The sequence below is a fragment of the Planococcus donghaensis MPA1U2 genome, assembly GCF_000189395.1.
In the GTDB taxonomy this organism is placed as follows: Bacteria; Bacillota; Bacilli; order Bacillales_A; family Planococcaceae; genus Planococcus; species Planococcus donghaensis_B.
This window is the reverse complement of record NZ_AEPB01000018.1, coordinates 1-57,671: the sequence shown is the minus strand read 5'-3', so window position 1 is coordinate 57,671 and position 57,671 is coordinate 1. Positions and strand designations below refer to the sequence as shown.

Here is a 57,671-nt window from a genome sequence, read left to right as displayed (position 1 = left end):
ACTGTGAATATCTGCAGCGTATAACGGATGAAGTGTTAAGAATGGATATTTTCTTGGAATGATGAGCTTATCGTTGTTACCTGTACTATTTTGAACATAGCCAAAATTAGATCGCAAATTATGTAAAAGACGTTGCTTAACTTCTGGCGACCAATCATATAATAAATACTTACTTGCAGTTTCAATAGACTTTTCTTCTATTAGTTTAAGCATTTGTTTTTCGTAGTGTTCTTCTACATTCTTCTGCCATTGTATAAAGGAAGAGTTGCCTCTCCCACGACCAGAAGTAAACGTAAACCATCCTTCATCTGACCATTTACGAAGAAGACGTGCAGTTTGTTTACTGCTCAACCCAAGCTGATCTGCTAGCTGGACTTGTTTTACATTGCCTGTAGGCACAGCTTGCCATAAAGTTAAAAGACTCTGTTCCATAAAGCCTCCTTTTAAAAGTGGACATAATTATAAAAATTGTCTATTTTTAGTGTTTTCCGTCTAGTTTAATATACATAAGACAAAGGGGGCTGACAAGATGAAATGGAAAGACTATCCACAAAATATTAAAGTACGTTTAATCACATCTTTTTTTAACCGAGCTGTAGCGTCAGCGGTCATGCCATTTATGGCTTTGTTTTTCGCACAAGAGATGAGCAAAGTATGGGCAGGCTCCTTTTTAATCATTACCGTGTTTATTGGATTTTTTGTAAATATGATTGGTGGCTATATATCCGATCGCTTTCCTCGAAAAAAAGTATTGGTAACGACGTCTTCACTAAGTGCGCTTATGTTTTTACTTATGTCGATTAGCTTAATCCCCACAGATAGATGGATTGGTCTTTTTGCATTCGCTTATGTATTGTTTATTGTCACAAGCAGTCTTGGGCGTCCTGCCATGCATGCCATCATTATCGATTCGACCACGCCGGAAAACCGCAAAGCAATTTATGCTATCGATTATTGGATGGTTAATTTATCAATGGCGATTGGTGCAGCACTCGGAGGACTGTTATATCTGAATCACCAAATTGAGTTATTTGCAGTATTAACCTTTACAGCAGGGTGTTTGCCTATCGCTTATCACATTTGGTTAAATGACGAACGAGTTCAAAGCTTAAAACAACAACACCGCAACGTTGTAATCGATTTACTGCAAAACTACAAAGTTGCATTCCAAGATCGCCCTTTTGTTAAAGTAGTGATTGGTTCTATGTTTATTTTTTCAGCAGAATTTTCATTAAACAGCTATATTGGTGTCCGATTAGCAGAAAGCTTTGAAACATTTAACATTGGAGATTTTGAAGTTGCAGGTGTGCGCATGTTAAGTTTGATGAATATTCAAAACATGTTACTTGTTGTGTGTCTAACATTTATGGTCAATAAATTTACAGACCGTTTTGCGAAACAACATGTCTTGTTAACAGGTCTTCTTCTTTACAGCATAGGCTATATTACCATCACTTCCGCAAATAGTTGGTATTTATTACTATTGTTTAATTTTATCGGAACAATCGGTGAACTGGTTTACTCTCCTGTTCGCAATGCAGAAATGGCGAACATGATTCCAGAAGACAAGAGAGGATCGTATTCCGCTTTTTCCAATGTTTCTTTTAGCGGGGCAGATCTATTGGCGCGGTCAACTATAATCATTGGTGCATTTCTTATTCCGACAATGATGTCCGTGTACATCGGTGTTTTGTTGATGATCGGGACAGTACTTGTTTATACAGGGGTGTTTGTGAGAGGATCTAAAAAAGAGCAAGTAGTGGAACCAGAAGTTATTTGAAAAACGTGAGGAGCGTGAACATGACGATAAGAAAAGCAGTACAAGCTGATGCAGAGCAATTGGCAGCACTCATGCAACATGTAGAAGAATCTAATCTTATGCTGTTTGAACCAGGTGAACGAAAAATTACAAGTGGACAACTTCAGAAAGGTCTTTTGTCGATGGACGAAAAATCGACGGTGTTCGTAGCGGAAAACCAAAATGAGTTAATCGGTTATTTAGTTGTAATTAGAGAAAACATAAAACGAAAACAACATTCTGCTTATCTTGTAATTGGGGTGCATCAAGATGTTCGTGGCAGTGGAATAGGTACGAAACTATTATTCGCGATGGAAAAGTGGGCAACCGCAAATGCACTTCGTCGAATTGAATTGACGGTGATTGCACAAAATAAAAAAGCTATTGCCTTGTATGAGAAAATGGGGTTTAAAATCGAAGGGGTAAAACGAGATTCACTCCATATAAACAGCGAATTTGTAAACGAATATTATATGTCGAAATTAATCTAAACTCTTTAGCGAACCATATGAAATGGTTGCTAAAGAGTTTTTTATAATAAAATACTCCTATAATAATGTATTTTATCTGTATTTTTTGACATATAAATTGTAAACTAATACTATTAGAGGTTTTTAGGAGTTGTTTTATGGCTACATTGCTTTTTTTCTTTCTCGAAAACATGGCATTAATCATTGCGTTATTGTATATCGCATTAAAAGTAAAAGAATTTTGGTTCCCGGACCTAACAGAATCTAAACGACTTGTGTTTTTGAGTATCATATTTATTAGTTTTTTGACTTTCTCTGTGATGCATAAACCTTATTTGTATATGGGTATGAGACTAGATTTACGTGAAGTGGCACTTTACTTCATCTCGTATATTGGTGGCTGGAAGGTTGGGTTGTTATCTTCTATCTTCCCATCTGTATTTCGCTATTATTTAGGCGGACCAACGGCTATTATGGGAATTTTACAAGCGATACTTTTACCGGTAATCATCGGCAGCCTGTTTCGCAATAAGCAAAAAACGAATAAGTTTTTTTCATTGATCGACCTTAAAAGAATGATGATCGGCTTGCTAGTTTTTGAAGTAATCAAATCCGCTTTAATGCTCGTTACGACTCCGGCAACTTTATCGATTATTGTCCCAATGGCGATTTTTGCAGGAATTGCGGTACTTGTGATGGGCTTAATGACAAATGGCGAAAACTATCATGTCTTGTTGAGAAAAGAACTCGAAGTGCATTCAAATCAGGACCCCCTGACCCAGCTTGCCAATATGCGATTTTTTAGAAAGGAAATTCAAACCTTCGTTTCTAACGATGTGCCTATCGCGATTATTATGCTGGATGTCGATTATTTTAAATCTTATAATGATGCACATGGTCACCAAAAAGGTGACGCAGTGCTTCGCTCTATTGGGCAATTGATGAAAGACAATACGAGACCAAACGATTTTGTCGCACGCTACGGTGGAGAAGAGTTTATCATTTGTATCGCTCAACCGTTTGATGAACGTAAAGCTTTAGAGATTGCTGAAAAAGTTCGGACAGAAATTGAGAGATATCCGTTTGACGGACAAGAATTGCAACCAAAAGGCAATTTAACGGTTTCGTTGGGAATTAGTTTATACTCAGCTAACAAAACCTTGGATCAACTGATCGGCGAAGCAGACCAAGCACTTTTTCAGTCTAAGCGGAGCGGAAGAAATCAAGTTACGGTTTATATTGAAGTTACTCAAGCAGAAGCAATTAGCGCTTTATAGTTGTGCAAAACAGCCACTTACTTTTAGTGGTTGTTTTTTTTGATAAAGGAATCTTGAAAGCATAAGTTGTGGATTTAGGTTAAAATAGAAGAAGTAAATATAGTTAAAATAAGTGGCTTCACTACATAAAAGCTTGATAGAGTATGACCATTAATAGGAGGCAGTTATGAATAGTTTTATCGTTATGCAAGGAGAGACTTATCACGCTGAACAGAATGCAGGGGTACTTTGGACTCCGCAAATAGATAAGTCGGGAATGGTGCCACATTCATGGAATCGGATGAAAGAAGTGAAAAAAGGCGATATTGTTTTTCATTATGTAAAAGGGTTTGTCGTGGCTATCAGTCGCGTACGTGAGGATTGTGTAAAAGGTACAAAGCCAAAAAACCTTGAAGATCAAACGAGAGGTGATGAAGAGGCGTTAGTGGCATACACTGTTTACCGAGAATTAGAAAATCCTTTACCAATCAAAGAGTTTTTTAAAGAAATCGAACCGTTATTACCGGTGAAATATTCAGCGTTCCAAGAAGATGCCGGCGGGAATTCGGGTTATTTATATCCATGTAACGAAGAATTGGCGATAAAATTTTTGGAATTGATTAGTTCGTTAAATATTTTCACTATAGAAGTAGAACAACTCGAATTATCGATGGAAGTGATTAAAAAAACCGAGCACAACCCGTTACTCAGCTTGATCGCAGAAGCTGAACTTGAAATTAAAACGAAAATGCGCAGAGGCAAAGAGCAATTCAGAGAAAGCTTATTGCCACTTTGGAACGGAGAATGCCCACTTTGTGGGATAGCTATTAGCGACGTATTAAGAGCAACACATGCTAAACCATGGAAAGATAGCTCAGATGCGGAACGATTAGATCCATTTAATGGTGTATTACTTTGTGCCAATCATAGCGCATTGTATTCAGCCGGACATATTGCTTTTACCGGTGGGGGGCGTCTTCATATCTCAAGTGGAATCCCAGAAGATCAGTATCCAATTTATCGCCTTAAAAAAGGCATGAAAATACCGGTGTCACCTGAACATGCTACCTATTTAAGATGGCATAAACGAATTGTTTTCGCAGAACCGAGAAAAGTAAAGCTGTTGATGGATCAGGAATAAACGATTTTTAGTATGTCTTTTGTCTTATAAACTATGATACACTGAAAATAAGTGAATAATCATGCAGAAAAAAGGTGCTGATTCGTCAGCGTAACAGGGAACTCGGTTAAATTCCGAGGCTGTTTCCGCAACTGTAAGTGCGTATGAAATAAGAAAATACCACTGTTTAGTGCAAGCAACTAAACGGGAAGGTTCTTAAAGTAAATCGATGCACAAGCCAGGAGACCTACCTTTTTTTGAACGTATTTTTACTCTTCGGAAGATAAGGGAATCATACGGCAACGTTTCTATTTTTGACTGCTGGAGTATGTCTCTAAATAGCTATGCCGCCGCCCTTTTTAAGGGCGGCTTTTTGTTGTTTTCGAGAGCGTTCAATGCAGTGATTTTCACCAAATAAAAGTGAGGTGAAAAGATGAAAAAAGACATGAGGTATCTTTGTTATCCATTTATGCGTGAAGCAGTGTCTACAGTAGATTTTGAGATACGGACCGATTCATTGACTACGCGTATTGGCGAAGCATTGTCTTTAACAAAAGAAGTAGAGGTGGTACAACGAGATTTACAAATTCTTCAGCCGAAAGTTTATCATTTAAATGGCTCAGTACGAGGAAAGCTAGCCATTCAAGAAGAAGATTTAATCGAACTAAGTGACATGTATGATTATTATGTAAACTTCACAAAAGACAAAATCGACAATTTTGTCTTGCCGCAAGGTACACATGCCGCGACTGTATTGCATATTTGTCGAAGTGAAGCGAAAAAGTCCGTTCGCGCATTGCATAAAGTAAGCCTAGAGCGAGATGTGCCGGAAATTTTGTTCAACTACACTCACCTTTTAGCCAATGTTCTTTTTACAATGACCGTGTATGTCAATCAACATTGTGGCGTTGAAGAAGTTCCATTCGTTAGCAAATCTTATCCAACAAAACCCAAAAAGAAAGAAGTGGCCAATAAATGATGAAAATATCGTTAATCAAGTACTTAACAATCGGAACAGTAGCATTAACTTTAGGGGCATGTCAGTCTGACGTGGCAGAAGAAGTTGAAACAGATTCGGGAACGGAAGCAGAAAAACAAACAAGTTATACTGTTACCGATGATTTGGACAACGAATTAACTTTTGAGACAGTACCAGAAACGGTGGTCTCGCTAATTCCAAGTAATACAGAAATTTTATATGAGATTGGTGCAGGCGAAAAAGTGATTGGTGCGACCGATTACGATAATTATCCGGCTGAAGCAGCTGAAGTGGAACGCGTTTCTGATTCCATTTCTTTTAATGCTGAACGTATTATTGAATTAGATCCAGATGTCGTCATCGGTTATTCAACAGGTGCACCTACTGGATATGAAGAATTAGAAGCAGCAGGAATACCTGTATTTGTTATCGAATCTGCACAATCTTTTGAAGATGTCTATGGTGATATTGAGCAAATCTCAACAGTTATGGGTCTTGAAGATAAAGGAGAAGAGATTAATCGCACGATTCAACAGCAAATCGAAGAAGTGCAAAAAAAAGTAGCCGCTGTTGAAGAAAACAAACAATTGTATTTTGAAATTAGTCCGTCTCCTGAACTTTACACAACGGGTCAGAAAACATTCCAACAAGAAATTTTAAATCACGCTAAAGTAGAAAATCTATTTGGTGACCTTGAAGGATGGCCAAAAATTTCAGAAGAAGAAGTTATCCAGCGCAATCCAGAAATCATTACAACAACTGTGTCCTATACAGAAGATCCAATAACAGAAATAAAAGCGCGTGAAGGGTGGAGTGATATCGAAGCGGTTAAAAATGATCAAGTCTTTTTCTTAGATTCAGATATCACATCTCGTCCTGGACCGAGAATTGGCGAAGCAGTTCAACTTGTCGCTAAAACTGTTTATCCTAAAGCATTTGAATAAAATAAAAAAACCCTCGCTTATTTAGCGAGGATTTTTTGTTTGCAAATAAACTAGCTTTATACAAGTTGTCCAAGTTTCTTTTGCTGGAAACGAATCATTCAGCCTGCTTCAGAAAACCCTGTTCAATTATTCATTGTATTTCAGTAAGTGAATTACAATGAATAATCCATTAGTTGAGCGCTTGGAAAGCATTCAACCGACTATTCTGCATTAATGAATAAACACTTTAACACTTTGAGGAATACAATCGATATGAATAAATTAGTCGAATGAACAGGTCTGATGATGTGTCTTTTAGCAACTCGTGCTATAATGAATGGGTGAATATAAAATGAATATTTTTATAAAAAATAGAAGGCAGGGTGATGGACATGGTATCTACTACTGATGTAGCAAAATATGCAGGTGTTTCACAAACAACAGTTTCACGAGTTTTGAATAAACCGGACCAAGTAAAAAAAGAAACATATGACAAAGTTATGAATGCCGTGAATGAATTGAATTATTCATCTGCTGAATCAGAAAAGCCAATTTCGCCAATTGTTAAAATAAAAACGATTAGCTTAATTGTAGGTGCTGTAGATGATCCGATTTATATGAACGCGGTTCCTGCAATTATTAGCACAGCACAAGAACAAGGCTATCAAGTGAATATTCATTTCATTGCTGAATCATGTGAACTTGAAACATATGAAACTGTGCTTTCAAGCAATCCGAATGGTATCATTATAATTCCTTCTTTACTCGATAAAGTAGTTTATGAGAAATTAATTGATTCAACCATTCCTTTTGTTGCATTAAACTCAAGTGGTGTAGCGAGCCAACATTCTATTGGCTTGAACGATATCGAAGCAGGCTATTTGGCTACTAAACACTTAATTGATGTCAGTCACTTAGAAATCGCTTGGGTAGGAGGGACGCTAAGCAGTCCATCTACGAAAGATCGCTTGCTTGGGTTTGTCCAAGCCTTACAAGAAGCTAATTTTAAAATCCGCAAAAAACGATTAGTGGTGACAGATGTAGACAAGTTCTCTTTATTTGAAGCATTTGAAAACTTGCAAGCCTTAAAGAAAAAGCCAACTGCCATAGTGGCGGCTACAGACGAAATCGCAATACAATTTATGGATTTTTACAAAAAAGCAGGTTATCATATTCCAGAAGATATTAGCATCGTTGGAATTGGGAATACAGAAATGGCACAACATTCAGCGCTTGCTTTAACGTCAGTTGGAACATCAGATAGTTTGGAAAACTTAGGCCAAGAAGCTGTAAAGCGACTATTTGATCTAGTTATCTACAATCAAGAAGAAGCATTTCATGTAACTAGAGATGTAGAACTATATGAGAGAGCTACAACAGCCTCATTGCAAGGATGAGCATGTTTGTTAATAGTCGTATGAAAAGAGCCTTACCGTTAAAAACGGTAAGGCTCTTTTTTATTTGATGTAAAATATTATTTCATTTCTTTATGTGTAAAAGGGCATTTTCCTTTTATAGGTTCGCTATCGTCTCCGATGAAAAACTGTTTCCATTCATTATGGTCGGGATCTCCAAAATGGCTAATGTCAGGATGTGTCGGTAAATGATCCCATGCTTCCACACGTTGACGGACTTTTTCGCGGGACATCACTCCGCCTTTTTCTGTACCTTTTAATCCTTCAAAAATACGACGAGGTTGAAATCCGAGAACCATGGCATTGCCAAGATCTCGCGTTTTACGTTGCTTGTAAGCCGGGGTGTTTCCAAAGATAAAAATGGGTTCTCCTTTAAATGTAAAATCCCATAAGTAATGATCTGGGTCGCGAGGCGCGTCTTTCGGCCATTCCATATCATCTTCGTCATGTAAGTATTGAAGGATGTCCCAAAACTGTTTACGGTAAGCTTCGAGCGTGCCTTCTTCTTCAAACGGTTCAACAAAGACAAACAAGCCGTGACGCTTATGTTTCGGATCGTTAAATAATGTTAAGAACGATTCGACAGCAGCAGGTAAATTGCTCCAATCTTTTTGAGTTATATAAGCATATCGTAATTCTCCTTTTAATTCGCCGCTCATCCCGAAATAACAAGGAAAGGTTTTATCGGTTACAGTTTCGTGAAAAGTTTTGTATTCAGCTACAAGCCAATCAGGCAAATCTGTCCGTAATGAAAAATCGTCTTTTGTGAGTAAAGCTGAGTTTTTTGTCAACATCGGAAAATTCCTCCATTTGTGAAAAGTTCTTTTAAATTCTAGTTCCCTAAGATCACTTAAGCAAAACAAAAACGGCTAAGAAAAATCTTAGCCGTTCTAGTATACGTATTAAAATGCACCAGATCCACCGCCGCCAGATCCAATACCACCGCCTCCAGTAATAGAGTCTACGGCACTAGCAGAGACTGTCGTGTTGGCATTAGCGGCAATGAATAGCCCAGTCAGTAGAACAGGGTTATAAAACAAGCCAAAGTTTGCAAAAGCTGCATCGCTATAGGCATTTGTAAAACTTTGCGTTTTTTGGTTTATGGATTTTTCTTCTGTTCCTAACAGGTAGCTATAGGCACGCATTTTTTCATCTTGCGTTAATAGGTTCCACTCGGATTGATTCATGTTTTCCATGGCTCTTTGCATTTGTTTCCATTCTTCTCGAATAACATGTCCCTCGTAAGTAATTGGAGAATAGAAACAAAAAGCAAGAAAGAAAATGCCGGTGACAATAGAGAATATCATCAACGGAATAAGGTCTAGTAACCCGAAATAAATTGAAGCTGCAAATAACGCTGTTCCAATAAATCCAGCAATTCCTCGAAGGAAAAGCTGTTTGTCATGTAAGTTGTTTTCATAAACTTCTTCAACGACGCCATTTCGCCAAGCGGCAATTGAATCGTTATAAGAAGAGTGATTCAACTCATTTTTGGTGTAATTTTCAAGATCTGTTGTCTCGAAGTATTCGCCGTCTCCTGTTTTATCAAACAACAATTCCAATAATTTCTCTTCATGTACAAATTCCGTGTGACGATTTAGTAGTTTGAATTTTTCTTCCGACAGTTGTTCGATGTTCTTTTTGCGTACCAACTCCATTAAAGCCGCTGCTGTTACAGCAGGCGTTAATATGGAGGACTTGGTAAAATACAATGTTGCTGGAATGCTCATTTTTTGTTTAGGTACATAAAACTTTGTAGCATCAGGCTTTGCTTGGAGTTTGGTTTGGCGAGCTTGGTTCCATGCCCAAGCGACAAGTGCTACTAAAAATGCGCCAGCAGCTGCTACAAGTCCATTTCCAAAAAAGCGAATGGTCTTTTGTTTTGCTGAAAAAGCAAGTGCATCCGTTTCTAAACGCTCTTTGTCATCCGTTATTTCCGAGCGAATAGTTCCGTCTTGTTGAGCTATACTTGGAAACAATTTTTCATCAAAAATGATGCGAACATCTCCATTAGATCCGGCAGGAACTGTACCCATATTAAAACGAACTGCGCCACCGTCTTGCAATTCACCTGTCTGGTAGGCTTGGTCATAGCCGACAAAGTCTACATTTGTTGCAAAAGCGGGTGGCAGGACGGTAATAGCTAGTTGTTCGTATTCACTGTCGTTGCGGTCATCAAAAAATGGCCAGTAAAATTGTGCGCCATCTTCAAATTTTTCAACAGCATTATGAATCTCATAGCGCAATTCGATTGTTATGGTTTGGTCTTCACCTGAACGAAAGATTTTGTATAAATTCTCTTGCCGTTCGACGTTTAATTTTCGGTTGTTTTCTGTTGCACTAAATTGTTGAATTGACGTTCCTTCTTTTGGAATAATTTCGCGTATGATGCCGTTAAATTGACCTTCTAACCTATAGGTATGATTTTCGGTTACATTTACAGTTCCATCGGCGTTTACTTGCGCTTGAATCGTGACGTTAGAGATCGAATACTCGACAGCCAAAGCCTGTAAAGGAAACAATGAAAACATCAGCAGTACCCATAAAGCGATGGTAGAAATTTTCTTGGGCATTGTCATCACCTCTTTCTCTATTTACGAGAGGCCCCACAAAAAGTTCCAGAAAGACTTTTAACGCAACACGCCATGAGGCAAGATGGCATGTATGCCTTTAACATCATTCACGACTTGCGTAACGCGAAGATCAACCGCCACACTTGATAAGACAGTCGCTTCTGTGCGTGTGATTCCATATAGCTGCTCCATAAACGACACCATTTCAGCCAAAGCGACAGCAGCTGCTTCATTGAGGTCTTTATCGAATCCAAAAGTGATCCATCCGGCTGGCGTATTTGCTCGTGGCATGGATAATTTCATATCTTTGTGCAAAATCAACGTAATATCAACTAAATCCATCGGGCACTCAATTGCGGTTCCAGAAATTTCACCGTCTCCTTGAAGTGCATGACCGTCACCTAATGAAAATAAAGCGCCTTCTACAGAAATCGGTAAAAACAAACTGCTGCCAGGTACTAGCTCTTTGCAGTCGATATTTCCACCAAAGTAACTAGGTGGCTTTGTCGAAAAAGTTCCAGGTTCGCCAGGTGCAACTGCCATGAGCCCGAGAAAAGGAGATAAACCAACCTTGAATTCTTGTCGGCCGATTTTACAACTACCGGTCATTCGAGCAGCATCTAATATCCAATCAAGCTGGATGCGCGCGCTTTTTGTAATATCGAGCTTGTCATTTTGCCAAGCGGGTATTCCACCTGCCCAATTGCGACCATACCAACCAGGAACCAATTTATTTATCCGAACTTCTAAAACCATACCAGGTTTCGCCCCGTCTATGGCGATGGGTCCAATAATTGGATGAATAAGCTTTTCTTCATTTTCTCTCGATGTGAAAACTGTTCGTTTTTCGTGTGGAGCTGCTGAATATCCCCATTCAATATCGATAGTTTTGAGTTGAATCGAATCTCCTGAGTTGACGGTTAAAATCGGTTGATAGTGCCGATTAAATGATGAATGTAAATGGTTTGAGTTGAGTGGAATTGAATGGATCAAAAGAGTACCCCTTCCAAGTGAAAGAATTTTCTGTTTTTTGTTCTAATTATACCAAGGAATTCAACCATATAACAAAATATATGCCGAAAATCGAAAGCGGCCGCAGATATAGGCTGCGACCGCTTTGCTTATTTTATATCCGTTGGCCATGGACGACCATCTGCTTCGAGACCTCCGAGTAATTTGCGTCGGCGATTTTCTAGCTGTTCAAAAGCTAAAGTGTATTCTTTGTCTGTTCTTAAAGGAACGCCTTCTTCCTGAAGTGAATTAAAATCTGGAAGAGGTGGAATTTGATCAGATGGTTTGAAAAACGATTGGTTAAGTGTTTCTAAATATTGATCTATACTAGAGCGCATTTCTTTTAAAAGTAATTGGTTTGGGTGATGTTTTTCTAAAACCGCAAACTTGATAATACTTAAGCTTTCATCTAATACCGTAATGGCTGTTGGCATAGCGGTTGTATTGCTTATCGCATGATAATAATGCAAGACAGGATAGGCAGCATGTTGAGCGGCAAGAGAACCTAAATTTTCTGAAAAACTAGCTAATAAAAGATTGAGGTCATGAAAATCTTCCCCATTCCACGCACTTCTTGCAATTTCTTCAGCAGACTCACCAAGACCGTGAACACTGACCGCAAACGAACGCTTCATTGTAACTGCGCTTAAAATTGAGATCAAATACGTTACACCAAATGTGATAAATAGCATTCCAGTAGCTGTTGCGATAATAGAGATGATTTGTGCAGGTCCTTCCATCGGGCTAAAATCACCATTTCCTAATGTGAAGATTAAATACCCAGCAAAGTAAAAGCGGTCAAACCACGAAATTGGGTCTGTTCCGTGAGAAGGGGATATGGATTGTTCTAAGCCAGCAAATGTTAACGTCCAACCAATCCACAATAAGACAATCCACATAAGTAGTGTGGCACTTAATACGAGTGGTCCTGCTAAGCTTAATAATTTGGAATGATTGTCTGCGATTTTTCTCATCAACCTCCAGATAGAAGAAGAAAGACGATTAGTAGCGGGTCCGGCTCCGCCATCAATCCATAAAGTGGTCCAAGTAAAATCGATAATGCATAAAATAAGTACTAATATTCCGGCTATCAAGTAAAGAGTCTCCATAAAAATCAGTCCTTTCATTTAATGGTCAGTTGAATAGTAAGCACGTGTAATAACTCTATACCCGTACAAGGCATTACAAATCATCCACTTACTTGCGATCTATCACTGTCTTTTGAAATGAATAAAGACTTTAAACAGTGAACAAGAAAGCAGAATTGCTCATTCTTAAAACATGAATCATGTGTAAAAAAATTCACCTGCCGATCCCGAAAAAATAAGGCAACTTAAAGCAAGTCCGATTTGTCATAAGCGGTTTATTTTTTTCTGTGATAATGTGCACGAAAATTTCAATTTGAAAATAAAAATAAAATAAAAAACTCTTTATTTATCCTATTTTTTTGCTAAAATAAAGAGTCGAGTTGATTAGAAGCTTTCAAAGATAAAGCCGGTCACTCTTGAAAAGGGAGGAAGCGTCAATTTCTAATAATTGGTTATGGTTGCCGGTTTTGATCCTTACGTTAAACTGTGTCCGCTATACAGAAACAATGATGCAGCAAAGTTTGACTTTGTACCAAGTCATCTTATTTTCGTTAAGTATCGTCGGCATTCTATATGTGCTGTGGGTCATTTACAAAGGAAAACTAGTACGCAATAAGCCTACCGGCAAAAGACATTTTAAAATCTAACTGCCGGTATTAAACAGCTTGTCTCATTTTTATGGGGCAAGCTGTTTTATCTTTGTTGAGAAATTTGTGCCAGATAGAAGAGCATTTTCTTCGTGTTCACTGCATTTGATTCGGGTGTTATAATACGAAAAAAGGGGGCATTTTCATGATTCGTGTCTTATTTGTTTGTTTGGGGAATATTTGCCGATCACCAATGGCAGAAGCTGTTTTTAAAGAGCTAGTAAACAAGGACCATTTATCTGAAAAAATAGCAGTAGAATCTGCTGGTACTGGAGACTGGCATATCGGACATGACCCGCATCCGGGAACATTGAAAATTTTAAAAAAGCATGATATTTCTGCGGAAGGCTTAAAAGGGCGGCAGATCCGGCCAGAGGATTTTGAACGATTTGACTATATTATTGGCATGGACAAAAACAATATAGCGGATATTCGCTCGATGTTAGGTCAGCCGGCTCATCCAAAAATCTTCCGCTTTTTAGATTTAACTCATCATGCCAAGGACGTTCCTGACCCCTATTTCACAGGTGATTTTTTAGAAACATATGAATTGGTCACAGAAGGTTGTGCCGCTTTACTTCAGAAAGTTAAAGAAGAGCAATTTATTTAATCTACTGAATAAATACGGATTTTCAAACTGCCGCTCGGTTAACCGAGCGGCAGTTTGTTTTATTGCGATTCAAATCTAGCCCAGACAACTGGCAACAAACCGCTCAATTCATGCGCAAGCATCGTATGCGCGGAGCGAGACTTCACCCAGTCATCTGCACAGGCTCCGTGCAAGTATACGGCGTTTAGTACCGCGTGTTGCCAATTGGAATGACAACACAACATTCCGAGAATCATCCCTGTTAACGTGTCACCGGTACCGCCTTTAGCAAGTGCGCTATTGCCTGTTGGGTTTATCCACGTTTCGCCGTCCGGAAAAGAGATAACGGTGTGTGGGCCTTTTAAAACAATCGTTACCCCTAATTTTTTGGACCAATACGTAGCATAATGCGCTCGATTTTTTTGAATTTCTTCAACATCTACCCCTGTAATACGCGAAAATTCAGCGAGGTGAGGGGTCAAGATAATGGGAGACTGCCTATCCGGATAAGAACGACTACTTAATGCTCCAGCATCTAAAACTAGAGGCATATGGCTTTCTAACAGGTTGTGAATTGCCTGTTCTGTGGAGTCATCTGGTTCTGTGCCAGGGCCAATCGCTACTGCGCGGTAAGTATCCACTGAAGTTTGTCGATGTGCGATTTGCTTTAAGCCGTCTTGTAAGAACGTTGCTTCAGGTAGGCGAGGTACAATCATCGCAACTGCTTCAGCTTCTGTTGCGATGACTAGCTTGCCGACACCGCTGCGCATAGCACCTAGTCCTGCAAGCAACGCAGCTCCTGGCATTTCTTTTGTGCCTGCAACCAACAAAGCGGTACCGTAGCTTCCTTTATGGCTATTGGTTTCTCTTACAGGAAGTGTCGACGTGACTTGTTGGTCTGTCCATATATGTTGGGTCTCACTAGCTCTATCCATTGAATCGTTCCTCCTGTTCGCGTAGCTTATTTTAAGTTAATTTAACACTACGCAAAATTTTTGAGAATTGCAAAATCATCTACTTTTACTAAAGTATATTCGAACTTTTATCGACTTTGTTAAAAAGACCGCAAACCTTTAATTAAATGGTAGAATATTCTATCAATGGGTATTGTGGCTGATTGGCGCTTACTTACGAATATTTTCAACTAAAGGAGATGAACAGCTTGGCAGAAAAACAACCAATTCGTTTAACTGATCGTATTCACTTGATCGATGGATTTGATTTAGGATTGCCAGAGCGTACCGGAACGTATGTGATAAGTGAGAAGGAACTAACATTAGTTGATACAGGTCCTAGTTCTTCAATCAAACATGTAAAAAAAGGATTGGCTGCATTAGGATTTTCCCTTGAAGACGTTAAATACATAATTGTTACTCATGTCCATTTGGATCATTCAGGAGGAGCGGGACTATTATTGCAAGATTGTCCGAACGCAAAAGTCATCGTTCATCCTAAAGGTGCTAGACATTTAAGCGACCCAAGCCGTTTAATTGCGGGGGCAAAAATGGTTTATAAAGAGCAATTTGATCAGTTGTTTGATCCGATCATTGCTATTCCAGAAGACCGCTTGCTCGTAAAAACAGAAGGGGACCAATTGGAAATTGGTCTGAATTGTCGACTTGATTTTTGGGATACACCAGGGCATGCCAATCATCATTTTAGTATTTACGATCCTGTAAGTAACGGATTGTTTGCTGGAGACACGGTGGGGGTCCGTTATGATCAATTAGTAAGAGATGGTATTGACTTGTTCTTGCCATCGACTTCCCCTAACCAATTCAATCCAGAAAAAATGCACCAAGCAATTGAACGCATGACTAAAGCCAATTTAGACACTATTTACTATGGGCATTTTGGCAAAACAGATCACCCTAAACTAGCATTACAGCAAGTAAAAGAGTGGTTAAAGATTTTTGTTGAAGAAGGAAACGCCGCATTTACTAGTAACCAGAACGCCAACCAATTGGCTGAGCGGTTACTCGAACGCGTGCGAAAGTACTTGCAGTTACAAGATGTAAATGATGACCATGAAGTATATGACTATATCCGAGTAGATATGCAAGTTAGTGCCATGGGTATTATGCATACATTTTCAAAATAAGTGAACAACTGTGTATCTATACAGGTAATTACAAGATATTCATTCTATTTATTTTTTGAATAATATAGAATGAATAGAATTCTTTTGAATAACTATAATGAATATACGTGAATAACAAAATCAATTTCCCATAATGACATTATTCCTTTTATGAATAAAAAGGTATATATATTATTCGTTAATTCGCTTAATGAATAATGTTGTGGGTTTAGGGAAGGGTTTAGCAGTTATAAAAATACGCAACTTCTGTTTACGCAATGGTCTCTTTAGGGTAAATAAAAAAATAGACAACATCCCAATAAATTTGTTCAACATAACAAAAGAAGAATAACATGGGAGAATTACGCGAGAGGTGGACATAAAAGATGCAATTATTAACAGAGAAAACAGCGTTTATTACAGGAGCGGGTAAAGGAATTGGTCGCGCCACAGCATTGGCTTTAGCAAACGAAGGAGTTAATGTTGGGCTGATTGCACGAACAGAGTCAGATTTAGTTAAACTTGCCGCGGAAATTAAGTCATTGCGTGGTCGTGTTGCTTATGCAGTGGCAGATGTATCTGACTTAGCACAAGTAGAAGCAGCAATTGAGAAGTTGACGAACGAAATCGGAACAGCCGATATATTGATCAACAACGCAGGAATTGGTAAGTATGCACCGTTTTTGGAGTTGCAACCAGAAGAGTGGAAACGAATGATTGATGTTAATTTAATGGGCATGTACTATGTTACCCGAACTGTGTTACCGCAACTGATTGCAAAAAACGGGGGAGATATTATCAATATTTCTTCAAGTTCAGGATTGCGAGGAACGGCTGGATCGAGTGCTTATAGCGCGTCCAAGTTTGGAGTTCTTGGAATGACGGAGTCGCTTTCTCAAGAAGTTCGAAAGAATAATATTCGTGTATTTGCTTTAACGCCGAGTCGAGTAGTGACAGATTTAACGTATAAAGAAGGCGAAACGGAAGAAGAAAAAGAGAAATTCATGCAGCCTGAAGATTTGGCTGAATATATGGTGGCGCAATTAAAATTGCATCCGCGTATTTTCATTCCTACTTCAAGTCAATGGGCGACAAATCCTTTTTAAGAAAGAACTATATTGCGAGTTAATTTCATAGCTTGGATTGTGATACTTAATCTGAAATTCCCCTTTGTTTCACTAAATTTATGGGGAGTTTCAGATTTTTCATGCGTATTCGTGTTAAATCGATTTTATTTACACGGTTTTAAAAGAAATTAGTATTTAAAAGATTCTTCAAAGAGATTTTATATCATTTAAAACAGCGGTAGGGGGAGACAGAAGGGGATTTGTTTTTGGTATTATTGATTTTATCAATTTCGCTATTCATTATCGGTCTAATTAAACCCGCGTTAGTATTAAGGTGGATTCCTAAAATAAATAGAAATCGAAAAAAAGTAATAGCTTTTTTTGGTCCGTTAATACTCGTCACTTTTATTTTGTTCGGCATTACAATAGAATCACCATAAAAAATGAGCTAGGGAAGTGGGTTCCCTAGCTCATTTTTTAATTTTGTTGGTAGTTGTTTAACGTAGTCTTCAACTTCTTGTGAAGTGCCAAGTGCTAGGATACGGTCTGTATGTTGTGCCATTTCAGCTTTTGAAAGTTTACTGATTTGTGCACGGGCTTTCAAAATAGATGAAGCACTCATCGAGAATTCATCTAGGCCAAGACCTAGTAGAATCGGAATCGCAATTTCGTCTCCTGCCATTTCGCCACACATGCCTGTCCATTTTCCTTCACGATGAGAAGCATCGATAACCATTTTGACTAAGCGCAAGATGGCAGGATTGAATGGTTGATACAAGTACGACACGCTTTCGTTCATGCGATCTGCGGCCATTGTGTATTGGATCAAGTCATTTGTACCAATCGAGAAGAAATCAACTTCTTTTGCGAAAGTATCAGCCATCACCGCAGTTGAAGGAATCTCAACCATGATACCCACTTCGATTGTTTCGCTTACTTCTACGCCTTCAGCTTGAAGCTTCGCTTTTTCTTCTAATAGCAACGCTTTAGCTTCACGGAATTCATCAAGCGTTGCAATCATAGGGAACATGATCTTCAAGTTGCCATGAACGCTTGCGCGAAGAAGTGCACGCAATTGTGTTTTGAACATATCCGGCATTTCTAAGCAAAGGCGAATAGCGCGCAAGCCTAGGAAAGGGTTAAGTTCTTTTGGCAAATCAAGGTAAGACAATTCTTTGTCGCCACCAATGTCTAGTGTGCGAACAACAGTTGGTTTGCCTTCCATGCCTTTTAAAACAGCTGCGTAGGCTTCTACTTGTTCGTCTTCTGTTGGGAATGAATCACGTCCCATGTAAAGAAACTCTGTACGGTATAAGCCAATCGCTTCGCCGCCGTTATCAACAACACCTGTAATATCTTTTGGTGTTCCAATATTGGCACCCAGTTCGACAGCTTGCCCGTCAGCGGTAACCGTTGCTTCGTTTTTCAAAACAGCCCATTCAGCTTTTTGTTCTTCATAAGCTGCTTGTTTGTTTTTGTATTCTTCGATGACGCTTTCTTCTGGATCGATTAAAATCGTTCCGTCTAATCCATCAACGATAACCATCATGCCATTTTGGATATCTGCCATTGCTTTTTTAGCGCCGACAACTGCTGGAATTTCCAGTGTGCGTGCTAAAATCGCAGAGTGAGACGTACGGCCGCCAATATCCGTGATAAAGCCTTTTACAAATTGTGCATTTAACTGCACCGTGTCAGAAGGGGTTAAATCTTCCGCAATGATGATGACTTCATCTGAAATCATGCTTGGGCTTTGAATGGTCACTCCTAATAGGTGAGCCAGTACACGTTTTCTGACGTCACGAATGTCTGCCGCGCGTTCTTTCATGTACTCGTTATCCATTGCTTCAAACATCGCAATAAACATATCCGTTGCTTCTTGCAAAGCAAATTCGGCATTTACGTTTTCGGTTTTGATTTTTTCGGTAATCGGTCCTACAAGTTCAGGATCGCTTAATACGAGAAGGTGAGCACCAAAAATGGCTGCTTCTTTTTCGCTAATTTGTTCCGCTGTTTTTTTCTGAATAACTTCAAGTTCAGCGATAGATGTTTCTAACGCTGAAGTTAATCGTGCCAATTCGCTATCAGTATCCGAAATTGTTCGCTTATCAACATTCAATTCCGGATTTTCCAAGCGAAAAGCTTTCGCGATGGCAATTCCATTTGAGGCTGCTATTCCGGACATTGTTTGGGTCATTGGTTTGAAATCCCCTCTTTTTCCATAACTTCTCCTGCTCTTTCAATCGCTTCGTTTTCATCTGCACCATCTGCTGCAATTGTTACAACTGAACCGCTTGGAATTCCTAAAGACATAACTCCTAAAATTGATTTTAAGTTAACTTTTTTGCCGTTGTGTTCAAGTGTGATGTCTGAAGTGAATTTTGACACCGCTCCTACTAATGCTGATGCTGGACGTGCGTGCATACCTGCTTCATCTGTAATTGTGAATTGTTTTTCGACCATGATTAAATTCCTCCTTGTAAGTAGCGTCATTTTAAATAAACTAATGACCGTTTTTGACGGCTTTCGGATGCTTTTGAAGATAAAATGACTTTTTTTGATTGCTTATGAATGATTATGATTGATTTTGGAAGCGATTTCAAGTAATATCTTTTTAACAGAACTTTTAAACTATTGAAAAGAAGGTGATAGCTTGCTGACCAACGAACGACATCTCTTTATTATGCAACTACTAGAAGAAAAACAGACAGTCAAAATTCAAGAACTTGTCGAATCGACGGGCGCATCCGAATCAACGATCCGAAGAGATTTGGTTGACCTTGAACAATCCGGAAAATTAGAACGCGTTTTCGGCGGTGCGACGCTAACCGGAAAAAATTTGCTAGAGCCGAGCATTTCAGACAAATCGACACAATTATTAGATGAAAAAATAAAAATTGCGAAATTCGCTGCTTCGTTTGTGCAACAAGGCGATAGCGTTTATTTGGACGCTGGTACCACGACCTTTCAAATGATTCCATTTTTGAAAGACAAAGATCTTGTCGTTGTGACAAATGGTTTGACACTTGTCGAAGCACTGAATAACCAAGGCATCACCACTTATTTAACAGGTGGATTAATGAAACCTCGTACCGGTGCTTTTGTCGGTTCTCAAACAATTCAAGCTTTGCAAAACTATCGTTTTGATGTTTGTTTTCTTGGCATTAATGGTTTCCATCCGAAATATGGTTATACTACACCCGATCCAGAGGAAGCTGCCGTTAAACAAATGGCCAGTTCTTTATCACGAAAAACATTTGCACTTGCTGATCATTCCAAAATCAATAAAATCAGTTTCGCAAAAATTATGGATCTAGAACGTGCCACCTTAATTGTAGATGAAATTTCCAAAGATGCCAATGCTGTACTTGAAAAAAAGACAATTGTAAAGGTCGTGAAACCATGATTTACACGTGCACCATTGCACCGTCCATTGATTATACCGTGTATCTCTCTGAATTTGACAGTGGAAAGCTAAATCGAACAAACGACGTGCATTACTATCCGGGTGGCAAGGGCATTAACGTCTCGCGTGTGTTAAAACGTCTCGGCGTGTCTAACAAAGCGCTTGGATTTGCTGGCGGCTTTACAGGACATTATATAGAAGAATATTTAACGAATGAAGGGGTAGAAACAGATTTTATTGAAACGACCGAAATCACTCGGATAAACGTCAAAATTAAATCTGAATCTGAAACAGAGCTCAATGGTCCAGGCCCAGCGTTAACGGTAGATCAGTTAAGCGCTTTAACGAAAAAAGTTCGCGATATGAACGAAGGTGACTGGTTTGTTTTAGCCGGCAGCTTGCCAAATGAGATTGGGCCAGATTATTTTTTAGAACTCGCCACCATCTGCCAAGCCAAAAACATTCATTTTGTGCTCGATACTTCCGGTCCAATGCTGAAAAGCATTTTGACCGCGCCTGTTTTTTTGGTCAAACCCAATCAACACGAGCTCGGCGAATTGTTCAGCGTAGACATTACCAATCTGACAGAGGTCTATCATTACGCTCGTAAACTGGTAGACAGTGGTACTGAACATGTAGTTGTTTCAATGGGAGGTGACGGTGCCATGCTCGTTACGAAAGACCGCGCCCTGATTGCCAAAGCCCCGCAAGGAACGGTCGTTAACACGGTGGGAGCTGGAGATTCGCTTGTTTCCGGATTTATCGCATCGTATGCAGCGACTGGAGATGCAGCACAAGCTTTCCGCTTTGGCGTTGCAAGTGGCAGTGCCACAGCGTTTCGATCTGATTTATGCCGCAAAGAAGATGTGGAAACATTGCTAGACCAAATAGAAGTTCACCCATTTGAAGAAAAGGATGTGACAGGATGAAAATCACACAGCTTTTAACGGAACAAACGATTATTTTAGACTTGGCAGCCTCAACAAAACAACAGGTATTAGAAGAGCTAGCCAATCAATTAGACCAAGCTGGCAAATTAACGGATAAACAAGCTTTCACAAAAGCCATTCTAGAACGTGAAAATCAAAGTACAACTGGTATTGGTGATGGCATTGCCATTCCTCATGCCAAGTCTTCTGCCGTTCAGTTTCCTGCGATTGCGTTTGGTCGATCTCAAGAAGGACTTGATTTTGAATCGCTCGACGGTCAGCCGAGCAACTTATTCTTTATGATTGCAGCGAGCGAAGGCGCAAATGATGATCACTTGGAAGCACTGTCACGTTTAGCTACGTTTTTAATGGACGAAAAGTTCCGCACCAACATTTTGGCAGCGCAAACAAAACAAGAAATTTTGGACATTGTGTCTGCAAAAGAAGCGGCTGTTGATCAACCAGAAACAGCGGCCGTCCAAACGCCTGTAGATAGTACTCAAAAGAAAATTTTAGCCGTAACAGCGTGCCCAACAGGGATTGCGCATACGTATATGGCCGCAGAAAAATTAAATGAACGAGCTAAAGAATTAGGCATTTCGATAAAAGTGGAAACGAATGGCTCAAGTGGAGTGAAAAATCGGTTGACCGCTGAAGACATCGCTGGAGCGGATGCCATTATTGTAGCGGCTGATACGAAAGTCGAAATGAGTCGTTTTGACGGCAAGCCGGTTATTCAAACAGCGGTCGGAAAAGCCATCTACGAAACAGACAATTTGTTAAACCGGGCAGTGACGGGAGATGCGCCAACTTATACGCATGTTCAGTCGAAAGAAGAAAGCGATGCAGGCGAAACCAAAGGTGGCTTTTATAAGCACTTAATGAACGGTGTATCCAATATGTTGCCATTTGTAGTAGGTGGCGGTATCCTCATTGCCATTTCGTTTTTCTGGGGCATCAATGCAGGAAATCCGGACAGTCCGGAATACAATGAATTTGCGGCGATGTTAAGTACTATAGGTGGCGGGAAAGCGTTCTTCTTAATGGTTCCCGTACTCGCCGGGTTTATCGCCATGAGCATTGCGGATCGTCCCGGGTTTGCACCTGGTATGATTGGTGGATTGATCGCCATTACGGTGACAGGTGTTGAAGGGGCAAGTGGCGGTTCTGGTTTTCTTGGCGGATTGATTGCCGGATTTTTAGCAGGATATGTAACACTTCTCGTGAAGAAACTGTTTTCTGGTTTGCCAAACTCTTTAGAAGGATTAAAACCAGTGTTGTTTTTCCCCGTTTTTGCAATCGCGATTACCGGCATTATTATGATGCTTGTCAATCCACAATTAACGAAAGTGTACACAGCGATTTCTTCTTTCCTTGAAAGCTTAGGGGGTACCAACTTAGTACTGGTTGGATTGCTACTAGGCGGTATGATGGCGATTGATATGGGGGGTCCGATTAACAAAGCAGCGTATACATTCGGACTTGCTATGTTAGATGCGCAAAACTTTAACTTTATGGCCGCTGTTATGGCTGCTGGTATGGTTCCACCACTAGGTTTAGCGATTTCAACGAGTTTGTTTAAAAACAAATTCACAAAACCAGAACGTGAAGCCGGTAAAACGGCTTATGTCCTTGGTGCTTGTTTTATCACTGAAGGCGTTATCCCGTTTGCCGCTGCAGATCCAGCTCGTGTTATTCCGGCAACCGTTGCAGGGGCATCTGTAACAGGAGCGCTCGTCATGTTGTTTGACATTGGATTACGCGCACCACACGGCGGGATCTTTGTTATTGGTTTAGTAGACGGTGGCGTGCCAAATATCTTATTGTATATTGCAGCCATTTTAATTGGTTCTATCGTTACAGCACTTGTTGCTGGGACATTGAAAAAAAGAATAGTCGCATAACAAAAACCGCTCTAAGGTAAAACTTGGAGCGGTTTTTGTTAGCGTTGACTTCCTGAAAAGTAGAGATTGGAACTGTTGGTAGAACAAGCCTAGGAAATTTCAAGAACCAATTTTCAAGGAGACCTTTAAAGAGAAGGCTTTTTTGGGGTGTTTAAAAAGATTCCATGCAGCTTCTTACATAAGGGCATAAAAAAATGAAATAACTGTAGCTAAAAAAAACGACTTCTCGACAGTTTCTCCACAATTATTCGTTATAATCAGATAATTACAATTATGCAGGTTTTTTAGTTAGCAGTAGAGGAGGAGAATAGATGGATGTTCAAATCATGTGCAAAGAATGCGGAACGACAGATAAATTTCAATCTCCTGGTGAAAATGGTGAAGTTGGCATTCATTCCATATCGCAAAGTTTTCAAGTAGGTGTCAGTTGGAAAAGCCAAGTGATTGAACATATACAAGATGAGTTAGTGAATAAGCTCGGGAAAGCAACGACAGCCAAAGAGCGTAAAGACATACTCGAAGAAGAACTTGCAGCAAATGCTTATTCGGAAACCATTGACTTTGAATTGAGTTTTACATGTAAAGGCTGCGGCAATCGCATCACGTTAAATGACTTTCAGTTGATTGACTTGTTGGGCTTTTAACGTTTATCAAGTGAGTCTGTGCTTTATTTATGCTAAACTAGTCCAATCATTCGCATGAATAAAGAGGTGAAGTAGTTGACGACGATATGTTTAGTTCGGCACGGGGAAACGGACTGGAACGTACAAGGTAAAATTCAAGGGAAAACCGATATTCCGTTAAACGCAGAAGGCATACAACAAGCTATGCGTTGTGCACATGGTTTGAGTGGTTCTAATTGGGATGTCCTTCTAACAAGCCCGCTCAAGCGTGCCAAACGAACAGCGGAATTGATTAATGAAACTTTGCAATTGCCGCTTATTGAAATGCCACAGTTTGAAGAAAAGCATTTTGGTGATGCGGAAGGTATGACTTACGAGGAGCGGGCTTTAACCTTTCCGGATCGAGAATACCCAAACCAAGAAGATAATCAGTTGTTTGCTGAGCGTTTGTCTTCGGGACTAGAAATCATACATGATCGTTTTAAAAACAAACGCGTGTTGCTGGTGTCGCACGGTGGGGTTATTAACGCTTTACTCGGCACGTTATCAAATGGTGAAATCGGTTCTGGCAAAACCAGATTGATGAATGCTTGTTTTAGTCATATTCATTTTGATCAAAACAATTGGGTGATCAAAAATTACAACCAGGTGAGTCATCTTGAGAACGTGATGAGCGGGTCATAAATCAATAAAAGCAGCTAGACGTCATTTGTCTAGCTGCTTTTATTGATTTTTAGCAGGTGATGTTTCTTTATCCATGCGGTATAGGTAGAGAGCTAATGCAGGATAGTTGCCGTTTTTATTCACTCACTCTGTTCTATCCCTTATTATCAAAATGAGCGGGATTAATACAAGCGACGTGAATGTTCTGAACGCGCGTGAGATACTACTATCAAGTACAGATTTAGAGGAGGCTATCAAATGGTTAAATGGAAAGAAGAAATGAAGATTGACGCGAATATCGAAAAAGTATGGAGTTTGTTCCAAGATGAAAACATTAAACAAGTGATGCCAAAAATAGAAGAACATATTTTACTTGAAAACAATAACAATGAACTGGGTGCCAAACATGCACAAAGTTATCACGAAGGCGGGCAGTTGCAAACGTATATTGTGGAGACTATAGGTTATGAAGATTTGCCAGACAAAAAGCTAAAACAAACTCAGTTTGAAATGGGACAAAGTTTTGATGTGTTTTATTCGTTTACGTTAGTTAAAGAAAATGAAAACCAAACGAAGTTTATTTACGAAGGCTTTAATAAAGGCAAAGGATTAATGGGGAAGGCGATGTTATTGTCGGGAAGTAAAAAAACTCGTAAGCAAACCGTCACGACGTTTATGGAACGCGTAAGAGACGAAGCGTTGAAAAAATAAAAGGAGTGTGGAGGCAATGGTCGAGTGGAGTGAACAGCAACTTATCAACGCACCCATCGAAAAAGTATGGGCATTGTTTTCAGATGAGCACTTGCAAACCATTATGCCACAACTTGAAAAGCATCAATTAATTGAAGGACAGCCCAATCAAGTAGGTTCAAAGTACGCGCAACAAAACCGCATAAAAGGCCGTGTGGTGAGTTATGTGATGAGAGTGACCGCGTATGAAGATTTGCCGGACTACAAACGAAAAGACCTGTATTTTGTCCCTGCGGGCTTGTTTCACATTAGATTAAGTTTTGTGTTAAAGCGAGTAGAAAGCGATCAGACATTATTTGTTTATCTTGGATCAAATCGAGGGGCAAACATGATTGGGCGAACATTACTAAAGCTTGACGCGCAAAATAGCAGTAAGCAAGAAGTGAATGAGCTGATAGAACGAGTAAAAAAGGCGGCGGAGTCATGAAGATTTACATACTCGGCTCTGTAGGGAGCGGGAAAACAACGGTAGCGCGTCGATTGTCCGTGAGTCTCTGCATCCCGCATTTTGAAACGGACAATTTTGTTTGGCACCGTCAAACAGAAGGGGACATCCGAAACCCGGAATCTGTGAGAGACGCTCAGTTTTTAGCCGCGCTCGAGCAACCTAGTTGGATAATAGAAGGAGTACACATAGGTTGGACTGACACGGCGATACATGCGGCAGACACAGTGATCTTTTTAGATATTCCGTATCACAGAAGAACGCTTCGCTTTGTTTTTCGTTACATCAGCTCGGAGCGGCGCCAGGAAAAGTCGTCGTTGTAAACAACCAAAGACAATTGGATAAACTGATAATAGAAACAATAAAATAACGCATAAATTTGTGTTTTCGCTTAAATATGTAACAAACTACTTAAGGAATTATCATATTAGTTTAAAACCGTCAACAAGAAAAGAAAGAAATGTCAATAGTACAAGCGCTACGCTATAGCAGACACCTCGCAAAGTCTGTATCATATTAGAAAAGAAAGAAGCTGGTGGACGTTTAGGGAGGACTGGACATGCTAAAAGTTTATGAACATGAACAAGTTGTGTGCATAGAAGGAATTTTGGAAGAAACCCGAAGTAGAGTATTTCTCTTTTTAGTAGACGGCACGCTGATTGATACTGGGGCCGAGAAAATGCAAGACGATCTTAAAAAAGAATTAGCCAAATTATCATTCGATCAAGTTGTTTTGACGCATCACCATGAAGACCATACCGGGAACGCCGCTTGGATTCAGCAACATTACCCAGTGCCATTTTACATTCATCCTATTGGTCAAGAAATTACGGACAAAGACGGCGTGTATCCAGATTACCGACAACTCACATGGGGAAATCGTGACGCTTTTCGTACACAAGCGCTAGGTGACCGGATAAATTCACGCACATTTGAATGGGAAGTGATTCATACACCGGGTCACGCAGATGATCATGTCGCGTTGTTTCATCCGGAATCGGGACGCTTGTTTACTGGCGATTTGTTTGTGACACCAAAATCACGTGTCGTGATGAAAGGAGAGTCGATTTCGCGTATTAAAACATCTTTGCGTAAGTTATTGACCTTGCCGTTCAAATCTGTATTTTGCAGTCACGCCGGCTATCTTGAAAATGGACGTGCGCTATTAGAAGAAAAGCTGAATTATTTAGAGAGCCTACAAGAGAAGATACTTCAACTTTACAAGGATGGAGAAACGCCAAGTGACATTCATCTTCAGCTTTTCCCAAAAACATATCCAATCGTTCGATTTTCAAATGGGGAATGGGATTCTCTACACATTGTCACTTCTACGATAGCTGATTACGACGAAAAAAAGAATAGACATTTGCGTCCTAGAGCAAATGTCTTAGGAATTTTAAGAAAAGGGCAATCTGTTTTGTTGGAACAACAATTTGCGCGTCATTCATCAGGAAAAGGTCCATTTTACCGTCCAATTGGAGGAACCATTGAACTGGGTGAGCCATCTGCTAAAACAGTAGAAAGAGAATTTAAAGAAGAAATTGGTGCGGATATTAAGATCGTTCAGTACGTGGACGTGATAGAGAATATTTACACGTTAAAAAATCAAGTTTTTCACGAAATTTCGTTGGTTTACGAAGTGGAGTTTGACCAACAGGCTCTTTATGACCAAGATGTTTTTGACGTTTTCGAAGATGGCAAAATGACAAAAGCAAAATGGGTGTCACTTGAAGAGTTAGACCAACATGACACCGTTCTGTACCCAACAGGCTTGCTCGACCTACTTACGAAACTGCCAAGTCCAGTTGCTAATAAGCTGTAGAAATTTACTGAACAGTCATTCGGCAATATCTATACTAGGTTCGTAACAAAGCTTAGCAATGAAAGGAGAATCTCTTCCATGATTTACTTCATTATGCTGCTGGAATTATTGGTCATCGGATTATTTATCTATTATGTAAGTGGTCGATTGATGGGTTCAAAAGTCAATTTTACTAAGAGAATTCTTTCTGTGTTGTTAGGTGTTAGTTTGACGACTTTTGTTTATTGGTATTCGTATTTGCGTCATACGGACTTTTTAAGCGAAGGAATTGGATTTGCCGTCGCTGACGCTAGCGCCATCATTTGGGTCGGCAGCATGCTGCTCATTTCTATGCTGTTTTATTTGTTTTTCGAGTTGTTTGATCCTATGGAACTTGGCGAGCGTGGAGAACGGATTACGGGTCAAAAGTTCATCGTCCAGCGATTGAGACACCGCTGGAGACGTCAAAAACGGCTGAGTCAAGTGTTGGAAATCGCCGTTAGAAACGGGTTTTCACGTACCATCCGTTATGCACGTCACCGGGAAAGTAACCGCGATTTCGCCATTGCTTTTCGCGATACATTAGAACAAAGTGGTGGCATTTTCATCAAGTTCGGGCAAGTATTATCTACACGGACCGAGTTGTTTTCACCAGTTTTTATAGAAGAACTAGAAACTTTGCAGCAAGATGTTAAACCGTTAACAAGTGAACAAGTAACTGCCATTTTAAAGAAATCGTTAGCTGCTGGAGTCGAAGATGTATTTTCGGAATTTAATATGGAACCACTGGCTGCCGGATCAATTGGTCAAGTTCATCAAGCTGTATTGAAATCAACGCAAGAAAAAGTGGTCGTCAAGCTATTGCGTCCTGAAGTAAAAGGCGTTATGCGCAACGATTTGGATATTCTGGTTGAGTTTGCCGAATGGGTGACGAGTAAATCCACTTGGGCTGAAAACATCGGATTTCGTGAGTTAGCGATTGGCTTTGCGAACGGTTTGCGTGAAGAAATCAATTTTGAAATTGAAACGCGCAATACCATTCAAGTCGCAAATGCGTTAAGAAAAAGTGATTACCCAGTGAAAATTCCGCATGTATATCAGGAGTATTGCAACGATAATTTGATCGTCATGCAATATTTTAAAGGCAAAAGTATTTCGCGTGGGCAAGCTGTTTTTGATCAGTTTGGAATCGATCAAAAAGAATTTGGTCGGACGGTGTTGTTTTCGTTTTTTGAGCAAATGCTGTTTTCAGGCATTTTTCATGCCGATCCGCATCCTGGTAATATTTTTATTGATGAACAAGATGGCAAACCCATCTTACTCGATTTTGGAGCTGTAGGACGTCTCGCAGCGCAACAGCAAGACGGATTAAACCTCTTTATCATCGGTGTTCAACAAAACGATGCAGAAGTTATTTGTGACGCGATTAATGTACTGGTAGAAGACAATAGCCATATTGATCGTCAAAAACTTGAACAATCAGTCGGTCAATTGCTGCTGAAAATTGCCTATGTCGATAAAATTCAAACTGAAGAACTGATTCATGCGATGTTTGATATTGTTCGTGAATTCGGGTTATCGTTTTATCCTTCAGTCGGAATGGCACTTCGGTCATTAATCAGCCTGGACGGCACTTTACACACGATAGACCCGAAATTTGATATGTTTACCGAAGCAAAAGTGTTTGCGAAAAAATACAAAACGGCTGTCTTGAAAAAGCCCTTTAAAGAGCCACGCGAAACAAAACAAAAAGTAGAAGAAGAGTTAGCGTTATTAATCCCAGAGCTGATGAAGTTGCCTAAACGCGCCGATCAGCTGATTCAGCGCATAGAAGGTGGCAAAATGATTCTCCATCATGATGTCTTTTCGGATAAACATAATGCCAATTTCATCTTGCAACTGTTCTCACGGTTTGTGTTATTGTTCTCAGGAATCACATTTGGACTGATTTCAGCAGCACTACTAGCCATCGCACAATTTATTAATAATGCTTACGCTGTGTACTTGAATACAGCCGCTTATACAGGACTGTTTCTTTGTGTCATATTGCTTGTTCGATTGTCGATTCAAGCGATACGTGATATGAAACGCAGCAATACGTAAGAAAACCTGCATCCTATAGAGGGTGTGGGTTTATTTCTTATTACTAGTTATTTGTATCGGAATGTTTTTCCCTTATTATGGATTAAATTGGTGCACGTAAAACTTCGGAGATGATAAGATTTAACTATAAATAGAATGAAAGGTGGCATTTGTATTGTTAAGGAAAATAGTTATTGGAGTTCCGTTCATTATTCTCATTGGTCTAATTCTTATCATCTTAAAAGTTAATGTAGAAGATTCAAATACAATCGTAATTAAAGAAACGGAAGAAGACGTTGCTAATGAAAATGAAATGTGGAAAAAGGAAAATCTATCAGCAGATTCGTCTGAAATAGTAGCGGAAGGTCCAATCCAGTTAATTTATAAAAGCTGGAGCCGTTTGAGTGAAAAAGAAAAACTTAATGTGTCGAGTTCTTCAAAGAGCGAAGAGATTTTATCATCAGTAGGTCCAACTACAATAGAAATAATTCCTGAAGTAATGGACGCAACTTATTTTAAACTTCAAGCACTTCGAGAGACCGCAAATCGTTTAACGAGTAACGAAGAATTATCAGAAGAAAAACGAATTGTTTTGACGAACGAATTTGAAACTCAGTTGAATAGTTTGTATGTAGATAGTTTAGATTTAAATTAAAACAAAAAAAACTAGCAGCCTAAGTAAAGGTAGCAGTTTTTTTGTTTGTTGTAAATTTAAAATCGAAGAGATATCTAAAATTGCTTAGAAAATAAAGTAAGAGAAGAGGCCAACACAAAAAGCACTCTTTTTCATAAATTTAATTTAAGTAGACATAATATAAATTATCGGAAGTAGTGTTTCACTCAATAAGTATACTTAAGACAGTGAGACAAAATCTATTTTTAAGCGTTTTTACGTCATTTTAAGCTAAATTCTATGGTTAGCTATCTGTGTGTGGTTTTCTATGTATTGCTGTTACTAATTTTATTTTCGCTCAGCAAATTTAATTACGGAAGAATTTTATCTCTAAAAAGTTCTTCCGTAAGGTTTATTTTAAAATTTCGTTTTACCTAAATACAAATAACCACGGTCACGTATTTTAATAGCTGTAAACTAACAATCTTCGTTAAACTACATCACCAGCAAATTCCACCGATGTCCATCCAAATCTGCAAATCCTGCGCCGTACAATCCATTACGCTCTGTTGGCTCACCAAACACAAATCCACCTGCTTGTTTCACTTTTCCGATCGTCTCATCAAGTTCCTCTTTAGTATCTACTGAGATTGAAAACAATACTTCTGTCGACTCGTTTGTGTCCGTTAAGTCGTTTTGCGTAAACCCTTTAAATTGCTCATCTAGAAATAACATAATCTGCACTTGTGGATTGCCTACTACTAAACCCACCATTTGATCTGTCTTAAGACGATTTTCCATGATTGGTACGCCAATGCTGCTAAAAAATTCCTTTGAACGTTTTAAATCATGAACAGGTAGATTAATCCATAATTGTTTCATCAGACTCAACCTTCTTTCGTTTTTTTATGATTATTTAAAGATTATTGTAGTTTAATTTTCAGAATATTCATATCAGATTGATTTAGTATGTGAAAATAAATCTACCTATTAATTCTTGTCTCAACCATTCAATTTATCTTTAAATTTACCGGTATTATACAGATTTTCTTATCAATTCTTGTTAAACTTAAAGAAAAAGAAATGAGCGATTAATTTGCCTCTAGCCATGGATTCTATCTTATTTCACAGCATTCAATCTTTCTCAGTGCCATACGGAACATCGCAGCATTATCAGCTCCACCACCACCCCGATACGATAGAATTGCTTCTAGTGTTATCGGGTACGGTTCACTGTAAAATTGACGGACAAATTTACATAGCTCCCGCTGGAACGGTTCTTTTTATACAAGCTGGTTCTTGGCATGAGCAACTGTATACTGCTTCTGACAAGCATTGTGGGTACCGCCTTACCTTTTGTCCGGTAGACTCCACTAATTACGGTGACTTGCCTCCTATTATTCCGATCAAACCCATAGACAGCTTAAAAACGCTCTTTATGCAGTTGCAACAAGAAAAAGAGTATCTACGAACTGATTCTAAACAAATGGCTCACCATTTAATAAATTCAATCCTATTACATGTTTACCGCTCTGCAAGTAAACATGAATCATGTAGCTACTCAAATTTAGAAGAAACGGTTCAAGAGATTAAACATTATATGGAGGAAAATCATGCTAAGTCGCTATCATTAGAAGATCTTGCTGCTCGATTTAACCTAACTAAATACCAATTAGCACGTCTTTTTAAAAAGATTACGGGCATGAGTCCACTTCAGTACATCATCTCTTGTCGTATCACTACGGCGAAATACTTGTTGCGTACAAGTGATAACTCCGTCTCGAAAATCGCTGTTAAAATCGGATACAAAAGCGATACACAGTTTCAAGCAGCATTTAAGACTATTGTGGGTGTTACACCAAGGCAATATCGGGTAAACAGCAAATAACAGAGCTTTAATTGATAAAATTAGTTAAATTAAAATATAAATGGCATTAGTTTGAAAATTACTTTATCATACTTAACATAAATATATATAGGTATACGACGCTACGATAAGATGGTAGAAAATTTCGGATGACAAGGAGACCAGATTCGTGAAGAATGACAATAACAAATTGGGAACCTCCAAACATAAAGAATCACCATCATCGGATGATTTGTTGCATCAAGATTTGTTTGATGAAATTGTTCAGCAAATTCCCATCAGTTTATATGTATTAAATGGATCGGCTTATTCTTATGTGAACGAGCATTTCTGTAAATTGGTAGGCTATGAGGAAAAGGAAATTTTAAATGGATCGATTACTTTAGAAGATTTAATTCACCCAGAAGATTTCTCTGTTATTCAAAAGCGTATCTTTACGGAGTATGATAGCAAAGACGCGTTTGCACGGTACCGTGTAAGGATTTACAGAAGTGATGGTCAATTGCTTCATGTTGAAATTCATTCCACTAAAAAGAAGTGGCAAGGGAAAAACGTGCTATTTGGTACGGTGATCGACATTACAGCTGAAGTAACAGCCAATCTAAAATTAAAAGAAAAAGAAGAACGACTTGATTCGCTCTTTACTTATAACCCGGATGCGATATTTACTTTTGATATGGAAGGAAATTTTCAATCAGCCAATCCGGGATGCGAAATAATTTCGGGTTATACCACTGAAGAAATATTGCAACTGTCTTTCACTCCCTTTATCGTTTCAGAAGATTTACCAAAAGCCTTTTTTCACTTTCATAACGCGTTAAATGGCAACGCGAGTACTTATGAAATCAGTATGATTCGAAAAGATGGAGAAACAAGAACATTACTGGTAACCAATTTTCCGATGAAATCTGGTGGCAACATCGTAGGTGCCTATGGTATGGCTAAAGATATTACTGTAGAAACAGAATATAAAAAGCTAATGGAAGGAATGGGATTTTTTGATTCCCTCACTCATTTGCCGAACCGAACTTTATTTGAAGATCATGTAAAGCAAGCGATCGAAAGTAAAGACCGCAATGAAAAGGACCTCGCCGTATTGTTCTTGAATTTAGATCGCTTTAAATTGATCAATGATTCGTTCGGCCATCAGTTTGGCGATGAATTTTTAAAAGATATTGCACACCGACTGTCCGAAAATATTGATGCGAATTGCACAGTTGGACGGTTTGCGGGAGACGAATTTGCGGTACTCTTACAAGGGCTGGAACAATACCAGGTATTCCAATTAGCAGAGCGATTTAATGACGTGTTAGCTAAACCATTTGAAGCCTTAGGGCATTCTGTATCCATTACTGCGAGTATCGGTATAGCCTTTAGCAGTGAAGCGAATGAAAGTGTAGATAGATTGATCAAAAAAGCAGACTCTGCGATGAACTACACAAAAAAACACAAAATCGCACAATATACGGTTTATTCTGAAGAACTGGACCAACAGTCAGCTTATCGACTGACCATTGAAAGAGAATTAAAATCAGCCCTTACAAATCAAGAGATGACTCTTCATTATCAACCCATCATCGATTTGAAAAATAATCGATTGAGTGCAATGGAAGCATTAATTCGCTGGAACCACCCGGAACTCGGATTTATCCCTCCCGATTTCTTTATTCCGATTTCTGAGGAAACGGGCCAAATCGTACCGCTAGGCCGGTGGGTACTTTATACAGCGTGCGCACAAAATAAAGCGTGGCAAGACCAAGGTCACCCACCTATTAAGATTTGTGTCAACATTTCCACAATCCAATTGCAACAACTCGATTTTGTCGAAACTGTTATCGAAATTCTCGAAGAAACCGGACTAAACGCTCAGTGGTTGGAACTAGAAGTAACCGAAAGCATTTTGTTGGTCGATACGAAGCTTCTGAAAAGCAGTTTACACCAGTTAAAAAAACTAGGTGTATCGATGTCGATTGATGATTTTGGTACAGGCTTTACGTCACTTAGTTATTTACGGCAATTTTCATTTGACCGCATCAAGATTGATCGCAGTTTTGTTGGGGACATCAGCAATGACCTGAACGGCAAAGCCATTACCGCTACGATTATTTCATTGGCACATGCCTTGAATATGACGGTCGTTGCAGAAGGCATTGAAGACTCGACGCAACTGACCTTTTTACAAGGTGAAAATTGCGATGAAGGACAAGGGTATTATTTTGGTCGACCCTTGTCTGCAGAGTTGCACGATTTGACCACGGTATATAAAAAATAACCAAAATAAAAAAGCGGACGATTTTATTCGTTCCGCTTTTTTGTTTTGGATTTAAGAAGGCGGTGTGCTGTCTTCTACAAACACATCGATAATTACCGGTTTCCGACTAACTTTCGCTTGTGTCAGTGCCTGCCTCAGCTCGTCCCTGCTTTTAGCGGTATACCCTTCTCCTCCGCAAGCACGAGCAAAGACGGCAAAGTCGATATTTGCTAAGTCGACTTGTGTAGCCTTGTTGCCCATTTCTTGTTGTTCGTGTTCAATCAATTGGAGTTTTTGGTTATTAAAAACGACGAGAATCATTGGTAAGTCGTATTTAACTGCTGTGACAAAGTCTTGCATGCCCATTGAAAAGCCACCATCCCCGAGTATAGCCACAACTTGCTTGTCGGGATACGCCAGCTTCGCTGCAATGGCACCCGGCAGGCCGCACCCCATCGTCCCGAGCCACGCCGACAACACGAGTTGTTGATTGTTTAGTTGCAAATAGCGCGCTACCCATAACGTAATACTGCCAACATCGAGTGAGACGATGGCGTTCTCTTGTAAAATGCGTTGCACTTCCGCTATGACGTGCTGCGGCTGCAATTGCTGAGTTTCTGTATTCATGTCCTGTTGCAACGTGTCATGCCACCGTTCACGCTTTTGCTGGTACGTTAAAAGAAAGGCATCTTCTTTTTCCATTAGTCTGTCAGTCAACCAAGTAGCAGTTGGTGCCAGTTCGCCCACTAGCCCAAGCAACACCGGATAATACTTACCGATTACTTTCGGATCTGTATCAATTTGAATAGCAGCTACATCTGCAGGCAAATAATCTCGGTATGGAAAAGCAGTACCTGCTAGGATCAGTAAGTCTGTTTCTTGCATAGCCTGTTCAGCTGGATCAGTCCCCAACTTTCCCAGTTGACCGAGATTATGTGGATGGTCGTCCGGAATAATGCCTTTCGCTGGAAAGAAGCTATCAATGGCGCTTTCAGCTTTTCTGCCAATGCCAATATTTCTGCCGTTGCCCCTTTTGCCCCTTTACCGGCCAATATCACGGGTTTTTTTGCGGCATTTAGCAATTTTAATGCGTCTTGCAAGTCTTCTTCAGAAGCTCGTATATTCGGTCTAGAAAAAATAGCGGACGTAAGTGGTTTTTCATGTTTGATTTTCGTGCTAAACAAATTACCAGAAACAATCAATACTGTAGGTCCTTTTTCAGCATAGGCAGTACGAATCGCTTGATTCAGCATATCTGGGAGTTGTTCTGCATGCTGAACTGACCGATTATAAACAGCGACTTCCTCAAACAGAGATTCCATTTTAAGCTCTTGAAACGTATCTGTTCCGACCAACTGACTATCGACTTGTCCAATAATGGCTAGCACGGGTGTTTTGTCTTTTTGCGCATCGTATAGCCCGTTTAACAGATGAACCGCTCCGGGACCTGCAATAGACAAGCAAACGCCGATGTGTCCAGTCAATTTGGAATAAGCGGCGGCTGCTAAGGCACCGGTTTCTTCGTGCCGAACTTGGATATAACGAATGCTTTCTTCTTTTCGCAATTCTTCCATCAATTCATTGATCGAGTCTCCGGGCATCCCGTAAATGTGATTTACTTTCCACTCTTTCAGCAATTCGGTGACATAACTCCCTGCTGTTTTGTCGAACATGAATATCCCTCGCTCTCTAATATTGAGACAAGCTTTTTGCTTTTTTGTTCCTTATACCTCGTGTTAGGAAACATTAAACAAAAAAGACGCTTAAATTGCGGATAGCAACATAAGCGTCTTTCCATTTACGGATGTTTTCGATTTTTATCACAGTCTCGGTAATGCGTACAACCACTTCTTCGACACCTACTATAGCTAACCTTCTCATAGCCTATGCACCAAAATGCCAAAGACAAACCGATTAAAAGACCTCCTAACAATGAGTCGAAAAACTTCGGCATCTCTACATATTAGTTTTCATTTGTTAAAATCATACTCTCAGTTTGTCCATTCCAACTAAGTTCGACTAGAATCTTATCGTCTTTTTGAATAACCGCACATCCTTCACAACTGACCGTTCCAATGCTTCCCTGTCCATTTTCTAACGTAACTCCAGTTCCATCGGATCCAGCAGAAGTTGTTGTTATTTTGTAATCCACTGTTTCAGGTGCTTCTCCTTTGCCAGTATAAGTAACCGTTCCACTCTTTTCTTGGCTGTCAACACCTGTAACATCCACAATATAATTCATATCCCAGTTGTCACTGCTCCCTGTAAAACTGTATCGATCGGTCTTGTTTCCGCATGCTGTTAATAGAAGTAACATGATCAACACCATAATCTTTTTCATATAGAACCCTCCTAGGATAGCTTACTCTTCACTAATACACCTAATATACCAAATAAAACCAGTTGATGCGATTATTGATTGAATGTTCCCTTAATTTATGAACACAAAAAAACAAGAACAAGAAGAATTTCCCCTGCTCTTGTTTTTGATTTACATCATTGTTCGACTTGCTGTCGGTGTCCAGTTAAAGTGAAAAAGACAATCATTCCCAGTACAGACGTTCCAAATAATAGAGCGCCCATTGGAATTGCGGAAGTTTCATTGATTCCGACGAGCGGAGACACAAGCGAGCCAATAACTAAAGGCAACATTCCAATTACAGCACTGGCACTCCCTGCTCTATGTCCCTGCCCTTTCATCGCCAATGTAAACGAACTCGTAAAAATCATACCAATCGAAATCATGTAAATAAAAATCGAAATGACAAGTGATGCGAGAGGTCCTTGAATGATCGTCATAATCAACAAGACAAACGTAGCACTCACTGCGACAACCACCGCGCCTTGTAACAAACGATGCTCAGAAACAATGCCACCAAACTTCCCAATGATAAAACTACCAAGAATCATGGCGATGCCGTTAATGCCAAACAATACACTAAAAGTTTGAGGTGAAACGCCGTATATCTCTTGGTAAACAAAAGGCGTCCCAGCAACATACGCAAAACTACCTCCGTGGATCAAGCCCACGACTAAAGCGTACCCAATATAAGGGCGTTCTTTAAACAAACTGCCCATCGTCCGAATTGAATGGCTAATCGAACTCGGCACACGTTGTTCAGGAGGCAAAGTTTCAGGTAAGCGCAATATCACCACGATCACCATCATCACGCCTAGCAATCCAAGAAAATAAAAAATCGTTTCCCATCCTGCAAACGGCAAAGCCAGTATCGCGCCACCCGCAATCGGTGCAGCCATAGGAGCTACTGCGTTAATCACCATTAACAACGCAAAAAACTTTGTCATTTCGCGTCCAGTAAACACATCACTAACGACCGCTCTTGATAACACCACACCACCCGATGCCGTAAATCCTTGGACAAAGCGAGCCGCAACTAGTGTTTCAATGTTCGGCGCAACTGCACACAGCACAGACGACAGCGCAAACAAAATAACGGAAATTATGAGAGGCTTCCGTCTCCCCACCGCGTCACTAAATGGTCCAACGACGATTTGCCCAGCAGCGAGTCCGATTAAACACGCAGTCAAACTAAGCTGCACTAGTGAGACGTGTGCATCGAGTTCATCAGCGATTGCAGGAAAAGCCGGTAAATACATATCAATATTCAACGGCGCTAAAATTCCGAGCATGCTGAGGATCAATGCGAGACCTAGCCGTTTTCTTCCTTTCGGGTTTTGCATCATATCTTACTAACACCTTTCACTTCTCTATATATCCTCCATTACTATACAGCATTTTTACAATTGATGGCAGTAGCTTTTAAGGAGACCCTATCTCTTTCGCATGACTTCGCTACGGGTACGTGATTTTATTTCTTGTTTTGGTTTGTTTATTGTTGATTTAGTTGCTTTGTTTTGAATTTAGAAGTAAATCCTTAAGTAGATAACTACATTTATATTAAAAAAACCATATCCACTCTTTTATGTTAGTTAATATCCCCTAAATACACAGCGATTTTCTTTGCATGAGCAAACTGCTGGATCGGTAACCGGATTTCTTTCGGATATATACGGTACTCTTGTAATTTAGAAATTGCTACCCACTCACTACCTATTTGATGAGAATCAGGATTAGACGGAATGGGCACTTCTACCGCTTGAGCATCAATTGTACAAACAAAATAAAACTCAATTTGGTGAAAGTCTCGATCATGCGCATGTTCATGATTTTTACCTATGTATTCGCGTATATGTAACAGTTCTCCCACTATAACTTGGTACCCTATTTCTTCTAAGCACTCTCGTTTAATGGTTTGGACTAATACTTCCCCGTGTTCTTGTCCCCCACCAGGAAACAAATAAAAGATGCCTTCTGAGTCTATATTTTTTGTCAGTAGCACATGACCCTCTTTTTCGATTACCGCTTTTGCAGAATTCCGTATATGCATTTGATCAGCTCCTCCGTTTTGAAATACTACTAAATTAAAAACAGTTTCCCGCTCCAACACTAAAACGGAAGTTCTTTGAGCCGGTAATCCAATCCCAATGACTCCACCCAATCATTTAACCCTGTCCATAAATTTTCACAAAGCTGATAAACCATTTCCGTATCCATCAGCTGCCCATTTTTCACGTGCTGCACCATTTCTTTGTAACCAGAAGGCACGGACTCTATCTGTATGGATTCTTCGTAAGTTTTCGCTCTTGTACTGTAGTATGTATGGTTTGCAAGACCGATTAACTTGGCCGTTTGCCATACCAAATCGTTTGCGCCAAGTGGGATGTAGTTGTGGTTGCCGCTATGGTAACTATTACGAATTTTTGCTATGGTCTCGTATGGCTCCCACACCATGAATTCTTTCATTACACGGTGAGCAGATGAACTCAACCCTTCAAAAGGCAAGCTTTTCACTTGTTCAAACAGGTTTGTAGGATCGTATACAGGTAAAACATGGATAAACGCTCCGGCTTTGATCGCCCAAGCATCATCAATCTTTTTGGCTTTCTCAAAAAACGCCTGCTTGTCATGAAAACCAATCTCGATTTTGAACTTGTCGTAAATAAATTCAAGATCTTCTATCGAATGATACTCTTTTGTCACCACATGCATTTCAATATCTGAATACGGTCCTTCTGTCTCTAACGCTATAGAGCCGTATACGCCGATGGCTAGTAGCTGCTCACCGTAAGCTGCCAATAACCGTTCTTTTAATACAGCAATCATGTCTACTTTTTCACTTCGAGTAGTAGATACAGGATACGTTAACAATACAACTACCTCCTTACATAACATCTATTTCTGCTTACAAACAGTCGAAAGTTTTTCCCCGCCATTTACAAGTTAAAATGATCTTTAATCTTCACCGCAACGCTTTTGGGACATAGATGTGTATTATCAATCCGCATATAATTGGTTGCTTGAATTTCGTTTGGCAACGAGTTTAACCGATAGGTATTCATCGACTCAATCAATTCAAGTTCAGATGCTCTGGTGTTTCGCTTTGTGGGTTTGTGTTCAAGGCGATGCGCCGAGCGATTCCGCTCCATACGTTCGGTGACTTCCGCTTCTAGTTCAACAAAATAAACTTCTCCTCCGGCCGCTTCAAAAATCGCCCGTGTATGTTCGACAAAATCCCAATCCTCTTGGCAATCAAAGGCCCATACATAGGTAAAAATCATGCCTTCTTCCTTACTATTGGCGAACGATTTGAAGATCTCTTGACGAAACAGGGTTGAAAGCCGCCACGTTTCATCACCAAACTCAAACAAAGGATGCAACAGTTCAATGGTCATGTGATTGTGAAACAGTTTTAACGAAGTGTTTTTTTCAAGTTCGTGTCCAATCGTCATCTTGCCGACAGCTTGTGGACCAAATAGCATGATAAATTTCATTAGATCCTCCTTTTGAGTAGTAAAGAGATTGTTTAACTAAATCACGCCCCCGCTTGGTCAAATTGCTGCGGGCGATTGATTGGCTTTTTGTTTATTGGATTCCTGTACAATAATGACCGAGCTGATCACCATGATCATGCCGAGGTATTGCCATGTTGATAAGGTTTCATTAAAGATAAAGAACCCTACGACCGAAGCAACGACAGGTTCAATCGTTGCGATAATAGAGGCGCGGCTTGACTCGACATATTGAAGGCCTTTTGTATAGAAAATAAATGGCAACATGGTCGAAAGAAAGCCAAGTCCAATTACCAGTCCAAGTACTTTTAAATCCGTCAAAGTAGAAAGTTTCGAACCTAATCCACTAAAAGGAACGATAGCCACGGTCGCGAAAAGAAACGTGTATACCGTAACGGTTAACGAGTCATATTTTGATAAGGCTGCTTTTCCAAATATGCTGTAAAGGGCATAGAAAAATCCTGATCCGAGTCCAAGGATTAATCCATAAATTGAAATGGATGCGGTAGAACTAGAAAAGATTCCAATAACAAGCGAGCACCCTATTAACGTAACGAGGAGGGCTGTGAGTTTACGAGCGGTTAATGCTTCTTTAAAGAAGATTCGCGATAAAATCGTCACAAACGCCGGTGCTGTATACAGCAAAATAAAAGCAATCGAAATAGAAGACTCTCTCATCGAACTAAACAAACACCAGTTAAAGAGAACGATACTAATAATACCGGTACCTATGAAATACTTAGAATCCTTCACCTTTATTTTGAACAACTGCCGATTTTTCATCAAAACATAAGGAACCATAAAGATAGAAGCTGTTAACACACGTACAGCAACCACTTCAAGTGGCGTAAATCCTACTTCATAAAGGTAAGTGACAAAAACCCCGATAACGCCCCATAGTGAAGCCCCGATTGCAATAAGTAGCCACGCTGATTTATTTTCCATCCTATCCCTCCTGACTATAATTTATTTATACTACCATAGGATGCATTAACCCATCTAAAAAAACTGAAGTTTTCTTGTTTTTTCTTGATTTTGCTTAGATAGATTTACTGGACTAAATAGAGGCGACTTATAATTATTTGAAATTTTATTCTACTGGTATCGATAATTCCTCTGTTTCTTATACTTAAATGGTATATTTATGGAAAGTAATTATATTAAATAATCGGTATATACGAGGGGCGATAATAATGAATAAGCGAAGTGAAGCTACACCTAATTTTATAATAGTGATGTCTATTATTTTCGGCCTATTTATAGTTTTTCAAAGTGTTCAAGTTATTAGCACGCCTCATACGTTTGTAAAAGTTGTAAACTTAATCTCTATAATTTTTTTATCTGGAGTAATAGGATCCTTCATTAGAGAAATATTTATTTTAAAGAAAAAATAAATATTAATTTATTTCTACAACTCTCGAGTGCAATTGTTGAGTGAACGTTTTTTGCTTTCTCTTTTGTTCTAGTTTTGAGGTGAAAGTAGTTTTAATAGTGTATAAAATCCTCTGTTGCTACAACCAACTGTATACTTATAGAAAGTGTCTACATACATTGCCAACAATTTTAAGTTTCTTTGAAGTCTTTTTTTAGCAAGATCTGTATTTAATAAATTGGCGCTTTTTAACAAGGAGGTTATGAAGATGAGTTTAGCAGGCTATATTGGATGCAATATAGAAATACCGCTTAGTGACCCTGATTCTAATGATTTAATAATCATTGATAACTGTTTTTCAAGCAAGTTCGACCGTCAAAATGTACAGAAGTATCAGTTCACCACGCCCTATGTCTATGAGGTATCGAGTGATTGGGGAATTGAAATTTCGAAATCTACGAACACTAGTACATCAATTGAATCAAAAAAGAAGCTAATTAGGCTTTGTGAAATCATGGACAGTTATCTTGAAAAAGGTGATTTTTTTGAGCATTACACTTGTTGGATCGGCGAGGAAAGTGAGAAGCGCTCAAGCAACTTAATCTTGAAGCTTAATGAGTTTGATATTGATCAAATTGAAATGCCAGAAAAAACATTCGTACGATTTGAAAAATGAGCTCTTCGTTAACTACTAAATCTTATTGCAAAAGAAATAACCGCAAGAAGAGTGGACTGGAGCCACTCTTTTTTTATGCTTATCTCTATATATCAAAAATAAAGTGAAGAGTTAACAAATGTACTTTAATAATGACAATCTTCTGTTTTCATAACCGAATGGTATATTTATAAGAAGAATTCGCCATAGGGGTTGAAAAGATGATAAAAGCTGTCCTATTTGATTTTGATGGAACTTTGTTAAATCGAGACGCTTCAGTAAAAGCATGTATTGACAATCAATACGATCGATTGAAGAAATGGGTTGGTCACGTCCCGAAAGAACAATACATGACTCGATTTATCGAACTCGATAAGCGTGGATACGTTTGGAAAGACACGGTTTATCGACAATTGACTCAAGAATTCTCTATTTCCACGATAACTTGGGAGGAATTGCTTCAAGATTACATCCGTGAGTTTCAATTCCATTGTGTCCCCTTCGATCAGTTATTTCAGATGTTAGAAGATTTAAAGAGTAAAAACCTTCTACTCGGTATGATCACCAACGGTTATGGGCAATTCCAAATGGCTAACATCAAGGCGTTAGGAATTGAAAACTATTTTGATGTAATCTTAGTTTCTGAGTGGGAAGGCATCAAAAAGCCAGATCCTGAGATTTTTAATCGAGCTTTGCGAAAACTTGATGTATCACCAAAGCACAGTGTATTTGTTGGAGATCATCCTGAAAACGATGTAAAGGCTGCACAATACATTGGAATGAAAGGGATTTGGAAAAACGATAGTCAATGGACGAATGTTGATGCTGATTTCACAGTGGATGATTTGAAAGAATTGCCATTACTCGTTGAACATTTAATGAGAGAAATAGAAATCATTTAGAATACACTTTTATAGTTATTGAGCATTAAGTTAAAGACGTTGCTCTTTTGTGTGAATTTACAACGAGGGCTATTGATGTGTTGGCTCATTGGCATGTTGGATTAAATAGTATTGTGATTAAGAGAGATTAATCTTCAACAAATGAGCCATATTACTGAGCCTTGAAAAATAACTGGAAGGAATTTAGATGAATGAAAATGGATATAAGGAAATTGAGAAAAGGCGAAAAACTCCCGATGGAATTATTATTACTGGCTGATCCTTCGAGTGAAATTGTTGAAAAATACATCACTAAAGGCGAATGTTTTATAGCTGAATTTGGACACCAAACCTTGGGTGTTTATGTCTTACTTCCAACAAGACCTCAGATAGTAGAGCTTGTGAATGTTGCTGTCATTGAAGACCAGTACGGTAAGGGAATAGGCAAACAACTAGTTTTGGATGCAGTAAGAGTAGCTAAAACTAAAGGTTATAAAACAATTGAAATCGGAACGGGAAATTCAAGTGTAGGTCAACTGGCTCTTTACCAAAAATGTGGATTTAGAATAATTGGTATAGATACGGATTTTTTTATTCGGCATTATTCTGAGAATATCTTTGAAAACGGTATTCAATGCAGAGATATGATTCGTTTATCTCAAGATTTATAAGGTGAAAAGCTTTCCACAAACGGATGCGGTTGTTGAGTAATCGTTTTAGAAAAGAAGATGTAAGCTGGTCAATTACTAGAGCTTGTACTTTGATGCGGAGGTATCTATGAACACTCATTATTATTTAGGTTGGTTTACCGATTTTTTTCCTGAGCGACTGAGTCAAATGTTGCGAGATGATATAACGGATAGAAAATCACTCGTAATGATCAGCTCAACTCCACTAGACGCTAAAGTAGATGGTACTGTTGAACGTTCATGGCTTGACCATGCTGGCATCTTATTTGATGACTACTATTTAATCAATCATGGTATAAAAAAAGAAGCTGCTCATACCTTGATTCAGAACGCTTCCGTCATTTTCTTACTAGGTGGCGATACGCTTAAACAAAATGAGTTTTTAATCGACTATGAATTATCAGATTGGATCAGAAAAAGCAGTGCCGTTGTAATCGGAGCAAGCGCTGGCGCAATTAATATGTCAGCTAGATGGTTATGCTCCAAAAACTTTGGCTATAAAGTTGAGACAGCCTCTATTCAGTACGGACTTGGACTTGGCAATTTTTCCGTTCTGTCTCATTTTGACCTTGAAAATAACATGACCTTGTTTCAAAGCGAACTGTCTTCCCTATCTGAAGAAATGAAAATTTATGCATCAAATAAGGATTGTGCGTTACGTATAAAAGGAGAAAAAATCGATATATTTGGTAATGTATATGCATTTTCTCACTCAAAAATTCAGAAATTAAAGGAAACGTTCTAGTTATTTTCTATAGCTATAGTTACTCCACATAGATAAAAGGCGCTTATTTAGCAATGATACTTAGTACGCTTTGGACCAGCTAATTTTTAATACATGTATTGACAATCCTCTATTATCCAAGTTTGAATTATTTACAAAACTAAAAAAGATGACTCCGACATTATACCGAAGTCATCCAATCGTAACCTAGCTGCAGGATACCTTTTCTATAAACTGACTATTAAACGGGGCGCGGATCAGTTTTCCCTATCCCTTTCTTCCTCCTTTTAGCTCCCTTTTCGTATTTTGATGCAGTCCCTTTTTTCTGTTGCGGGCTGAATACGGAAAGAGTCACGCCATTTTTTTTGTGGGTTTTACCTATGATTTGACGCAAGTTTTTCTCAATATAACGTAGCTGTTGATGATTTATTTTTTGTGTTGCAACGATATCGTATCTCCATTTAGGTGGCTTTAAAATATTTACATAGTGATTGCTTACTCTAACTCTTTTAAAGTGCCGGTGCTTATCATCCCATACGATATAGTGCTCATCATACATGCCCTCATGTTCGTTCTTTAAACTAGGCAATACAATATATACGTCACCCTTAATTCCTTGAGTTCGTTGATGATCTATGTCTGCTGTTGCAGTTTGCCAAGTAATGTATGCTATCCGATTTTTGTAATCGGAATCAGTCTCTCCTTCCATTTTCTTCGGATAAGTTGGTTTTTGTTTTCTTGAAAACAATTCTACAATGATAAAAGAAAAATCCCCATCGTAATGAGACGAAAATCGTTTCTCCATATGCCTTACATCAATCCATTTTCCCTTTGTGTCTATATCCTTCACCCTATCCCGAACAATCAATACAGCTGTAGATGTACTGCTTTTCACATATGTAATATACGCATCATCGTATTGTTGACTATTTTTCAAGTAAGGGGGTTGAGCTATATTTCGACCTTTTTCTTCTACTTTACACGTGGCGTAATCAATATATTTCTCAATGTAATGGGCTCGCGCTACTCCCGAAGGTCCCTGTTTTCTTTTAACTTTTACTAATTGTTTTTTACGCTTTTTCTGTTCCTCTATCTTTTGTAAAACTTCATAATTATTTACAAGACTGGCATTCGTGTACGATTCACTACAGTCATAACATATTTTCCATTGTTTAATCCAAAGATGCTTTACATCTAATTCGTTGGTTATTCTTAAATAATCTTTTACTTTTTTTTGCAACCGGTCATTTTCATTTACTACTTCTTCACCACAAATGATGCAATCCATCGTACACCGCCTATCGTTGTGTTAGTCGAAGAAGGAGATAGCCTTCTCTTTCTTCAACTACAGTACAAATTTAAAAAACACATTATAAATAATATATGCATCTACCACTAAAAAATTAAGAAGAATATACATTTTAGTAAGTGCCCCCTAAGAGGCTTTTTTTTATAATATCATTAGTTAGTAAATTATTACATATTTAGCAGGGATTCATCTTTACTTGCCTATTTTATACTATTAGTTTTGCATAAAGTTAGTTTGAATATTGGTAACTCATAAAATCTTCGTAATCAGTATTTCGAATTTTCATTTGTGCTTTTCCCTTTGCTTTAACAAGACTAGTTTCATTATCTAAATTCATATGGAGGAAGTAATAAAGGGCGAAAGATCACACGTAAAAAAGACAATAGTAAAGACATTCCTCTAATATCATTGGCTACCTAACAATTGAAGTAACATAATATCGCTTCTTTACAGTAAACACCCCTAATCACAAAAATTATTGATAGTTAAAATTAAGATCAAATAAGTTGTTAATAGATTTTTTTGCGTTTTCTGTAGAAACACCTATATCTTCTAAAATCATAGCGTAGTATAGCCACTCCAATACTGGCAGGTCAAAGATAATTAACCTGTTAAACTCAAGATCTAAATTTCCATGTGCAAAAGCGTTTCGATATTTTGCAATTCGTTGAGCGATTGCAGCATGTTTGAAAATTTCTTCAGGAATTTCATTCATTTTGTACATACTTCTAATAAAATCTTTAAGCACATCATCAGATTTTTTTAATGCCCAAATTATATTAGCAGCTAGTTGAGAAGGATTTTCTTCAAAAAGTCTTTTTGAGTTTTTAAAGAATTTCTTTTCCTTACCAGTTGTTTCTTTATATTTACCTTCTAAGAACTCCAAAACTTCATTTCTTTCCTTTTCGTACTTCATCTTGTTCTCTTCACTTTTGATTTTATGAGAAATCTCAAATTGCCATTCAAATCCGGCAGTTGCCATAATAAATCTAGCGGGGGTAATAGTATTATTCGATTTAAAATCCTCTGGAATATGTCTTAGATAGACTTCTTTCATGGATACTTTCTCCAATAATTTTGTAAACGAAGAACTTAAAAGTGGGTAGGCAATTATACGTTCCCTTATAACACTTTCCTTTTCTTTTTCCTCTGTTTGAATGTTTCTGATATGTAATTCTCCAATAGAATAATACTCGTGATCAAAGTGGTTCTTCAATATCAATTTGTTGATGTGTGAGTTTTTTCTATAGCTAATGAATTTTAATAAATCTCGAGTTAATGATACTAAATCACTGGCTAGAGAAATATCAGTAGTCTCTTCAAAACGATAGTCTAGGTTTGAATTTAGTATCAAAGGATTTTGTGATTGTCTTGTTACCTCTCTACTTATACTCAAATTCCCTTTTATTAGTTTGTCGCTTATAGTAAACTCAAATTCCTCTGTTGTTTTATCAAAATCTGAAAGTAAAAGTTCTCCTTCTCCATCTTCATAATTTTTATATTGATGAAGAGCTATTCCTATATCATGGAACCAATCTAACTCGTTTGCTCGTATTTGTAGGCTATCAAAAGAAGTCTCAGAACCATCAAATATAATATAAGATTTTAGAGAAGCTAGATGCGTCTTATGTCCAACTGCTCTCAGTGAATTAATGTGGAAATGAATTATTTTACTCTTTTCAAAATCCTTTGCAATTAGAGTTTCATAATCTTTTATTGCCTCTGTACGTTCTACTATAGGCATGAATGCTTCTATTAATGATGGAAGCTTCTCTCTTTCTTCAATATCTTCAATTGTAAGAGTGAAAGATTCTTTGTCCAATTTAAACACACAGGTCTTCCCATTAAAATCGACCAATCCAGTTAGCATAAAAAACTCCTATCTAAAAATATAATTTCCCACCTATGATTTAAGATGTTATTTGCTATTTTATAATCTAGTATAACAATAATTGTGTTTTTAACTAAAAATTCAACTTTTTTTATTAAATTGGTTAATGTCTCTTTGAGTTTGGTATCGACATTCCTCTGTTTTCTGTACTTAAGTGGTATATTTATAGAAGTAACTACAAGCGTGACTGTTGATGTAACGGCTTATTTGCATGCTGGGTTAAATAATTATGTAATTAAAAAAGGTTAATCTTTAGCAAACGGGCCATTTAGCGGAGGAAATCTCATTTTCTTTTTGTAAGAATTTACGAATTCATTAGAGCATGCGGGGTGAACGTGATGAAAAAAATATTTAGTTTGTGTTTGCTATTATTCTTAGCTGCCTGTCAACCTGATCAAGTAAATGATAGCTCTCATATTACAGAAGAAGAAGTTGTAACAGTATTGCAAGACAATGGTGTTACTTTGGTAGAAGCTGAATTCAAGAAAAATGTCTTTGGTTCAAAACTTAGAGGTGTAGAGCCAGGAACTTATGAAGTGAGTGGAAAACCATTTTTTATCTTCGAATTCAAAACGGAAAATGATTTAGTTAAAGGTAAAAAAGAATTTGATGAAAAAACTGCAACAATGGATCTGATATCCGCAAGTATGTTCGAAAAGAGAAATATACTTATTTTTTATGTGCATGAGCAAGATGTAAATTCAAATAGTGTTCCTTTTGAAAAAGAAATACAGGAGGCATTAGACAACATTATTGAAGGATGAAATTTTTTTTATTGAAAGTGCATTTTCCGTTAACAAGTACGACTGTTGAGTAAATTTTTCGGGAAAATTAGCTGTGGCTATGCTCTTTCATTTGTGCTGTTCCCTTTGCTATGTCAAGACTAGTTTCATTGTGTAAATTTTTATGGAGGAAATAATAAAGGACGAAAGATCATTCGTAAAAAGACGATAGTATCGACATTCCTCTATTTTTATAACCAAGTGATATATTTGTAGAAAGAAACCAAAAATTCAGCTGTAGACGTCATGGCTTACTGCCATGTTGCTTTAAATATTTATGTGATTAAGAATGGGGAATTTTATGACAAAAGAAAAATGGATACTCGTCATTTTGGGAATTATGAACTTCATCCTTATCGTCATGCATTATACAGATTATGTTCTACTCTTCTTAAAACCAACAGGATATGTCATTCCTTTGGTTTTAAACATTGTTATTATTAGTGTAATCGTCTTTAAATCAAAACTTTCTAAAGTATGGACAATTGCCATCCTATTCATTGGTATACCTATACTACTGTTCCATGGTTTTATCGTTTTGTGGATGGATAATAATTACACGGAAATCGTTAATCTCGATAGCCAGCAATCACTAGTAATCGAATACCGGCATGCAACATTAGGCGAGACCACTTATTTTTATGATTTTTACAAGACCGAATTTGGTTTTGTTGGCAAGCAGCTTGAGAATCAATCCATTTCCATAATGGTTCGGGATTATTCGTCTGATATCGATCCTGAAGGTGTCTTAGGTTTGGGGAAAGAAGAATGGATAACTGCAACTACCGTCCGTTTTTTTACTTTGCAAGGAATGAAGGATGTGAATTTAAGTTCATCCCAACCACCAGTTGAAATGGAAGAAAAAAAGTGACTATACTGCAGTCGGAGAGATTTCCTAGTAGAAAGAGTAGCGAAAGTTATTCTTTTTTTTTTCTGCTTTTTCCTTCGGTTTAAAGTGAAGGTTGGTTTCATTATGTAAATACAGAACTGGTACGTGTAAAAGAGCGAAAGATCATGCGCGATAATGACAATAGTATCGACAATCCTCTAATGTTAATATTAATTAGAGTTCAAAATTGGTTCCATAAATTTCCCATATAAACTAAAACTCAGCCACCTTGGTATAAAGATTGCTGAGTTTCATTTTACTATATGCAAAATATGATTCGAAATTGTAATATGCGCTTAACGACTAAGCTTACAATTTTAGTTATATCTCATTTTTCTCTTACCTACTAAAATATAAACTAAATAACCGACTACATTAAAAATAGCAAAAGCAATAATCCAGGCAATATTTAATCGTCTGTGATGATAGGCATTAATTATTGCCCATATTGTGAATAGCGTTGCATAGACCGCTAATCCTGAAAATAAAATAATTCCCATCCAGCTGCCGATAAGTCGTGTTTCCATTTGAACATACCACTTATCCCCCCCACCACTTCCATAAGGGTAAAAGTTTGCTAGTAGCCAATCTGGAGACCAAACAGACTTACTGTATTGATACTCAGGTTTTGCGCTCTCTACGTAGTCAAATACGGAATTTACACCCACACCACTGACGTTATAGATTTCAACTTTTGAAATTTGATCTGTTCCGTCGATTAAAGCAGCAATTTCAGTTTTCATTGAATCGGTTAGCGAACCTTGACTAGTTAAAATTTCGTGTACAGCTGAAGCAACTTCGGAATTCTCAGAGGCATTTTCATTTTCGTATGCAGAAAGTAATCCGACTGCCACAATACTTAACAGTAGAACGGTTATGGCTAAATAGAGAATCCAATTAGCAAATATTCGTTGTGCCTTAAATAACTGACCAACTACCGAACGCATTTCTTGTTCTCCACCAAAACGTTCAATAGCAAGTTGAATTGCTTCTTTTTCTGATTTTCCTTCTTGTTTCAACTCATGAACAGCTTCTAATAAGTGGCTTTTCATTTCTTTTTTTGACTCATTAATCTCTTTTTTGTTTCCACCGACACCTTGATACAATTCCTCAACATACGCTTCTATTTGTTTCATCCTATTCTCCCCTTTCTAAAAATAAGTCCATCAGTTTTTTTACAAATTCCCATTCTGAACGTTTCTCTTCAAATCCTTTTTCACCTACAGGCGTGAGTTTGTAATATTTCCTTCTTCCTCCTGGTCCTTGTTCATCGCCCCAGTAAGAGGTGATCCATTCACTTTTTTCTAATCGCTTTAATGATAAATAAAGTGTTCCTTCTTTTAACTCGAATTGGTCTTCACTTTTTTCACGAACAATTTTAGCTATTTCATACCCATACATATCTCTGCCATGTAAAAGAGAAAGAATTAATGTATCAATATGGCCTTTTAGTACCTCTTTACTAATTTCCATTTTCACACCCCTTTATATTACTTTATTTCATATTACTCTATAATACAAGGTATTATTTAAAAAATAAAAAATATTAAAAAAGAGGTTATTCAGCATGTACTAAAGCACTTAAGTTTGTAGATAAAAGTAAAGACAATCCTCTCTTCTAGTAACTACTTAGTAGATAAAATCATTTACATAGTTCATTGATAATGTCATGATTTACTTAAATGTTAATTTTACTAATAATGACATTTGCGAAAGGTAATCTTCATATAAAGAAGCCTGTAACATAAGGAGACTTTTAATTGGATTCGATAATCTTGCCCCTCGTTTTTGCGTGTGGAACACTTTATGGTCTTGTTACACTTTTTATAGGAACGCGAAAGAATTCAAAAATGAGTAAAAATCAGATTGGACTAGCAATTTCTCTAATCATCACATGCACTGCATCATTTTTAATAACGATTAATTAAATATGAACATGTAATACTGACTAATAGATGACATCGTTTAGAGGAGAGAAGTTAAATGGTACTCAATTATTTGAAAGGTTCTTCCGCATCTATTATTTCTTCGGTGTCCGCATACATGATTTTGACTTACTTATTTGATCCGCACTACCAATCTGACTACTTTTACTTTTTTATAATGTATGCAACTTTCATTGGGTATGTTATAGGATTGATTGCTATTTTTATAATAATTCGCGATTCAAATAAAGCGGTCTTTACCAGGAAAAAGGTTGCTATATTTTCAAGTATCGGAATAATCCTTGGAATCGGTCTCGAATTTTTAACAGATTTTTCAAATAGTCCTTTTTTCTTTTTAGCCGCATTAACAGGTTCATTAATGTTTTTAGTTGTTCAAAAAATAGAGAACCACTTTGTAGCTTGGAGTATCGTCGGAGTTCATCTTCTAGTTGTCTTTTTATACCCGTACCTCCCTATTCATTTCTTCAATTAAAAAGGTCCATAAAGAATCTTTGTCTTAAACGCATCGAATTTTTGCCATTATAGACAAAAAAATCTCCTGGAGGGCAAGAATTGAATGTCAATTCTTGCCCTCCAGGAGTATTAATATAAACCATGTTAGTCTCCGCTCAAATGAGCAGCGATAAACAATAAAACATAACGATCACTCAAAAATACCCTAAACTTTTGAGCTCTTCGTAAACAATCCACGAATATTTTTTTCTTCCCTTACTGTTTAAATGGTCGGAATCGATAAAATACTCTTTGTTGTCTGTGAAACGTTCATCGTTCATATAATTTAAAAAAGGCACATCTGTTTCAAGAGTGTTTAAGTGCTGAAAAACAAGTCGATTCATGACTTCTTCATCAAAATGTTCTTGGTACGTCTTGTGTACGGGCTCCATAGTTAAAATGACTTCGTAGCCCTGCTCTTGACAATATTCCAATATTTCTTTTAACCGCTCTAGGTTTTGTTCCATGTAATTATGCTCAATTGCTTTTCTATATTGCTCTTCTACGTATTCGGTTTTTCTTTCTGCATAATTTTCGCCATTATTTGCCCAAGATTGATGAGAAGTCCATTTAAGGCCTTTCCATTTACTTGAGAGCGCAGAAGTAAAATTGTCACTATTTGTGCCTGGAAAATACATATACTTATAATAATCCAACAATCGAAACGATTCAATTTGCGTACGATCTAAAATTTCATAATAACGTCCTTCGTCTACATCCTCGTTCTCCCTATTTATGAACGTCATTTGAGAAATGGATAATATGACAACTCCATCCGATTTCAAATACTCACCATACTCTTTCAATAATTTAAAGTCGTATTCGAGCGCCTGACCCGGAAGAGCTAAATCCAAGTGAGCCAAACCCGTTGGCTTAAAATAATAACCATACATGGAATGAGAGGCACCTAAATTGATGATGTCAACGGGATAAGGATCTTTCTTAAACGTTAGGATGTCCTCGTTGATGTTGTAACTCCGAGACTGCTTTACAAAGTTATTGACTGGTATAAACAACAGTAAAGCTACAGTGATGATTATAGTTAACTTAATGAATAAACGGCCCATGGCAAATCCTTTCGATCTTGTACTCTTTTTACTAAACTGATGGACTGGCACGCAGTTTGTTTACGATTAAAATCCACCGTAAACAAACCCTTGACCTGTAGCACCAAACACCAGAACTGATACAACGATTAATACATACACGGCAAAACGAGCAACTGCCGGGCGTTGCGATAGCCAGTTCCACGTTGACGTATTTTTTCTTTCGATATAATGATACAACTGCATTACGATAAAGAAAAAGCTAAAAATCACTAAGTCGAGGAGTGAAAACATCTCAAACGCTACGATGATTCCGGATGGGCTCCACGAGCTAGGCGATAAGAAATGTTGCGCATTTTCAAATGCGACTGTAACGGAATCCGATCGGAAGAACACGCGTGAAAAACACACAAGAAGAAAAGTAATAGTGATTTTCATCCATTTATGCAGCGATGGACTTTGATCCAAACGAATAAATGTCGCCACCTTCCCACGAAAATGTTTTGTGTGATCTCCAAAAGCACGGTAAAAACCGTGAATTAGCCCCCACAACACAAATGTCCAAGCCGCTCCATGCCAAATGCCACTTATTAAAAACGTAATGATGATAGCTACATAAATTTCGCTTCTTTTCTTTTTTCCTTTACATAAAGGCATAAAGATATAGTCTCTAAGCCATGTCGAAAGCGTAATGTGCCATCTATTCCAGAAATCTCCGATTGATGTGGCAAAATGCGGTTGCTTAAAGTTTTCGGTAAGTCTAATCCCAAGCATTCGTGCGCAACCAATGGCTATGTCACTGAGTGCTGAAAAATCAGCATACAATTGAATCGAAAATAAAACAGTAGCTAGGACAATTTGTGAACCGGTTGGGTCAGGACTATCGTATACACTCGCTACAATTGGAGCGAGTCGATCCGCAATCAATGTTTTCTTGAAAAATCCCCATGCGATTCGCTTCATCCCATAGCTTATATTGTCATAGTTTAACGTTTGTTCAACTTTGAATTGAGGAAGCAATTTCTTCGCACGTTCAATCGGTCCGGCAACCAATTGCGGGAAAAACGCAAAATAGATGGAGAAATAACCGTAATGTCTTTCTGCTTTTTGCTTGCCTCTAGAGATGTCGACAAGATAACTGACTGCCTGAAAGGTATAAAAAGAAATGGCTAAAGGCAGGATAATCTCTTGATAGGGTATGGCATAATTCCAATTCATGTATGTTGAAATGGCTCGAATCGAGTCATTTACAAAATTAAAATATTTAAACCAGCCGAGAAAAAACAGCAATACGCAAATTCCAACTAGCATGGCTCTTTTCTTCTGTTGTTTGGTTTCCTGTTTTTCAATGACTATTCCCGTAAAATAAGTAAACACTGTGCTGATAAGTAGCAACAGGACGAAGTAGCCGCTCAACGTAGCGTAAAAACTGTAACTGGCGGCTAGTAAAAGAATCCATCTCCACTTGTGTGGAACTAAATAATACGTAAAAACGATACCTGCGAAAAATAACAGAAACTCAATTGATATAAAAGTCATCCAATCACCTGATCAAAAATAAACTTAAGATTTTATATAAAATAAGATAAACAACTACCTTACCTACACTCAATTTCAACTTTCAGTAGATAAAGTTTTATCACATCTATTACATCTCCTGTAACGAGTTCAGGTGATTGTATATTATCTATCTGTAGGTAACTCGGAATAGAGGATCTTCCCAAAAGGATTACGTGGGAATTCCTCAATTCTGAAAATCTTAACGCCCCTTAAGTTTAATTTTTCCTTCATTATTTTTTTAATTTGAAGCTGATCTTCTTTTAATGTGTAAACGATCATTTGGTCATCTGTCCCCGCGCAAACACACTCATGACCATGCTCAGTTAAAAGTTCTTCCACTTCATCTAAGCTGATGCGGCTTCCAGCGACTTTAATGATTCTTTTGATTCGTCCAGTTATAAAGAAATAGCCATCCTCATCAAAGTAAGCTAGATCACCTGTGTGCAGCAACCCATTGTTCTCATCTTTTTTCGATAAATCGGCTAACGACTCCGCATACCCTAAAGAAACATTGGGTCCTTTGTATATCAATTCGCCGATTTCATGAGGTGTTGTAATGTTGGTACCATTAGCATCTTGCAGCATCAGTTCTCCGCCGGGTATGGCGATTCCAATACTTCCGGCTTTATCAAGGTTTTTTTCGGCAGGTAAATAGCTCATCCGCGCCGTTGCTTCTGTTTGACCATACATAGTGAAAAATTGAATCCCTTTTTGACTACACACTTCAGCAAATTTGGACGATAGTTCTGAACTTAATTTGCCGCCTGCTTGTGTGAGTTTTTTCAAACTTGGAAGATTCATCTCTTCAAATTTCAGCCGACGGAGCATCTCATAGACGAAAGGAACGCCTCCAAAAGTTGTGGCTCCCTGCTCTTTGCATAAGTCCCAAAACTCTTTTTTCATGATCGATGCATCCGTGACAATCATGGTCGCTCCGCAAATGAAGTGACTATTAATAATTGACAGACCATAAGAGTAATTCATAGGAAGTGTTGTGATCGGTTTATCGTCTGCTTTAATACCAAGATACTTCACGATAGATTCAGCATTATTGAAAATGTTTTGGTAACTTAAGCGTACAAACTTGGGGCTGCCAGTACTTCCTGAGGTGGTTAAAAGGAGCGCAAGATCTTCAGCAAGCTCATGTTGAATAGCTGTTGGACATTTAAATAATGAGTAATCTCCAAACACGAATGTACTATCCATTGCGTTTAAAAGGTCTTGGTTTTCACTACTCGCCCAAATATACGCAGGCTTATAAAGCTCGATTAGTTTTTGCAACCGCTCCACGGGGATAGATGCATCTAACAAGACCGGTACAACGTGCCCTCTTATAAAGCCCACGTAACCAAATAGAGACTCTTTATTATTTGAAGACAAACAAAAAACCAGCGTTCTTTCACCTACATGACTGCAGATTTCGTCAGCAACCTCTACCATTTCAGCGTAAGAGTATTCTCTTTCCGCATATACAGCGGTTCGAGTGCCAAACTCTTCAAGCTTTTTAAACCTATTCATTTACAAAGTCTACTCCTAAACGATTCAAAAGCTCTTTTCCGGCTTTGTACGAATCGAATTCTGTCATCCATTCAGCATCTATTGACACATCAAAAACATCTTCCATCGTAGAAATCAGTATCATATGTCCAAGTGAGTCCCATTCTCTTGTTTCGCCTAATGCTAACTCTTCACTTACCTGGTCTTCTTCCAATTCCAAAGCATCCATAAACGCATTTCTATATTTTTCGATATTTTTCATCATTTACATCCTTTCAAAATTACATCTATTAGCATTAGCGTAACGCTATTTTATATACTTTGATTCCATTAATTTCTTTCCATATAACCTCTTTTAATAATCTTATTGAAAATGATTCTCATAATCAAGTATAAGTATATGAAAAGAAAAGTCAATATCGGAACAACAGGCAATTTTTTTATTTACAACTGAAATCTGCGTCTTTCACGTATCGAAATTTGTCTCTAATAAATATAGATTGCGTACTATAGATCACCCGATTTAGGAATGCATCAAAAAATCAGGAACATTTCATACTAGCGTTAGGGAAAATCCGACAGGCTAGTTATTCTAAGTAGAGTAGTTAACGTCACATACGTTTACATTTTTCAATGATTAAATTTAATGTATATATAATGTGTAATAAAAAACAGGAGCGAATTTTATGAAAACGAACATAAAGCAAACGAAATGGCTGCCTTTCATTACGCAAAAGATTTTATCGTAACTAACTATTACGAAAGCAATAACTTGTCTCACGGCGGAACTAGATATGATGTTGGCAGAGGCAATTACTTTGTGATTGTGCAAAATCAGCAACACAAGAACTACTATTTAGAAGTGAAGTTAGACAGTGATGGGTTTTAGCTTCTATAGAAGACAATACAAATGTTGCAATAGATTCTGAACACTAAAACACCTCAATTGGGCATTTATAAAAATGAAGGAGTGTGTAGGTATGGAACTCGGAAAAGAATATTTGAAGGTGATTCAAGAGAGGTTTTAAAGCGTTAAGGATCTTGGAGATCGAACCATCAATCAATTATCTGAGGCTGATATACACTGGAGATTAAACGAGGCTTTTAATAGCGTAGAAATTATCGTCAAGCATGTAAGTGGAAACATGGTATCTAGATGGTCTGATTTTTTAACGACGGATGGAGAAAAACTCACTAGAAATCGTGATCAGGAATTTGATGATGGTATTTTAACGAAACACGAACTGATCATTGTTTGGGAAAAAGGCTGGACCACATTGTTTACTACATTGAGAAGTTTAGAAAGCCAAGACTTATTCAAAAGGATCACCATTCGTGGAGAAAAACACACAGTATTAGAAGCCATTGAAAGACAAATGGCTCATTACGCTTACCACGTCGGTCAAATTGTTTATATTGGAAAACAAATAAAAAATGACAATTGGGAACACTGAGTATTCCAAAAGGAAAATCAGAATCGTATTTACAGTCGGAGTTAAAGAAGCATCAATCTTAATGATCGGAGGAGCACTCTATGTTATATATACCACTTACCCTTGCTCTTGTGTTTATCGCTATGCTACTCATCAATTTTATCGTTGGATTTCTTTTACTCAACATTCGCGACAAAAACTACTGGGTGATATCAACCGTTACTAGTTTAGTGTTCACGTTAATCTTTGTAGTCGTTTTATAACCGTGATGAATTACAAAAACC

Annotated in this window: 56 protein-coding genes, 2 pseudogenes and 1 riboswitch (1 of these 59 running past the window's edge); of the genes and pseudogenes, 33 read left to right on the top strand and 25 right to left on the bottom strand. The window is 38.2% G+C overall.

All coding sequences use genetic code 11. The features are described from left to right. Nucleotides 1-432, bottom strand: partial view of an ABC transporter substrate-binding protein gene (locus GPDM_RS05205; protein ID WP_008429668.1) — the 5' portion only. Its footprint begins 1,230 nt before the window's first position; only the first 432 of its 1,662 coding nucleotides appear in the window; the start codon lies at nucleotides 430-432; its stop codon lies beyond the left edge, outside the window. 97 nt (nucleotides 433-529) lie between these two features. On the opposite strand from GPDM_RS05205, the gene GPDM_RS05200 reads away from it, so the two are divergent. The 7 genes from GPDM_RS05200 to GPDM_RS05170 all read left to right on the top strand — a co-directional run bounded on the left by GPDM_RS05200 (nucleotide 530) and on the right by GPDM_RS05170 (nucleotide 7,943). Continuing rightward, a complete protein-coding gene (locus GPDM_RS05200; protein ID WP_008429666.1) occupies nucleotides 530-1,780 on the top strand; it encodes an MDR family MFS transporter in 1,251 nt (416 codons plus the stop codon). Between the two features lie 20 nt (nucleotides 1,781-1,800). Beyond that, entirely contained in the window at nucleotides 1,801-2,289 is a 489-nt protein-coding gene (locus tag GPDM_RS05195; protein WP_008429664.1) for a GNAT family N-acetyltransferase, read from the top strand. 137 nt (nucleotides 2,290-2,426) lie between these two features. Further along, the gene (locus tag GPDM_RS05190) at nucleotides 2,427-3,545 is read left to right on the top strand and encodes a GGDEF domain-containing protein (protein WP_008429662.1); all 1,119 of its coding nucleotides are present in this window, start codon (nucleotides 2,427-2,429) and stop codon (nucleotides 3,543-3,545) included. 166 nt (nucleotides 3,546-3,711) lie between these two features. Next, nucleotides 3,712-4,665 (top strand): HNH endonuclease, encoded by a 954-nt coding sequence (locus tag GPDM_RS05185; RefSeq protein ID WP_008429660.1) that lies wholly within the window; start codon nucleotides 3,712-3,714, stop codon nucleotides 4,663-4,665. 54 nt (nucleotides 4,666-4,719) lie between these two features. Continuing rightward, nucleotides 4,720-4,913, top strand: a riboswitch (cobalamin riboswitch). Between the two features lie 164 nt (nucleotides 4,914-5,077). After that, the gene (locus GPDM_RS05180; RefSeq protein WP_008429659.1) at nucleotides 5,078-5,623 is read left to right on the top strand and encodes a hypothetical protein; all 546 of its coding nucleotides are present in this window, start codon (nucleotides 5,078-5,080) and stop codon (nucleotides 5,621-5,623) included. After that, a complete protein-coding gene (locus tag GPDM_RS05175; protein ID WP_008429657.1) occupies nucleotides 5,620-6,567 on the top strand; it encodes an ABC transporter substrate-binding protein in 948 nt (315 codons plus the stop codon). The genes GPDM_RS05180 and GPDM_RS05175 overlap by 4 nt, the downstream gene beginning before the upstream one ends. A gap of 365 nt (nucleotides 6,568-6,932) precedes the next feature. After that, entirely contained in the window at nucleotides 6,933-7,943 is a 1,011-nt protein-coding gene (locus tag GPDM_RS05170; protein WP_008429654.1) for a LacI family DNA-binding transcriptional regulator, read from the top strand. A gap of 77 nt (nucleotides 7,944-8,020) precedes the next feature. Here GPDM_RS05170 and GPDM_RS05165 read toward each other — a convergent pair whose 3' ends face one another. From GPDM_RS05165 to GPDM_RS05150, 4 genes are all read right to left on the bottom strand, one after another. Then, nucleotides 8,021-8,755: a YqcI/YcgG family protein gene (locus GPDM_RS05165; protein ID WP_008429652.1), complete on the bottom strand. Its 735-nt coding sequence runs from the start codon at nucleotides 8,753-8,755 to the stop codon at nucleotides 8,021-8,023. A 108-nt stretch (nucleotides 8,756-8,863) separates the two neighbouring features. Beyond that, nucleotides 8,864-10,534, bottom strand: a complete 1,671-nt coding sequence (locus GPDM_RS05160; RefSeq protein WP_008429650.1) for a DUF2207 domain-containing protein — start codon at nucleotides 10,532-10,534, stop codon at nucleotides 8,864-8,866. A gap of 57 nt (nucleotides 10,535-10,591) precedes the next feature. Continuing rightward, nucleotides 10,592-11,527 carry an acetamidase/formamidase family protein gene (locus GPDM_RS05155; protein WP_008429649.1) on the bottom strand — a complete coding sequence of 312 codons (936 nt, stop codon included), beginning with the start codon at nucleotides 11,525-11,527 and terminating at the stop codon, nucleotides 10,592-10,594. Between the two features lie 128 nt (nucleotides 11,528-11,655). After that, nucleotides 11,656-12,654 carry a potassium channel family protein gene (locus GPDM_RS05150; RefSeq protein WP_039862902.1) on the bottom strand — a complete coding sequence of 333 codons (999 nt, stop codon included), beginning with the start codon at nucleotides 12,652-12,654 and terminating at the stop codon, nucleotides 11,656-11,658. A gap of 395 nt (nucleotides 12,655-13,049) precedes the next feature. Between GPDM_RS05150 and GPDM_RS16435 the strand changes: the two genes are divergently transcribed. Together GPDM_RS16435 and GPDM_RS05145 are read left to right on the top strand one after the other, a co-directional pair. Then, on the top strand, nucleotides 13,050-13,280 hold the full coding sequence (locus GPDM_RS16435; RefSeq protein ID WP_139046210.1) for a hypothetical protein: 231 nt from the start codon (nucleotides 13,050-13,052) through the stop codon (nucleotides 13,278-13,280). A 145-nt stretch (nucleotides 13,281-13,425) separates the two neighbouring features. Further along, the gene (locus GPDM_RS05145) at nucleotides 13,426-13,890 is read left to right on the top strand and encodes a low molecular weight protein-tyrosine-phosphatase (protein ID WP_008429644.1); all 465 of its coding nucleotides are present in this window, start codon (nucleotides 13,426-13,428) and stop codon (nucleotides 13,888-13,890) included. A 59-nt stretch (nucleotides 13,891-13,949) separates the two neighbouring features. Here GPDM_RS05145 and GPDM_RS05140 read toward each other — a convergent pair whose 3' ends face one another. Then, a complete protein-coding gene (locus tag GPDM_RS05140) occupies nucleotides 13,950-14,804 on the bottom strand; it encodes an NAD(P)H-hydrate dehydratase (RefSeq protein WP_008429642.1) in 855 nt (284 codons plus the stop codon). Between the two features lie 227 nt (nucleotides 14,805-15,031). On the opposite strand from GPDM_RS05140, the gene GPDM_RS05135 reads away from it, so the two are divergent. Next, nucleotides 15,032-15,970, top strand: coding sequence for an MBL fold metallo-hydrolase (locus GPDM_RS05135; RefSeq protein WP_008429641.1), 939 nt, complete (start codon nucleotides 15,032-15,034; stop codon nucleotides 15,968-15,970). 365 nt (nucleotides 15,971-16,335) lie between these two features. After that, nucleotides 16,336-17,055 (top strand): 3-ketoacyl-ACP reductase, encoded by a 720-nt coding sequence (locus GPDM_RS05130; protein ID WP_008429640.1) that lies wholly within the window; start codon nucleotides 16,336-16,338, stop codon nucleotides 17,053-17,055. A gap of 409 nt (nucleotides 17,056-17,464) precedes the next feature. Here GPDM_RS05130 and ptsP read toward each other — a convergent pair whose 3' ends face one another. Both ptsP and GPDM_RS05120 read right to left on the bottom strand, forming a co-directional pair. Continuing rightward, the gene (ptsP, locus tag GPDM_RS05125) at nucleotides 17,465-19,213 is read right to left on the bottom strand and encodes a phosphoenolpyruvate--protein phosphotransferase (RefSeq protein WP_008429639.1); all 1,749 of its coding nucleotides are present in this window, start codon (nucleotides 19,211-19,213) and stop codon (nucleotides 17,465-17,467) included. Beyond that, entirely contained in the window at nucleotides 19,210-19,479 is a 270-nt protein-coding gene (locus GPDM_RS05120) for a phosphocarrier protein HPr (RefSeq protein ID WP_008429638.1), read from the bottom strand. Before GPDM_RS05120 ends, ptsP begins: the two co-directional genes overlap by 4 nt. 190 nt (nucleotides 19,480-19,669) lie before the next feature. On the opposite strand from GPDM_RS05120, the gene GPDM_RS05115 reads away from it, so the two are divergent. From GPDM_RS05115 to GPDM_RS05065, 10 genes are all read left to right on the top strand, one after another. Then, a complete protein-coding gene (locus GPDM_RS05115; RefSeq protein ID WP_008429637.1) occupies nucleotides 19,670-20,422 on the top strand; it encodes a DeoR/GlpR family DNA-binding transcription regulator in 753 nt (250 codons plus the stop codon). Then, entirely contained in the window at nucleotides 20,419-21,351 is a 933-nt protein-coding gene (pfkB, locus tag GPDM_RS05110) for a 1-phosphofructokinase (protein WP_008429636.1), read from the top strand. The genes GPDM_RS05115 and pfkB overlap by 4 nt, the downstream gene beginning before the upstream one ends. Next, nucleotides 21,348-23,255 carry a PTS fructose transporter subunit IIABC gene (locus GPDM_RS05105; protein WP_008429635.1) on the top strand — a complete coding sequence of 636 codons (1,908 nt, stop codon included), beginning with the start codon at nucleotides 21,348-21,350 and terminating at the stop codon, nucleotides 23,253-23,255. The genes pfkB and GPDM_RS05105 overlap by 4 nt, the downstream gene beginning before the upstream one ends. A gap of 311 nt (nucleotides 23,256-23,566) precedes the next feature. Continuing rightward, nucleotides 23,567-23,899 carry a hypothetical protein gene (locus tag GPDM_RS05100; protein ID WP_008429634.1) on the top strand — a complete coding sequence of 111 codons (333 nt, stop codon included), beginning with the start codon at nucleotides 23,567-23,569 and terminating at the stop codon, nucleotides 23,897-23,899. Between the two features lie 75 nt (nucleotides 23,900-23,974). Beyond that, a complete protein-coding gene (locus GPDM_RS05095) occupies nucleotides 23,975-24,562 on the top strand; it encodes a histidine phosphatase family protein (protein ID WP_008429632.1) in 588 nt (195 codons plus the stop codon). A gap of 237 nt (nucleotides 24,563-24,799) precedes the next feature. Continuing rightward, nucleotides 24,800-25,252, top strand: coding sequence for an SRPBCC family protein (locus GPDM_RS05090; RefSeq protein ID WP_008429629.1), 453 nt, complete (start codon nucleotides 24,800-24,802; stop codon nucleotides 25,250-25,252). Nucleotides 25,253-25,268: 16 nt separating this feature from the next. Beyond that, entirely contained in the window at nucleotides 25,269-25,718 is a 450-nt protein-coding gene (locus tag GPDM_RS05085) for an SRPBCC family protein (protein WP_008429627.1), read from the top strand. 577 nt (nucleotides 25,719-26,295) lie between these two features. Next, a complete protein-coding gene (locus GPDM_RS16430) occupies nucleotides 26,296-27,558 on the top strand; it encodes an MBL fold metallo-hydrolase (RefSeq protein WP_008429624.1) in 1,263 nt (420 codons plus the stop codon). A gap of 78 nt (nucleotides 27,559-27,636) precedes the next feature. After that, complete coding sequence (locus tag GPDM_RS05070; protein WP_008429621.1) at nucleotides 27,637-29,640, top strand: ABC1 kinase family protein; 2,004 nt, start codon at nucleotides 27,637-27,639, stop codon at nucleotides 29,638-29,640. A 154-nt stretch (nucleotides 29,641-29,794) separates the two neighbouring features. Then, the gene (locus GPDM_RS05065) at nucleotides 29,795-30,274 is read left to right on the top strand and encodes a hypothetical protein (protein ID WP_008429620.1); all 480 of its coding nucleotides are present in this window, start codon (nucleotides 29,795-29,797) and stop codon (nucleotides 30,272-30,274) included. Between the two features lie 453 nt (nucleotides 30,275-30,727). Here the strand turns inward: GPDM_RS05065 and GPDM_RS05060 are convergent, their stop codons facing one another. Continuing rightward, nucleotides 30,728-31,114 (bottom strand): VOC family protein, encoded by a 387-nt coding sequence (locus tag GPDM_RS05060; RefSeq protein ID WP_008429618.1) that lies wholly within the window; start codon nucleotides 31,112-31,114, stop codon nucleotides 30,728-30,730. Between the two features lie 214 nt (nucleotides 31,115-31,328). Here GPDM_RS05060 and GPDM_RS05055 point away from each other — a divergent pair, with 214 nt between their 5' ends. Together GPDM_RS05055 and GPDM_RS05050 are read left to right on the top strand one after the other, a co-directional pair. Beyond that, complete coding sequence (locus GPDM_RS05055; protein WP_008429616.1) at nucleotides 31,329-32,120, top strand: AraC family transcriptional regulator; 792 nt, start codon at nucleotides 31,329-31,331, stop codon at nucleotides 32,118-32,120. 148 nt (nucleotides 32,121-32,268) lie between these two features. Then, a complete protein-coding gene (locus tag GPDM_RS05050) occupies nucleotides 32,269-34,371 on the top strand; it encodes a sensor domain-containing protein (protein WP_008429615.1) in 2,103 nt (700 codons plus the stop codon). A 54-nt stretch (nucleotides 34,372-34,425) separates the two neighbouring features. Here the strand turns inward: GPDM_RS05050 and GPDM_RS16970 are convergent. From GPDM_RS16970 to GPDM_RS05015, 8 genes and pseudogenes are all read right to left on the bottom strand, one after another. Next, nucleotides 34,426-35,951: pseudogene (locus tag GPDM_RS16970) on the bottom strand (thiamine pyrophosphate-binding protein); the annotation flags it as partial. Nucleotides 35,952-36,096: 145 nt separating this feature from the next. Continuing rightward, nucleotides 36,097-36,231 carry a hypothetical protein gene (locus GPDM_RS16930; RefSeq protein ID WP_272941507.1) on the bottom strand — a complete coding sequence of 45 codons (135 nt, stop codon included), beginning with the start codon at nucleotides 36,229-36,231 and terminating at the stop codon, nucleotides 36,097-36,099. Nucleotides 36,232-36,313: 82 nt separating this feature from the next. Then, nucleotides 36,314-36,691 carry a hypothetical protein gene (locus GPDM_RS05040; RefSeq protein ID WP_008429613.1) on the bottom strand — a complete coding sequence of 126 codons (378 nt, stop codon included), beginning with the start codon at nucleotides 36,689-36,691 and terminating at the stop codon, nucleotides 36,314-36,316. 155 nt (nucleotides 36,692-36,846) lie between these two features. Continuing rightward, nucleotides 36,847-38,055: a Bcr/CflA family efflux MFS transporter gene (locus GPDM_RS05035; protein ID WP_008429611.1), complete on the bottom strand. Its 1,209-nt coding sequence runs from the start codon at nucleotides 38,053-38,055 to the stop codon at nucleotides 36,847-36,849. A gap of 242 nt (nucleotides 38,056-38,297) precedes the next feature. Further along, nucleotides 38,298-38,759: an NUDIX domain-containing protein gene (locus GPDM_RS05030; RefSeq protein WP_039862898.1), complete on the bottom strand. Its 462-nt coding sequence runs from the start codon at nucleotides 38,757-38,759 to the stop codon at nucleotides 38,298-38,300. 59 nt (nucleotides 38,760-38,818) lie between these two features. Beyond that, a complete protein-coding gene (locus GPDM_RS05025) occupies nucleotides 38,819-39,580 on the bottom strand; it encodes a kanamycin nucleotidyltransferase C-terminal domain-containing protein (protein ID WP_008429607.1) in 762 nt (253 codons plus the stop codon). Nucleotides 39,581-39,645: 65 nt separating this feature from the next. Then, nucleotides 39,646-40,203 (bottom strand): DEAD/DEAH box helicase family protein, encoded by a 558-nt coding sequence (locus GPDM_RS05020; RefSeq protein ID WP_008429605.1) that lies wholly within the window; start codon nucleotides 40,201-40,203, stop codon nucleotides 39,646-39,648. Between the two features lie 57 nt (nucleotides 40,204-40,260). After that, nucleotides 40,261-41,166, bottom strand: coding sequence for a DMT family transporter (locus GPDM_RS05015; protein WP_008429602.1), 906 nt, complete (start codon nucleotides 41,164-41,166; stop codon nucleotides 40,261-40,263). A gap of 695 nt (nucleotides 41,167-41,861) precedes the next feature. Between GPDM_RS05015 and GPDM_RS05005 the strand changes: the two genes are divergently transcribed. The 4 genes from GPDM_RS05005 to GPDM_RS04990 all read left to right on the top strand — a co-directional run bounded on the left by GPDM_RS05005 (nucleotide 41,862) and on the right by GPDM_RS04990 (nucleotide 44,563). Continuing rightward, complete coding sequence (locus GPDM_RS05005) at nucleotides 41,862-42,269, top strand: hypothetical protein (protein ID WP_008429598.1); 408 nt, start codon at nucleotides 41,862-41,864, stop codon at nucleotides 42,267-42,269. Between the two features lie 200 nt (nucleotides 42,270-42,469). Further along, entirely contained in the window at nucleotides 42,470-43,150 is a 681-nt protein-coding gene (locus GPDM_RS05000) for an HAD family hydrolase (protein ID WP_008429596.1), read from the top strand. 197 nt (nucleotides 43,151-43,347) lie between these two features. After that, nucleotides 43,348-43,800 (top strand): GNAT family N-acetyltransferase, encoded by a 453-nt coding sequence (locus GPDM_RS04995; protein ID WP_008429594.1) that lies wholly within the window; start codon nucleotides 43,348-43,350, stop codon nucleotides 43,798-43,800. A gap of 106 nt (nucleotides 43,801-43,906) precedes the next feature. Continuing rightward, complete coding sequence (locus tag GPDM_RS04990; protein WP_008429593.1) at nucleotides 43,907-44,563, top strand: Type 1 glutamine amidotransferase-like domain-containing protein; 657 nt, start codon at nucleotides 43,907-43,909, stop codon at nucleotides 44,561-44,563. A 220-nt stretch (nucleotides 44,564-44,783) separates the two neighbouring features. Here GPDM_RS04990 and GPDM_RS04985 read toward each other — a convergent pair whose 3' ends face one another. After that, nucleotides 44,784-45,830, bottom strand: a complete 1,047-nt coding sequence (locus GPDM_RS04985) for a hypothetical protein (RefSeq protein WP_008429591.1) — start codon at nucleotides 45,828-45,830, stop codon at nucleotides 44,784-44,786. A 496-nt stretch (nucleotides 45,831-46,326) separates the two neighbouring features. Continuing rightward, nucleotides 46,327-47,721, bottom strand: coding sequence for a hypothetical protein (locus tag GPDM_RS04980; protein WP_008429590.1), 1,395 nt, complete (start codon nucleotides 47,719-47,721; stop codon nucleotides 46,327-46,329). A gap of 359 nt (nucleotides 47,722-48,080) precedes the next feature. Between GPDM_RS04980 and GPDM_RS04975 the strand changes: the two genes are divergently transcribed. Further along, nucleotides 48,081-48,506, top strand: coding sequence for a hypothetical protein (locus GPDM_RS04975; RefSeq protein WP_008429588.1), 426 nt, complete (start codon nucleotides 48,081-48,083; stop codon nucleotides 48,504-48,506). A 319-nt stretch (nucleotides 48,507-48,825) separates the two neighbouring features. Beyond that, a complete protein-coding gene (locus GPDM_RS04970; RefSeq protein ID WP_008429585.1) occupies nucleotides 48,826-49,395 on the top strand; it encodes a hypothetical protein in 570 nt (189 codons plus the stop codon). Nucleotides 49,396-49,730: 335 nt separating this feature from the next. Here the strand turns inward: GPDM_RS04970 and GPDM_RS04965 are convergent, their stop codons facing one another. Continuing rightward, nucleotides 49,731-50,549 (bottom strand): permease prefix domain 1-containing protein, encoded by an 819-nt coding sequence (locus GPDM_RS04965; protein WP_008429583.1) that lies wholly within the window; start codon nucleotides 50,547-50,549, stop codon nucleotides 49,731-49,733. A gap of 1 nt (nucleotide 50,550) precedes the next feature. Further along, nucleotides 50,551-50,886: a PadR family transcriptional regulator gene (locus GPDM_RS04960; RefSeq protein ID WP_008429582.1), complete on the bottom strand. Its 336-nt coding sequence runs from the start codon at nucleotides 50,884-50,886 to the stop codon at nucleotides 50,551-50,553. 510 nt (nucleotides 50,887-51,396) lie between these two features. Here GPDM_RS04960 and GPDM_RS04955 point away from each other — a divergent pair. Then, entirely contained in the window at nucleotides 51,397-51,831 is a 435-nt protein-coding gene (locus GPDM_RS04955; RefSeq protein WP_008429580.1) for a hypothetical protein, read from the top strand. A gap of 175 nt (nucleotides 51,832-52,006) precedes the next feature. On the opposite strand, the gene GPDM_RS04950 is transcribed toward GPDM_RS04955, so the two are convergent. The 4 genes from GPDM_RS04950 to GPDM_RS04935 all read right to left on the bottom strand — a co-directional run bounded on the left by GPDM_RS04950 (nucleotide 52,007) and on the right by GPDM_RS04935 (nucleotide 56,216). Further along, entirely contained in the window at nucleotides 52,007-52,918 is a 912-nt protein-coding gene (locus GPDM_RS04950; RefSeq protein ID WP_039862897.1) for a hypothetical protein, read from the bottom strand. A gap of 66 nt (nucleotides 52,919-52,984) precedes the next feature. Continuing rightward, nucleotides 52,985-54,436, bottom strand: a complete 1,452-nt coding sequence (locus GPDM_RS04945; protein ID WP_039862896.1) for an MBOAT family O-acyltransferase — start codon at nucleotides 54,434-54,436, stop codon at nucleotides 52,985-52,987. A 144-nt stretch (nucleotides 54,437-54,580) separates the two neighbouring features. Next, a complete protein-coding gene (locus GPDM_RS04940) occupies nucleotides 54,581-55,975 on the bottom strand; it encodes an AMP-binding protein (protein WP_008429574.1) in 1,395 nt (464 codons plus the stop codon). After that, nucleotides 55,968-56,216: an acyl carrier protein gene (locus GPDM_RS04935; protein ID WP_008429572.1), complete on the bottom strand. Its 249-nt coding sequence runs from the start codon at nucleotides 56,214-56,216 to the stop codon at nucleotides 55,968-55,970. Before GPDM_RS04935 ends, GPDM_RS04940 begins: the two co-directional genes overlap by 8 nt. Nucleotides 56,217-56,666: 450 nt before the next feature. On the opposite strand from GPDM_RS04935, the gene GPDM_RS16625 reads away from it, so the two are divergent. From GPDM_RS16625 to GPDM_RS16725, 3 genes and pseudogenes are all read left to right on the top strand, one after another. Further along, a complete protein-coding gene (locus GPDM_RS16625; protein WP_008429570.1) occupies nucleotides 56,667-56,843 on the top strand; it encodes a hypothetical protein in 177 nt (58 codons plus the stop codon). Nucleotides 56,844-56,934: 91 nt separating this feature from the next. Continuing rightward, a pseudogene (locus tag GPDM_RS04930) lies at nucleotides 56,935-57,470 on the top strand (DUF1572 family protein). An 18-nt stretch (nucleotides 57,471-57,488) separates the two neighbouring features. Then, nucleotides 57,489-57,650, top strand: coding sequence for a hypothetical protein (locus GPDM_RS16725; RefSeq protein WP_008429567.1), 162 nt, complete (start codon nucleotides 57,489-57,491; stop codon nucleotides 57,648-57,650). The last annotated feature ends 21 nt before the right edge of the window (nucleotides 57,651-57,671 follow it).

Excerpts from the sequence above, each read along its gene's own strand:
- GPDM_RS05200 (WP_008429666.1), top strand. The coding sequence starts at position 530 with ATGAAATGGAAAGACTATCCACAAAATATTAAAGTACGTTTAATCACA.
- GPDM_RS05195 (WP_008429664.1), top strand. The coding sequence starts at position 1,801 with ATGACGATAAGAAAAGCAGTACAAGCTGATGCAGAGCAATTGGCAGCA.
- GPDM_RS05190 (WP_008429662.1), top strand. The coding sequence starts at position 2,427 with ATGGCTACATTGCTTTTTTTCTTTCTCGAAAACATGGCATTAATCATT.
- GPDM_RS05185 (WP_008429660.1), top strand. The coding sequence starts at position 3,712 with ATGAATAGTTTTATCGTTATGCAAGGAGAGACTTATCACGCTGAACAG.
- GPDM_RS05180 (WP_008429659.1), top strand. The coding sequence starts at position 5,078 with ATGAAAAAAGACATGAGGTATCTTTGTTATCCATTTATGCGTGAAGCA.
- GPDM_RS05175 (WP_008429657.1), top strand. The coding sequence starts at position 5,620 with ATGATGAAAATATCGTTAATCAAGTACTTAACAATCGGAACAGTAGCA.
- GPDM_RS05170 (WP_008429654.1), top strand. The coding sequence starts at position 6,933 with ATGGACATGGTATCTACTACTGATGTAGCAAAATATGCAGGTGTTTCA.
- GPDM_RS05165 (WP_008429652.1), bottom strand. The coding sequence starts at position 8,755 with ATGTTGACAAAAAACTCAGCTTTACTCACAAAAGACGATTTTTCATTA.
- GPDM_RS05160 (WP_008429650.1), bottom strand. The coding sequence starts at position 10,534 with ATGCCCAAGAAAATTTCTACCATCGCTTTATGGGTACTGCTGATGTTT.
- GPDM_RS05150 (WP_039862902.1), bottom strand. The coding sequence starts at position 12,654 with ATGGAGACTCTTTACTTGATAGCCGGAATATTAGTACTTATTTTATGC.
- GPDM_RS05145 (WP_008429644.1), top strand. The coding sequence starts at position 13,426 with ATGATTCGTGTCTTATTTGTTTGTTTGGGGAATATTTGCCGATCACCA.
- GPDM_RS05140 (WP_008429642.1), bottom strand. The coding sequence starts at position 14,804 with ATGGATAGAGCTAGTGAGACCCAACATATATGGACAGACCAACAAGTC.
- GPDM_RS05130 (WP_008429640.1), top strand. The coding sequence starts at position 16,336 with ATGCAATTATTAACAGAGAAAACAGCGTTTATTACAGGAGCGGGTAAA.
- ptsP (WP_008429639.1), bottom strand. The coding sequence starts at position 19,213 with ATGACCCAAACAATGTCCGGAATAGCAGCCTCAAATGGAATTGCCATC.
- GPDM_RS05120 (WP_008429638.1), bottom strand. The coding sequence starts at position 19,479 with ATGGTCGAAAAACAATTCACAATTACAGATGAAGCAGGTATGCACGCA.
- pfkB (WP_008429636.1), top strand. The coding sequence starts at position 20,419 with ATGATTTACACGTGCACCATTGCACCGTCCATTGATTATACCGTGTAT.
- GPDM_RS05105 (WP_008429635.1), top strand. The coding sequence starts at position 21,348 with ATGAAAATCACACAGCTTTTAACGGAACAAACGATTATTTTAGACTTG.
- GPDM_RS05100 (WP_008429634.1), top strand. The coding sequence starts at position 23,567 with ATGGATGTTCAAATCATGTGCAAAGAATGCGGAACGACAGATAAATTT.
- GPDM_RS05090 (WP_008429629.1), top strand. The coding sequence starts at position 24,800 with ATGGTTAAATGGAAAGAAGAAATGAAGATTGACGCGAATATCGAAAAA.
- GPDM_RS05085 (WP_008429627.1), top strand. The coding sequence starts at position 25,269 with ATGGTCGAGTGGAGTGAACAGCAACTTATCAACGCACCCATCGAAAAA.
- GPDM_RS16430 (WP_008429624.1), top strand. The coding sequence starts at position 26,296 with ATGCTAAAAGTTTATGAACATGAACAAGTTGTGTGCATAGAAGGAATT.
- GPDM_RS05070 (WP_008429621.1), top strand. The coding sequence starts at position 27,637 with ATGATTTACTTCATTATGCTGCTGGAATTATTGGTCATCGGATTATTT.
- GPDM_RS05060 (WP_008429618.1), bottom strand. The coding sequence starts at position 31,114 with ATGAAACAATTATGGATTAATCTACCTGTTCATGATTTAAAACGTTCA.
- GPDM_RS16930 (WP_272941507.1), bottom strand. The coding sequence starts at position 36,231 with ATGAGAAGGTTAGCTATAGTAGGTGTCGAAGAAGTGGTTGTACGCATT.
- GPDM_RS05040 (WP_008429613.1), bottom strand. The coding sequence starts at position 36,691 with ATGAAAAAGATTATGGTGTTGATCATGTTACTTCTATTAACAGCATGC.
- GPDM_RS05035 (WP_008429611.1), bottom strand. The coding sequence starts at position 38,055 with ATGATGCAAAACCCGAAAGGAAGAAAACGGCTAGGTCTCGCATTGATC.
- GPDM_RS05030 (WP_039862898.1), bottom strand. The coding sequence starts at position 38,759 with ATGCATATACGGAATTCTGCAAAAGCGGTAATCGAAAAAGAGGGTCAT.
- GPDM_RS05020 (WP_008429605.1), bottom strand. The coding sequence starts at position 40,203 with ATGAAATTTATCATGCTATTTGGTCCACAAGCTGTCGGCAAGATGACG.
- GPDM_RS05015 (WP_008429602.1), bottom strand. The coding sequence starts at position 41,166 with ATGGAAAATAAATCAGCGTGGCTACTTATTGCAATCGGGGCTTCACTA.
- GPDM_RS05005 (WP_008429598.1), top strand. The coding sequence starts at position 41,862 with ATGAGTTTAGCAGGCTATATTGGATGCAATATAGAAATACCGCTTAGT.
- GPDM_RS05000 (WP_008429596.1), top strand. The coding sequence starts at position 42,470 with ATGATAAAAGCTGTCCTATTTGATTTTGATGGAACTTTGTTAAATCGA.
- GPDM_RS04995 (WP_008429594.1), top strand. The coding sequence starts at position 43,348 with ATGGATATAAGGAAATTGAGAAAAGGCGAAAAACTCCCGATGGAATTA.
- GPDM_RS04990 (WP_008429593.1), top strand. The coding sequence starts at position 43,907 with ATGAACACTCATTATTATTTAGGTTGGTTTACCGATTTTTTTCCTGAG.
- GPDM_RS04985 (WP_008429591.1), bottom strand. The coding sequence starts at position 45,830 with ATGGATTGCATCATTTGTGGTGAAGAAGTAGTAAATGAAAATGACCGG.
- GPDM_RS04980 (WP_008429590.1), bottom strand. The coding sequence starts at position 47,721 with ATGCTAACTGGATTGGTCGATTTTAATGGGAAGACCTGTGTGTTTAAA.
- GPDM_RS04975 (WP_008429588.1), top strand. The coding sequence starts at position 48,081 with ATGAAAAAAATATTTAGTTTGTGTTTGCTATTATTCTTAGCTGCCTGT.
- GPDM_RS04970 (WP_008429585.1), top strand. The coding sequence starts at position 48,826 with ATGACAAAAGAAAAATGGATACTCGTCATTTTGGGAATTATGAACTTC.
- GPDM_RS04965 (WP_008429583.1), bottom strand. The coding sequence starts at position 50,549 with ATGAAACAAATAGAAGCGTATGTTGAGGAATTGTATCAAGGTGTCGGT.
- GPDM_RS04960 (WP_008429582.1), bottom strand. The coding sequence starts at position 50,886 with ATGGAAATTAGTAAAGAGGTACTAAAAGGCCATATTGATACATTAATT.
- GPDM_RS04955 (WP_008429580.1), top strand. The coding sequence starts at position 51,397 with ATGGTACTCAATTATTTGAAAGGTTCTTCCGCATCTATTATTTCTTCG.
- GPDM_RS04950 (WP_039862897.1), bottom strand. The coding sequence starts at position 52,918 with ATGGGCCGTTTATTCATTAAGTTAACTATAATCATCACTGTAGCTTTA.
- GPDM_RS04945 (WP_039862896.1), bottom strand. The coding sequence starts at position 54,436 with ATGACTTTTATATCAATTGAGTTTCTGTTATTTTTCGCAGGTATCGTT.
- GPDM_RS04940 (WP_008429574.1), bottom strand. The coding sequence starts at position 55,975 with ATGAATAGGTTTAAAAAGCTTGAAGAGTTTGGCACTCGAACCGCTGTA.
- GPDM_RS04935 (WP_008429572.1), bottom strand. The coding sequence starts at position 56,216 with ATGAAAAATATCGAAAAATATAGAAATGCGTTTATGGATGCTTTGGAA.
- GPDM_RS16625 (WP_008429570.1), top strand. The coding sequence starts at position 56,667 with ATGGCTGCCTTTCATTACGCAAAAGATTTTATCGTAACTAACTATTAC.
- GPDM_RS16725 (WP_008429567.1), top strand. The coding sequence starts at position 57,489 with ATGTTATATATACCACTTACCCTTGCTCTTGTGTTTATCGCTATGCTA.